The 57,671-nt window shown below is 46.9% G+C and carries 47 protein-coding genes, 3 tRNA genes, 1 pseudogene and 1 CRISPR repeat array (1 of these 52 running past the window's edge); of the genes and pseudogenes, 32 read left to right on the top strand and 19 right to left on the bottom strand.

Annotated elements, in window-relative coordinates:
• The 3 genes and pseudogenes from Q7C_RS05055 to Q7C_RS14045 all read right to left on the bottom strand — a co-directional run.
• Positions 1 to 1,250: the 5' portion of a DUF7133 domain-containing protein gene (locus Q7C_RS05055; RefSeq protein WP_014703634.1), read on the bottom strand. The gene continues 691 nt to the left of window position 1, outside the view; the window shows 1,250 of its 1,941 coding nt (coding positions 1-1,250); it begins with the start codon at positions 1,248 to 1,250; the stop codon falls past the left edge of the window.
• Between the two features lie 115 nt (positions 1,251 to 1,365).
• On the bottom strand, positions 1,366 to 1,767 hold the full coding sequence (locus Q7C_RS13770) for a TetR family transcriptional regulator C-terminal domain-containing protein (protein WP_238532347.1): 402 nt from the start codon (positions 1,765 to 1,767) through the stop codon (positions 1,366 to 1,368).
• Positions 1,768 to 1,825: 58 nt separating this feature from the next.
• Positions 1,826 to 1,969: pseudogene (locus Q7C_RS14045) on the bottom strand (TetR/AcrR family transcriptional regulator); the annotation flags it as partial.
• Positions 1,970 to 2,255: 286 nt separating this feature from the next.
• On the opposite strand from Q7C_RS14045, the gene Q7C_RS05045 reads away from it, so the two are divergent.
• Together Q7C_RS05045 and Q7C_RS05040 are read left to right on the top strand one after the other, a co-directional pair.
• On the top strand, positions 2,256 to 2,855 hold the full coding sequence (locus Q7C_RS05045; RefSeq protein WP_014703633.1) for a cysteine hydrolase family protein: 600 nt from the start codon (positions 2,256 to 2,258) through the stop codon (positions 2,853 to 2,855).
• Between the two features lie 17 nt (positions 2,856 to 2,872).
• On the top strand, positions 2,873 to 4,618 hold the full coding sequence (locus Q7C_RS05040; RefSeq protein WP_014703632.1) for a pyrroloquinoline quinone-dependent dehydrogenase: 1,746 nt from the start codon (positions 2,873 to 2,875) through the stop codon (positions 4,616 to 4,618).
• 10 nt (positions 4,619 to 4,628) lie between these two features.
• On the opposite strand, the gene Q7C_RS05035 is transcribed toward Q7C_RS05040, so the two are convergent.
• Genes Q7C_RS05035 through Q7C_RS05020 form a run of 4 tightly spaced genes read right to left on the bottom strand, consistent with a single transcriptional unit; the run spans position 4,629 to position 8,814 of the window.
• A complete protein-coding gene (locus Q7C_RS05035) occupies positions 4,629 to 5,048 on the bottom strand; it encodes a group I truncated hemoglobin (RefSeq protein WP_014703631.1) in 420 nt (139 codons plus the stop codon).
• Positions 5,048 to 5,878, bottom strand: coding sequence for a DUF3034 family protein (locus Q7C_RS05030; protein WP_014703630.1), 831 nt, complete (start codon positions 5,876 to 5,878; stop codon positions 5,048 to 5,050). Before Q7C_RS05030 ends, Q7C_RS05035 begins: the two co-directional genes overlap by 1 nt.
• Positions 5,841 to 8,186 carry a bifunctional diguanylate cyclase/phosphodiesterase gene (locus Q7C_RS05025; protein ID WP_014703629.1) on the bottom strand — a complete coding sequence of 782 codons (2,346 nt, stop codon included), beginning with the start codon at positions 8,184 to 8,186 and terminating at the stop codon, positions 5,841 to 5,843. Before Q7C_RS05025 ends, Q7C_RS05030 begins: the two co-directional genes overlap by 38 nt.
• Positions 8,167 to 8,814 carry a methylamine utilization protein gene (locus Q7C_RS05020; protein WP_014703628.1) on the bottom strand — a complete coding sequence of 216 codons (648 nt, stop codon included), beginning with the start codon at positions 8,812 to 8,814 and terminating at the stop codon, positions 8,167 to 8,169. The genes Q7C_RS05025 and Q7C_RS05020 overlap by 20 nt, the downstream gene beginning before the upstream one ends.
• Positions 8,815 to 8,975: 161 nt before the next feature.
• On the opposite strand from Q7C_RS05020, the gene Q7C_RS05015 reads away from it, so the two are divergent.
• The 9 genes from Q7C_RS05015 to Q7C_RS14040 all read left to right on the top strand — a co-directional run bounded on the left by Q7C_RS05015 (position 8,976) and on the right by Q7C_RS14040 (position 19,189).
• Positions 8,976 to 9,938 carry a helix-turn-helix transcriptional regulator gene (locus Q7C_RS05015; RefSeq protein ID WP_014703626.1) on the top strand — a complete coding sequence of 321 codons (963 nt, stop codon included), beginning with the start codon at positions 8,976 to 8,978 and terminating at the stop codon, positions 9,936 to 9,938.
• 155 nt (positions 9,939 to 10,093) lie between these two features.
• Positions 10,094 to 10,312 (top strand): HIRAN domain-containing protein, encoded by a 219-nt coding sequence (locus Q7C_RS05010; protein WP_014703625.1) that lies wholly within the window; start codon positions 10,094 to 10,096, stop codon positions 10,310 to 10,312.
• A 39-nt stretch (positions 10,313 to 10,351) separates the two neighbouring features.
• Entirely contained in the window at positions 10,352 to 11,347 is a 996-nt protein-coding gene (cas1f, locus tag Q7C_RS05005; protein WP_014703624.1) for a type I-F CRISPR-associated endonuclease Cas1f, read from the top strand.
• A gap of 290 nt (positions 11,348 to 11,637) precedes the next feature.
• Positions 11,638 to 15,036: a type I-F CRISPR-associated helicase Cas3f gene (cas3f, locus tag Q7C_RS05000; protein ID WP_014703623.1), complete on the top strand. Its 3,399-nt coding sequence runs from the start codon at positions 11,638 to 11,640 to the stop codon at positions 15,034 to 15,036.
• On the top strand, positions 15,029 to 16,294 hold the full coding sequence (gene csy1 / locus Q7C_RS04995; protein WP_014703622.1) for a type I-F CRISPR-associated protein Csy1: 1,266 nt from the start codon (positions 15,029 to 15,031) through the stop codon (positions 16,292 to 16,294). Before cas3f ends, csy1 begins: the two co-directional genes overlap by 8 nt.
• Entirely contained in the window at positions 16,291 to 17,232 is a 942-nt protein-coding gene (csy2, locus tag Q7C_RS04990; RefSeq protein ID WP_014703621.1) for a type I-F CRISPR-associated protein Csy2, read from the top strand. The genes csy1 and csy2 overlap by 4 nt, the downstream gene beginning before the upstream one ends.
• Positions 17,233 to 17,252: 20 nt before the next feature.
• On the top strand, positions 17,253 to 18,278 hold the full coding sequence (gene csy3, locus Q7C_RS04985; RefSeq protein ID WP_014703620.1) for a type I-F CRISPR-associated protein Csy3: 1,026 nt from the start codon (positions 17,253 to 17,255) through the stop codon (positions 18,276 to 18,278).
• Between the two features lie 11 nt (positions 18,279 to 18,289).
• On the top strand, positions 18,290 to 18,841 hold the full coding sequence (gene cas6f / locus Q7C_RS04980; RefSeq protein WP_014703619.1) for a type I-F CRISPR-associated endoribonuclease Cas6/Csy4: 552 nt from the start codon (positions 18,290 to 18,292) through the stop codon (positions 18,839 to 18,841).
• Positions 18,842 to 19,057: 216 nt separating this feature from the next.
• Positions 19,058 to 19,189 (top strand): XRE family transcriptional regulator, encoded by a 132-nt coding sequence (locus tag Q7C_RS14040; protein ID WP_202946517.1) that lies wholly within the window; start codon positions 19,058 to 19,060, stop codon positions 19,187 to 19,189.
• A gap of 212 nt (positions 19,190 to 19,401) precedes the next feature.
• Positions 19,402 to 23,510: direct repeats of the CRISPR family, unit length 28 nt; unit sequence GTTCACTGCCGCACAGGCAGCTTAGAAA.
• Positions 23,511 to 23,764: 254 nt separating this feature from the next.
• Here the strand turns inward: Q7C_RS14040 and Q7C_RS04975 are convergent.
• The 4 genes from Q7C_RS04975 to rnr all read right to left on the bottom strand — a co-directional run bounded on the left by Q7C_RS04975 (position 23,765) and on the right by rnr (position 27,156).
• Positions 23,765 to 23,840: transfer RNA gene (locus Q7C_RS04975), tRNA-Thr, on the bottom strand.
• 70 nt (positions 23,841 to 23,910) lie between these two features.
• The gene (locus Q7C_RS04970) at positions 23,911 to 24,792 is read right to left on the bottom strand and encodes an HDOD domain-containing protein (protein WP_014703607.1); all 882 of its coding nucleotides are present in this window, start codon (positions 24,790 to 24,792) and stop codon (positions 23,911 to 23,913) included.
• 20 nt (positions 24,793 to 24,812) lie between these two features.
• Positions 24,813 to 24,888, bottom strand: a tRNA-His gene (locus Q7C_RS04965).
• Positions 24,889 to 24,987: 99 nt separating this feature from the next.
• On the bottom strand, positions 24,988 to 27,156 hold the full coding sequence (rnr, locus tag Q7C_RS04960; RefSeq protein ID WP_014703606.1) for a ribonuclease R: 2,169 nt from the start codon (positions 27,154 to 27,156) through the stop codon (positions 24,988 to 24,990).
• Positions 27,157 to 27,196: 40 nt separating this feature from the next.
• On the opposite strand from rnr, the gene Q7C_RS04955 reads away from it, so the two are divergent.
• The 4 genes from Q7C_RS04955 to coq7 all read left to right on the top strand — a co-directional run bounded on the left by Q7C_RS04955 (position 27,197) and on the right by coq7 (position 30,401).
• Positions 27,197 to 27,283, top strand: a tRNA-Leu gene (locus Q7C_RS04955).
• 338 nt (positions 27,284 to 27,621) lie between these two features.
• Positions 27,622 to 28,563, top strand: a complete 942-nt coding sequence (locus tag Q7C_RS04950) for a chemotaxis protein (protein ID WP_014703605.1) — start codon at positions 27,622 to 27,624, stop codon at positions 28,561 to 28,563.
• A 119-nt stretch (positions 28,564 to 28,682) separates the two neighbouring features.
• Positions 28,683 to 29,756 carry a GGDEF domain-containing protein gene (locus Q7C_RS04945; protein WP_014703604.1) on the top strand — a complete coding sequence of 358 codons (1,074 nt, stop codon included), beginning with the start codon at positions 28,683 to 28,685 and terminating at the stop codon, positions 29,754 to 29,756.
• A gap of 3 nt (positions 29,757 to 29,759) precedes the next feature.
• Positions 29,760 to 30,401 (top strand): 2-polyprenyl-3-methyl-6-methoxy-1,4-benzoquinone monooxygenase, encoded by a 642-nt coding sequence (coq7, locus tag Q7C_RS04940; protein ID WP_014703603.1) that lies wholly within the window; start codon positions 29,760 to 29,762, stop codon positions 30,399 to 30,401.
• Between the two features lies 1 nt (position 30,402).
• Here coq7 and Q7C_RS04935 read toward each other — a convergent pair whose 3' ends face one another.
• Entirely contained in the window at positions 30,403 to 30,702 is a 300-nt protein-coding gene (locus tag Q7C_RS04935; RefSeq protein ID WP_014703602.1) for a PilZ domain-containing protein, read from the bottom strand.
• A 144-nt stretch (positions 30,703 to 30,846) separates the two neighbouring features.
• Here Q7C_RS04935 and Q7C_RS04930 point away from each other — a divergent pair, with 144 nt between their 5' ends.
• The 4 genes from Q7C_RS04930 (at position 30,847) to Q7C_RS04915 (ending at position 33,930) form a co-directional block, all read left to right on the top strand.
• The gene (locus tag Q7C_RS04930; RefSeq protein ID WP_014703601.1) at positions 30,847 to 31,251 is read left to right on the top strand and encodes a hypothetical protein; all 405 of its coding nucleotides are present in this window, start codon (positions 30,847 to 30,849) and stop codon (positions 31,249 to 31,251) included.
• Positions 31,252 to 31,349: 98 nt separating this feature from the next.
• Positions 31,350 to 32,591: a hypothetical protein gene (locus Q7C_RS04925; RefSeq protein WP_014703600.1), complete on the top strand. Its 1,242-nt coding sequence runs from the start codon at positions 31,350 to 31,352 to the stop codon at positions 32,589 to 32,591.
• Positions 32,592 to 32,650: 59 nt separating this feature from the next.
• Positions 32,651 to 33,286, top strand: a complete 636-nt coding sequence (locus Q7C_RS04920) for an MBL fold metallo-hydrolase (protein WP_014703599.1) — start codon at positions 32,651 to 32,653, stop codon at positions 33,284 to 33,286.
• 8 nt (positions 33,287 to 33,294) lie between these two features.
• Positions 33,295 to 33,930 (top strand): carbonic anhydrase, encoded by a 636-nt coding sequence (locus Q7C_RS04915; RefSeq protein ID WP_014703598.1) that lies wholly within the window; start codon positions 33,295 to 33,297, stop codon positions 33,928 to 33,930.
• Positions 33,931 to 33,979: 49 nt separating this feature from the next.
• Here the strand turns inward: Q7C_RS04915 and Q7C_RS04910 are convergent, their stop codons facing one another.
• Entirely contained in the window at positions 33,980 to 34,561 is a 582-nt protein-coding gene (locus Q7C_RS04910; RefSeq protein WP_014703597.1) for an outer membrane protein assembly factor BamE, read from the bottom strand.
• A 77-nt stretch (positions 34,562 to 34,638) separates the two neighbouring features.
• On the opposite strand from Q7C_RS04910, the gene fur reads away from it, so the two are divergent.
• On the top strand, positions 34,639 to 35,061 hold the full coding sequence (fur, locus tag Q7C_RS04905; RefSeq protein ID WP_014703596.1) for a ferric iron uptake transcriptional regulator: 423 nt from the start codon (positions 34,639 to 34,641) through the stop codon (positions 35,059 to 35,061).
• On the opposite strand, the gene recN is transcribed toward fur, so the two are convergent.
• Together recN and Q7C_RS04895 are read right to left on the bottom strand one after the other, a co-directional pair.
• Entirely contained in the window at positions 35,058 to 36,734 is a 1,677-nt protein-coding gene (gene recN, locus Q7C_RS04900) for a DNA repair protein RecN (RefSeq protein WP_014703595.1), read from the bottom strand. The genes fur and recN overlap by 4 nt on opposite strands.
• On the bottom strand, positions 36,728 to 37,591 hold the full coding sequence (locus Q7C_RS04895; RefSeq protein ID WP_014703594.1) for an NAD(+) kinase: 864 nt from the start codon (positions 37,589 to 37,591) through the stop codon (positions 36,728 to 36,730). Before Q7C_RS04895 ends, recN begins: the two co-directional genes overlap by 7 nt.
• A 158-nt stretch (positions 37,592 to 37,749) precedes the next feature.
• Between Q7C_RS04895 and ndk the strand changes: the two genes are divergently transcribed.
• From ndk to pgi, 7 genes are read left to right on the top strand one after another with little or no spacing between them, the layout of a single operon-like run.
• The gene (gene ndk / locus Q7C_RS04890) at positions 37,750 to 38,181 is read left to right on the top strand and encodes a nucleoside-diphosphate kinase (protein ID WP_014703593.1); all 432 of its coding nucleotides are present in this window, start codon (positions 37,750 to 37,752) and stop codon (positions 38,179 to 38,181) included.
• 5 nt (positions 38,182 to 38,186) lie between these two features.
• Positions 38,187 to 39,290 (top strand): dual-specificity RNA methyltransferase RlmN, encoded by a 1,104-nt coding sequence (gene rlmN, locus Q7C_RS04885; protein WP_041366552.1) that lies wholly within the window; start codon positions 38,187 to 38,189, stop codon positions 39,288 to 39,290.
• Positions 39,287 to 40,048 (top strand): type IV pilus biogenesis/stability protein PilW, encoded by a 762-nt coding sequence (pilW, locus tag Q7C_RS04880; RefSeq protein ID WP_041366550.1) that lies wholly within the window; start codon positions 39,287 to 39,289, stop codon positions 40,046 to 40,048. The genes rlmN and pilW overlap by 4 nt, the downstream gene beginning before the upstream one ends.
• The gene (locus Q7C_RS04875; protein WP_014703590.1) at positions 40,045 to 41,097 is read left to right on the top strand and encodes a helix-turn-helix domain-containing protein; all 1,053 of its coding nucleotides are present in this window, start codon (positions 40,045 to 40,047) and stop codon (positions 41,095 to 41,097) included. The genes pilW and Q7C_RS04875 overlap by 4 nt, the downstream gene beginning before the upstream one ends.
• Positions 41,094 to 42,224, top strand: a complete 1,131-nt coding sequence (gene ispG / locus Q7C_RS04870; protein WP_202946516.1) for a flavodoxin-dependent (E)-4-hydroxy-3-methylbut-2-enyl-diphosphate synthase — start codon at positions 41,094 to 41,096, stop codon at positions 42,222 to 42,224. Before Q7C_RS04875 ends, ispG begins: the two co-directional genes overlap by 4 nt.
• Positions 42,225 to 42,226: 2 nt before the next feature.
• Positions 42,227 to 43,507: a histidine--tRNA ligase gene (gene hisS, locus Q7C_RS04865; protein ID WP_014703588.1), complete on the top strand. Its 1,281-nt coding sequence runs from the start codon at positions 42,227 to 42,229 to the stop codon at positions 43,505 to 43,507.
• 4 nt (positions 43,508 to 43,511) lie between these two features.
• Positions 43,512 to 45,149 carry a glucose-6-phosphate isomerase gene (gene pgi, locus Q7C_RS04860; RefSeq protein ID WP_014703587.1) on the top strand — a complete coding sequence of 546 codons (1,638 nt, stop codon included), beginning with the start codon at positions 43,512 to 43,514 and terminating at the stop codon, positions 45,147 to 45,149.
• Between the two features lie 41 nt (positions 45,150 to 45,190).
• On the opposite strand, the gene glgB is transcribed toward pgi, so the two are convergent.
• Entirely contained in the window at positions 45,191 to 47,374 is a 2,184-nt protein-coding gene (glgB, locus tag Q7C_RS04855; RefSeq protein WP_014703586.1) for a 1,4-alpha-glucan branching protein GlgB, read from the bottom strand.
• Between the two features lie 97 nt (positions 47,375 to 47,471).
• On the opposite strand from glgB, the gene glgC reads away from it, so the two are divergent.
• Genes glgC through malQ form a run of 3 tightly spaced genes read left to right on the top strand, consistent with a single transcriptional unit; the run spans position 47,472 to position 51,884 of the window.
• Entirely contained in the window at positions 47,472 to 48,740 is a 1,269-nt protein-coding gene (gene glgC, locus Q7C_RS04850; RefSeq protein WP_014703585.1) for a glucose-1-phosphate adenylyltransferase, read from the top strand.
• Positions 48,730 to 50,412, top strand: a complete 1,683-nt coding sequence (locus Q7C_RS04845) for a glycoside hydrolase family 57 protein (protein WP_014703584.1) — start codon at positions 48,730 to 48,732, stop codon at positions 50,410 to 50,412. Before glgC ends, Q7C_RS04845 begins: the two co-directional genes overlap by 11 nt.
• 2 nt (positions 50,413 to 50,414) lie before the next feature.
• Positions 50,415 to 51,884 (top strand): 4-alpha-glucanotransferase, encoded by a 1,470-nt coding sequence (gene malQ, locus Q7C_RS04840; protein ID WP_014703583.1) that lies wholly within the window; start codon positions 50,415 to 50,417, stop codon positions 51,882 to 51,884.
• 1 nt (position 51,885) lies between these two features.
• On the opposite strand, the gene Q7C_RS04835 is transcribed toward malQ, so the two are convergent.
• Together Q7C_RS04835 and Q7C_RS04830 are read right to left on the bottom strand one after the other, a co-directional pair.
• Positions 51,886 to 53,013, bottom strand: a complete 1,128-nt coding sequence (locus Q7C_RS04835) for an anhydro-N-acetylmuramic acid kinase (RefSeq protein ID WP_014703582.1) — start codon at positions 53,011 to 53,013, stop codon at positions 51,886 to 51,888.
• Positions 53,013 to 54,533: a peptidoglycan DD-metalloendopeptidase family protein gene (locus Q7C_RS04830; RefSeq protein ID WP_014703581.1), complete on the bottom strand. Its 1,521-nt coding sequence runs from the start codon at positions 54,531 to 54,533 to the stop codon at positions 53,013 to 53,015. Before Q7C_RS04830 ends, Q7C_RS04835 begins: the two co-directional genes overlap by 1 nt.
• 172 nt (positions 54,534 to 54,705) lie before the next feature.
• Here Q7C_RS04830 and tyrS point away from each other — a divergent pair, with 172 nt between their 5' ends.
• Entirely contained in the window at positions 54,706 to 55,902 is a 1,197-nt protein-coding gene (tyrS, locus tag Q7C_RS04825; protein WP_014703580.1) for a tyrosine--tRNA ligase, read from the top strand.
• 51 nt (positions 55,903 to 55,953) lie between these two features.
• Here tyrS and Q7C_RS04820 read toward each other — a convergent pair whose 3' ends face one another.
• A complete protein-coding gene (locus Q7C_RS04820; protein ID WP_014703579.1) occupies positions 55,954 to 56,445 on the bottom strand; it encodes a hypothetical protein in 492 nt (163 codons plus the stop codon).
• Between the two features lie 107 nt (positions 56,446 to 56,552).
• Here Q7C_RS04820 and Q7C_RS04815 point away from each other — a divergent pair, with 107 nt between their 5' ends.
• Positions 56,553 to 57,560, top strand: a complete 1,008-nt coding sequence (locus Q7C_RS04815; RefSeq protein ID WP_014703578.1) for a helix-turn-helix domain-containing protein — start codon at positions 56,553 to 56,555, stop codon at positions 57,558 to 57,560.
• Positions 57,561 to 57,671: the final 111 nt, after the last annotated feature.

The following is a 57,671-nucleotide window of genomic DNA, read 5'->3' as shown; positions in this document are numbered from 1 at the left end:
TCGCCGATTTCAGTGATATAGATATTACCATTTGGCGCGGCAATGGCCGATTCTGGCATGACCAGATCAGTTAATGGCTTGGACTGGCTGGTGCTGGTTTTGACCACCGCTTTTTCCATGTTTTCGCCATAGCTGATGCGGTAGATCACACCATTGTAGTCGTCTGACACCAATAACGAACCATCTGGAAGTTGTAACACGTCTGTTGGGCGTCCCCATGCCTCGCCGTCATTTAGCCAGCCGTCAATAAAAGTTTCTTGACCAGTGACGTTATGATTGTCATCAAACGTGACTCTGACCAGAGCATAACCTACGGGCTCGGTGCGATTCCAGGAGCCATGCTGGGCAATAATGGCATCGCCTTGATAGGTATCAGGAAACTGTTTGCCGGTATAAAACTTGAAACCGAGATTGGCAGTATGTGCTTGAAACTCGGCAACCGGAAACGTCACGTCGGTTGGAACGGCTTTATCTGCCCAATCTTTATGACGCGCATCACCGCCAGCGTAATAGGGAAAGCCAAAATGCTGTCCAATTTGTGAAGCGGCATTCAACTCGCCTGGCGGGTTATCATCACCCATCATGTCGGTATTATTGTCGGTAAAGAACAGCGCTCCGGTTTCTGGTTGAAAATCCATGCCTACCGAGTTACGCACCCCTTCAGCATAAATTTCGGCATCGGAACCATCTGGATTCATACGAATAATCGTGGCTTCATAGCCATTCACGTCGCAAATATTACACGGTGCACCGACAGTCACATAGAGCTTGCCATCAGGACCAAAAGCAATATAGCGCCAGCCATGGTGACCTTTATCAGGCAAGTCTTCAAAAATCACTTCGCGCATATCAGCAAAAGGTAAGCTCAAATCAAAACCTGGCGCCGCATAACGCGCGATTCGGTTTTGCTCTGCAACGTAAAGATTGCCCTCAAACATCGCTACGCCATTTCCGACTTTCAGATCATCGAGAATGGTGACCACTTGATCAGCTTTGCGATCTTTGTCTTTATCAACAACGGCATAGACCTGTTTATTACGGGTGCCAACAAAGACCGTGCCGGTGGATTGGCCCAATGCCATTTGTCTGGCATTGGGGACTTCTGCATAGATTTCGACGTTAAAGCCCTCTGGCACGTTCAATTTATGCAGGTTTTTTTCTGCATCAGTGGTATCTGCCAAGACATTTGCAGATAGCATTCCGATAGCGGAAAAGAGCAGTCCGCTTAATGTTTTACGAGTAGCATTCATAACAACTCCTGTTTGAGAGAGAAACATAAGAGAATCGAGGGGGGCGCAGATTATCTTGCCGCGAACCATATCCAGTCCGGCGACAATATTTGCCATTGATGAAAAACGTGATGATTCATTCAATACGGGCAGTTTGATTAGTTAACACATGTTTGAACATTAAATGGATGAAAGCCCGTATCGGGGCGACATTTTGTTGCATTTTGGCGCGCAAAATAGCGCCTTGCCAGCCAGACAGCAGAAACTCCGCGAGTGCGCCAATATCGGCATCATCCGGTAATTCGCCGTCATGAATTGCAGCTTGCAAACAGCGGCTAAACTGTTGTTTCCAGGTTTCAAAAACGGCATCCAAACGAGACCGAAAGGTTTCATTTTGAGAGGAGAGTTCTTGACCGAGTGTGCCAATCAGACAGCCGCGTTTGCACTGACCCGCCTCGATCCGTTGCAAGCCGGCTTCTAGATAATGGCGGATACGCGTTATTGGCGAATGCTGAGTATTCAGTAAAAAAACTATCAATCAATTCGCTGTACTCCGCTGCCGTTTCGTCAATGATGGCAAGGCCAAAATCTTCTTTGCTGGCAAAGTAATAATAGAAAGACCCTTTGGGGACGCCGGCCGTTTGCAAAACAAGGTTAAGCCCGGTTGGATTAAAGCCTTGCTCGCTAATGACGCACGTACCGACGTCAATCAAATGTTTACGCGTTTCTGTTCGAGTCATTCTAAGTAGACCAGTCGTCTAGTGATGAAAGCATAATAGACCAATCGTCTAGTTAGTGCAAGGCGAGGGGTTTTTCCCGAATTCATCATCTCAGAATCAGCGCTTATATTTACCTGTGAATGAATATGTTAAGTTTCGTAATGAAATTGCCTTGTGAGCTTGGACTAAACTGCCAGTTAAACGCGACAGAGCTGAGTCTCACTGTTAGGTCACGAAAACAGCGAGTTCAGCACTAACAAATGACGGTGATCAGTTCGCTTAACAAAGAAATAGGTAAGGAGTCAAAATGACGCAAAGTACAACATTGAGAGAGATTGTTGGTCTTGGCCATAAGCCGGCGAATCTGGCTGATGCGGCGTTAATCATGATTGACTGTCAAAATACTTATCGTCAGGGGGTGATGCAATTGACAGATGTTGAACCGGCATTGGTACAAGCGCAAAAATTATTGGCACGGGCTCGAGATATGCAAGTGCCGATAATTCATATTCAACATGATGCCGGGCCGGGGTCTCCCTATGATTTGGAAACCGATCTAGGGCAAATTGCCGATGAAGTTGCGCCGCAGCCGGGTGAAATCGTCATTACCAAACATTTCCCCAATGCGTTTATTCAGACGGAATTGGATGAGCGGTTAAAAACATTGGGTATCGATCAAATCGTACTGGCTGGCTTTATGACCCATATGTGTATCAATTCGACCGCGCACGGTGGATTTAATTTGGGTTATCAGGTAACCGTGGTGGCTAGTGCGACGGCGACGCGTGATTTACCTGACGCATCAGGTCAAATTGTTCCTGCCGAACAGGTTCAACATGCCGCTTTGGCATCAACGCGTGATTTGTATGCTGCTGTCATTAACTCGATAGCAGATTTGCCGGCTTAACTAGGATGATGATTAGCATGTTTCGTATCAAACTTGCGCTAATGACGGCGTTATTAACTTGGTCAACCGTTAGCTTGGCAAAAGATATCGAATGGCCGATTTATGGTGGCGATATTTACCACCATCGGCATAGCCCGGCTATTCAGGTAGATCCGGTTAATGTCCGTGCTTTACGTCCGGCCTGGACCTTCGATAGTGGGATTTCGGCTGCCTTTCAAGCAACCCCCGTGGTGGTTGATGGGGTGATGTATTTATCACTGCCTTACAACCACGTCGTGGCGCTTGATGCGACCAATGGAAAGCAACTTTGGCGATATGAACATCAGCTCGTGGCCGATCATCAATCATGCTGTGGACCAGCAAATCGCGGTGTCGCCGTTGCCGATGGTAAGGTATTTATGGGCACCATAGATGCTCGATTGATCGCGCTGGATGCAGATGATGGCTCGGTTATTTGGGATCGCGATGTCGTTGGCGAAAATCGGGGTATTCAGGAAGAAACAGATGGTATTGGTGAGCAATTTGGTGAAGCTACGGGTACGTCTGGTGTGGGTATCAACATGGCGCCTGTCATTTATGACGGCAAGGTTATTATTGGCATCACCGGGGTTGGCTATGGTTTGCATCTGGATGCGCCCGACGCAGACGCGCCTTTAGGCGCAGTGGTGGGCATTGCTGGCGAATATGGGCGGATGGGTTTTCTAGCTGCCTTTGATATGAATAATGGCAAAAAAGTCTGGCAATTCGACACTATTCGCCATAAAAACTGGCAAGGCGAGTTTACCGCGGTGACCGAAGATGGCGTCAATTTGCCCAGAGATATCGCGACAGAAAAAGCGACTTTGGCAGACCATCAAGATGCCTGGCGTTATGGCGGCGGATCGGCGTGGAGTACGCCGGTTATTGATAAACACACGGGTATCCTGCATTTTGGCACCGGTAACCCTTCACCACAAATGGAAGGCAGTTCTCGACCGGGCGATAATTTGTACACCAGCTCGTTGCTGGCAGTGGATGCCTCGACCGGCGCTTATCGCTGGCATTACCAGCAGGTACCGCATGATAACTGGGGCTATGATGTCGCTAGCCCACCAGTACTATTCAATATTACGGTCAATGGTCAGCCTGTTCCGGCTATTGGGCAGGCGGGTAAAACGGGCTGGTTTTATGTTCACGATCGTCGTAACGGCCGCTTTTTGTACAAAAGTGAAGCATTTGTTCCTCAACACAATATGTTTACGCTACCAACACAAGACGGTAATTTGCTGTATCCCGGCGTATTGGGTGGGGCCAACTGGTCGCCGGTTGCGCTCGATGAAAACAAGCGTCGTGTCTACATTGCCGCGGTGCATTGGCCAGTTGAATACAAGTTACACGAACGCCCTGCGGCAGATGGCAAACCGGCGCAAAAATATTCGTCCATGGCACCGGTGGATGCCAAACAAAGTTACGGGCTACTGACCGCGATTAATATCGATACCGGCAAGATTGTTTGGCAACATCAATCTGACAATCCTTTGATCGGTGGTGTGTTGAGTACCGAAGGTGGTCTGGTATTTACCGGGGAAGGCAAAGGTGAATTAATGGCCTTCGATGCCGATAATGGTGAAAAACTCTGGGCGGGCAAGACGCAAGCTGGCGTTAATGCACCACCCATCACCTATCAAATTGACGGCAAACAATATATTGCTGTCGCTGCCGGTGGCAATAAGTTGTTTGGTTATCCGACAGGGCAGAAATTACAGGTCTGGGCTTTACCCTAAAGCGAATTTACTATCGATAAATAATATCGCTGCGTAAAGGCGCTAACCGAGCGATTAGCCGGTTTTGAGCGGGATGCGGCACGCCAGATTGTTCCAATGCGTTATAAAGTAAATCTACGACCCGATTAAAGTCATGCTCATTGATATCCATGCCGACATGAATATCGACCATATTGTCGCCGGTATATGCGCAAGGCCCATCACTGATATGGCAAAAGTGCTCAGTAATTTTTTCACGAAACCGACTGACGTGGCTGTCGGCAAAATAGGGCAAAATAACCGGGTCGTGACCAATCTGATTGATAAAATGACTGACAATTTGGTCAATTCCTTCCGCGCCACCTAAGTCATCATAAAGCGTGCGTTGTTTGGGTTGCGAAGCACAGCCGGAAAGCGCCAGAATTAATAACGTAACAATCGCTGACCGCATCAGAAATACCCTGTGACAGAAACATAAGTCCCACGTTGAGAACGCGCGCCGGCAATCTCACCCATATCTAATAAGGCCCCGGTGACACTCAAGTATTTATTAGGAAACCAGGCAACAAACAGGTTATGCCAGTCATCTTCCTGTAAACCAAGATTATCGGGCTTTTGTCGGTATTCGACCCCGATAGCGAAATGCCGGCTGAACAAAACCGCAGTAGAGGCCTCCAGATGCCACTGGCGATCATCTCCTCCATTAACACTGCCAAAACCTAACAGCCCGGTCTGATTAGCATTGGTATTTCTAGCGGTAAGATTCCAAAACAAGTTATAGCCGGCCGCCGCACCCAAATGAAGTTTGCTGGCGGCAATATAAAAATCGGTGCCGCTGTCCTCTTTGGCACCAAGCAGATCGGCGACCAGCGGATCATCCAGTTGTTTATATTGCAGACCAGCACTGACTTGCGGCCAGTCGCTATAAACTACATCGCCATATAACCGGATTTTTGCGCCCAGAACACGTTGTTCAATATTTAAATCCAGTGCATCAACGTGAAACTGCTGTTCGGCAAGAGATAACTCCACCCGATCATACAACCCAATCTGAGCACCACAGACATTCAAGTGATAGTCATCAAGGTTACCGCGACTGCAAAATACATTGCCGCTGATCTCATCCCGGCTGGCATATCCAGCCAGCTGGGCCCAAGGAACAAAACCACCACCGGCAGCCCCCTCAATTTGTGATACGCCGGGTGTTGCCAGTAATTTACCATCTGCTGCCGATAAAACGGGACTAAACAGAACCAGCAGAACTAGGTTGATCCGAGTCATAAAATTTTTCTAACCATAAAAGTAATTGATCTGCCGGCATGGGCCGGCCCAAATAATAACCCTGTACTGAATCACAGCCCATGGCCGTTAACAATTGTAAGCTAGCGGCATTTTCAACACCTTCAGCAACGACTTTCAGATTGAGTTCACGTGCCATGGTAATCGTAGAGCGCACAATACTTTGATCTTTTGCTGATGTATCCAGGTTGAGTATAAAAGCTTTATCCAACTTGATTTCGTTGATGGGCAGTACTTTCAGCTTTGCCAGCGCAGATTGGCCAATGCCGTAATCATCCAGAGAGATACGGAATCCCCTGTTTTGTATTGACAGCAATGTTTGCGTTGCGGTCTTTTCGTCTTGCAAAATATCTCTCTCGGTAATTTCGATAGTGCAATATTTTGGGTTGACGCCAATGTTATCGACCGCATTTTCCAACATCTGACAAAAGGCAGGGTTGCAGACATCCTCTGCGGAAACATTAATTGCAACTTGTAACATCACACCACGTTGGTGCCATTGTCTCGCTTGATGCAACGTTGCATGAATTACCCAGCGCGTGATGTCGCTAATCAAACCGGCCTGCTCAGCAAGTGCAATAAAAGTATCCGGTGGCACAAATCCTTTTTCGGGATGCTCCCAGCGCATGAGCGCTTCGACACCGATAATTTGCTGATCAAGTATCCGCATTTTGGGCTGAAAATTGAGTTTAAAGCCCTTGCCTTTTTGTTTTAAGGCGAGGTTTAGCGACTCAATCAAGGCAAACCGTTCCAGTCTCGCTTCATCCAATCCTTGTTCGTAATGATAAATACGTAGCTGATGGCTACGTGCATAATCCGCAGAAAGTCGGGTGCGACGCAGCAAGCTCAATGGCTCATCTGCATCATCAGGGTAAACAGCAACGCCGCAGTGATATTGCATATGAATGGTAATTTCCTGTTCCCGAATTGGCATTTCCAGTTGATACAGCAATTGGTCAATCAGTGGCTGCTCGCTGCGACCAGGCGGTAATTGATAAATGACAATAAACTCAATACCTTCCATACGGGCAACCAGATGTTTGCCGGGGCAGGGCAGATCGCGAATACGATTGGCGATAATCCGCAAACAGTTATCAGCGAGATCAGGCCCTAGTCGATCATTCACCTGCCGAAAATTACCGATATAAAACGTAATCAGCACTGCACGTTGCAGTTCACTTAAAGTATTTGTCAGTGTCGAGCGAAGCTTTTCGGCATTAAACAGGCCGGTCAAGTGATCGTGTTCAGCCTGATACCGAATACGTTCTTCGCGACTGGCAACTTGATTTCCCATGACATGTAAGGCTTCAGACAAACTGCGTGTCTCACTGGAGCCTTGATGTTCTGTTACGGCATGTCGATAATCGCCTTGGGCAAACTGTTTTGCCAAGTTGACCAAACTGGCTAACGGCTTGGTTAACTGACTGGCCAGATAACTGCCACTCAAAATGGCGAGAATAAAGATCGATAAAGCAATAACGATAATTCTCAATGCCAGCGCGTCATATTGGTTATAAATCGGTCGTAGATCGTGAGTCAAAATGAGGCTGACAGGGTTATTCACACTGGTCATCGTCGCTAATTCCGTGTGAATTAATTGCGGTCGATTAATTAAAAACCAGGAAGTTTCAGTGTGATCTAACACGCTCTTGTGGCTCATACCAGCCGTGATATTAGGTAGCGTACTGGTAACGACCTCATTATTGACCAGAAAGGTTAATTCTTTCAGTGTCAGCTTGTGCAACTTCTCCAGAATCGGCTCATCGACTTGAAAACCAATCAAAGCGTAGGCAATTGGTCTCGGCGCCAGCACCGGTTGCATGATGATTTGATACACCGCATTATCCATCCAGATTAACTGCGACTTTTCGGGTGTGGCATTCAAGCCAGAAAAAATCTCCCTGAACTGCGACGCCGAAACCTTAGTCTGGGATGAGGAAGCGATAGGATCGCCATTGCGTTGGCTGAGCAATAACACATCCGCATCAATACGATTTCGGTGATTTTCCAGCATACTGGCAATGGTATTGCGATCTGATGTCGCGACCGCTTGTTTAAAACCAAAATCTGCAGTCAGCACACGTGCTGAAGTCATCAGCAAGGCTTCACGGGATTGTGCATACTCGTCAAGAATTTCAGTCGCTTTCTGTATGTCTTGGCGAATCTGTTGATTATTAAACTGCTCAGCTGACCACCAGGCCGTAAATTGGATCACACCAGTGGTAACCAGTACCACGACAAGTAACAATAACGAGATCTGATTGTAGAGGCTAAGGTTGGAAATTCTCACCGAAAGTATCTTTGAAGGTATCTCGCGGCGGTGGCGGCATCACATCCACTGTTACCTGATAACGCCCCTCACGGGTTTGATTAAGTTGGCCCAAATCGTAGTGAGTTAACTGCTCTGGGCCAGTTGTTTGATGCGCATGCCAAACACTGACACGTTGAATATCATCAGCAAAGTGAGCAAGTCCATCCTCATTGGTTGTCTCAACCCGTTTATCGCCAGCAACGTAAATGTAACCCACCATGGTGTCATGGATATTACAACCCAGTACAACGACGCCATGCTGATCAAACCGAACAGGTTGTTCGGGTTTGTCTGCATAAAGCTTTAACTCAAACGCTTTGGCCTTGGAAAAAGAATAAACATGATGACGAATATTGTCGCTGTTCGGAAAATCAACCAGCTGACCTTGCTGAATAACCAATTGATCTGGCACGAACGCTTTATCAATCTGATCAACAATCGCAATATCATCAGTGTTTTCAACGGTGGGTTGTGTGTCTGCAATCTCAATAACTGCATCGGCTAATGGAGCGCCATGCTGGTCAGTCACAGCGATAGTCACCGTTGCAGACAGGATAGTGCTGTTTGCTAACAGGGCTGATGCAAACAGAAGGCGGCAGGGCGACATTAGATAGCTTTCTCAAAATTAAATTGCACACTTCTAAATCTACAGAAATTGCCTATCAGCTTCAACTTTAGTGCGAATTAGTTGCGGCATAGCCGATTGCTATACCAACAGTGTGTCACATGGTATCTTGCCTTAAATCAAAACCTGGCGAGGTAGCGGAAATGGAGTTTTCCCATATTTACGAGCTGGATAATTATTTTAAAAAGCATCGTTACCCGGTTCCGCTTAATGACATCCTCAACCATTTTGGCTACGGCAAAAACACGTTTCACCGAATTCGTACCCATATGTGCGACTATCTTGGTGCCCCCATCAAAAACAAACGCGGTCGGGGCTATTACTACGACCTGAAATCAGGGGAAACCTTCGAACTGCCCGGCTTATGGTTTACCGACAAAGAAATGGTGTCATTGGCACTGCTGGAACAGATAAGTCAAAGCCTGCAACCACCGCTTGTCAAAGAATTACTGCATCCCGTGACACAGCGCTTACAGGCGCGTTTGCACAAACAAAGCATTAACGATCAGGACTGGCAAAACAGAATCAAAGTAACCAGCCAGTGGCAAAGACAATGCGAACCGACATTTTTTACTGAAATTGCCTTTTCACTATTAACCCGAAAGCAGCTGCAAATCAGCTACTGGCAATGGCAAACTGATCAGATAGACACCCGAATAATCAGCCCGCAACGACTCGTTTATTATCGGGACAACTGGTATCTGGATGCCTGGTGCCACAAACGTGACGCATTGCGCACTTTTTTACTCGATAATATCCAGCAGATACAACGCCTGAAAAACCAAGCGATAGATATTCCATTCTCAACACTGGATAACCATGTTATGCCGGGTTACGGCATTTTTGCAGGCAAAGTCAAAGATATCGCAACACTCAGGTTTTCCAAACCCATCTCCAAACGCGTCAGCCGGGAAAACTGGCATCCCGATCAACAGGCTGACTGGACCGCAGAGGGCAACTACCTGCTCTCCATTCCCTACAGCGATAACCGAGAACTGATACGAGATATCCTCCACTTTGGTAGCGAGGTGGAAGTGTTGTCCCCAGCGGATCTTCGCGAAGACATTGCTCAGGAAATACAAAAAATGCAGAAAAATTATCGTTAAGTATCAGGTTTTGGGACTTAAGTCGTGCAGGATGAATTTCCCGACCCTAGGAATCATGACAATGGAGAGAAGAAACTTAATCAAGAGCTTGATAGCACTGGTGACTGTTCCAGCATTTGTCAGAGCAGAAGAAAGCAAAAAGGAAAAAAAGCCTGTTGCTCCAACACTCACCCATCGCAGGCTTTCAATATTATCAAGGCGAAGCGGCATGGTCAGAATTGAAACAAGGTCAACTGCTCCGTCTACAACGCGAAGCCGATAACCCCTATGAAAAACGCGCCGTTGCTGTTTACCGAAATGAAACCAAGCTGGGTTGCCTGCCGCGTGACTGTGGCAGTTCATATATGAAGCAGTTTTACCTAATAACACAATAAGCGAATAGAGATGTTTTGCATATCTATATTGGAATGATGATGGAAGCATTAACCGATTTAAAAGCGATTTTACACTCCAAACGAGCCAATATTTATTATTTGGAAAAATGCCGGATCATGCAAAAAGATGGTCGAGTGCTTTATCTCACCGAAGAGAAAAATCAAAATCAGTATTGGAATATTCCCATCGCCAATACAACGTGTTTGCTACTAGGTACGGGCACTTCAATTACTCAGGCAGCAATGAGAATGCTGGCATCGGCGGGCGTGTTGGTCGGTTTTTGTGGTGGTGGGGGCACGCCATTGTTGATGGCAAATGAAATTGAGTGGCTTTCTCCTCAAAGTGAATACCGACCAACAGAGTACATCCAAGGATGGATGCAATTCTGGTTTGAAGAAGAAAAACGCCTTGAAGCAGCAAGGGCGTTTCAACAGCAAAGGATTAAATTTCTACAGCAGGCATGGAAAAAAGATCGAGATTTGAAAACGGAAGGTTTCAGTATTACCGATCCCACATTACAAACTGCACTCGAAAACAGCTTAAAGAAAATCAATATCGCGAATAATGTTGGGAAACTTTTACAGGCCGAAGCGGAGCTGACAAAGCAACTCTATAAATTTGCTGTTCGCATAACTGGCTACAGTGATTTTACCCGTGAACGCGAAGCCGCAGATCTGGCTAATATATTTCTCAATCATGGTAATTACCTGGCCTATGGCTTGGCTGCAACAACGCTATGGGTGTTGGGCATTCCACACGGCTTTGCTGTTATGCATGGTAAAACCCGGCGTGGCGCGTTGGTATTTGATATTGCTGATTTGGTGAAAGATGCATTGATTTTGCCTTGGGCATTTATCTGTGCGAAAGAAAAAAGCACAGAACAAGAGTTTCGTCAGCAATGTTTACAAGCCTTTACCGATCATAACGCCTTGGAATTTATGTTTGAACAGGTCAAAAGTGTGGCATTGAAAGATGATTGGGAAAAGAGGGGCGTTCCTTGTCCCTCCATAGAGGCTCTGCCTGTGCGGCAGTGAATATATAAACAAACTTCTTATATTTCTAAGCTGCCTGTGCGGCAGTATTCATACAATAACAGAATTAATATTTATTAAACAAACTTTTTATAGGTTGTTGTGTAATGAAAACTAGAGTAAGCTGCTTTTCAAGAGTAAAGCAGAAGCACCGCACTCGTAAGTCGGTGCCACTCGCTGAGCCTTTGGATGCAGAACATTGTAAGTTGCTGTAGTCATGAAGATGACGGCTGTTGAATCGTTGGCGCGACAACAGCCCGATTCTAACTTAAAAACATAGGGATGTGCCTACAATGATGGTCACCTTCGTTTCCCAATGCGAGAAAAAAGCACATGCCCGAACTAGGCGAGTGCTGGATGCTTTTGCCGATCGTATTGGGGATAACACTTGGCAGACAGTGATTACTCAGGAAGGTTTGTTGGCCGTTAAAAAACTACTGCGAAAAACTGCCAGTAAAAATACCGCCGTGAGTTGCCACTGGATACGGAGCCGCTCAAGGTCGGAGTTGGTTTGGGTGGTGGGAAATAAAAACAAATTTAATCAGAGAGGCATTGTACCGGTGAATAGTACATCGACCAATCAGCTTTACCGGGACGATATACAAGACTGGCAGTTCCTTCCCGTTATTAGATCATTGACTTGTTTCGCCGCATTACTTCACGACTGGGGTAAAGCCAGTGCTCGTTTCCAGCAAAAACTTGGAAAACATTATAAAGGTAAAGGCGCAGACAGGCTACGTCACGAATGGGTGTCGTGCTTATTGCTCAAGGCACTTATTGCCAACACAAACAACCCCAATAAGGACGAGGAATGGTTAGTAACATTAAAAGACGGAAAGATTGATGAGGATATCCTCAAGGCATCTCTGCGTGAAAGTTGTGAAAGACCATTAGCCGATTTGCCGAGTGTCGCTAAATTAGTGGCTTGGTTGATCGTTACTCATCATCGACTTCCTTTTCTGGATGATAAAAAAGCACCTAAAGGCAGTCCGTGTACGAGTCTTGAAGGCATGTTTGACATGATCGATAAAAGCTGGGGCTATGAGAATAGTGGTGTAGATGATCTCGCGTCCTGCTTAGAATTCCCTGCTGGGCTGTTATCTAATTCCAGCAAATGGCTGTCGCAAATCAAGCGCTGGTCGGGCAAATTGCTGGAGTCACAAGATACTATTTCTCAGGCCGTAGAGAATGGTAGCTATCGCGTACTACTCCACCATGCTCGCTTGTCTTTGATGTTAGGCGACCACTATTTTTCATCCCTTGAAATTGGCCAGACGCCTAATTGGCCTAATACCACCGGCTTGATTGCCAATACCCAAAAAGACAAATCGCCCAAGCAGGCTTTGGATCAGCACTTGGTGGGCGTTTACGAGAGTGCCAAAAAAATTGTCGGGAAGTTACAGCTTATCGAAAATGGCCTGGAGCCTAGCTTTAATACGGCAGAATTAAAACGTAAAAGCCCAACCTCCTACGCTTGGCAAAATACAGCTGCCAAAAAAGTGCGCGACTGGCGTAAAGCATGTGGTGACACACGCAAAGGTTTTTTTGCCGTAAATATGGCCAGCACGGGCTGTGGCAAAACCTTTGCTAATGCCAAAGTTATGATGGCGCTTTCCGATGACGGCGACAGCTTGCGCTATACCCTCGCGCTGGGGCTTCGCAATCTTACTTTACAAACTGGCGATGAATACCGTGAGCGTATATTCAAGAACAGTGATGGAAGCGATCTGGCAGTATTGATTGGCTCTAAAGCGATTGCGGATTTGCACAATCAAAACAAACAGGAACAAGTACAAGAGCAGGAAAAATATGGATCAGAATCCGTCGAAACCCTGTTAGCTAATTCTGACGAAGTTGTTTATCAAGGTGAGCTGCCCGAAGAAGGCTTAACCACGGTTTTACAGAGCAGTAAAGACAGGCAGTTACTTTACGCGCCGGTTTTGGCTTGCACTATCGACCACATCATTGCCGCAACGGAAACCATACGGGGCGGACGCTACATTTTGCCCGCATTGCGCTTGTTGTCTTCGGATTTAGTAATCGATGAAGTTGATGACTTCACCGGCAGTGACTTAATTGCCATTGGTCGTCTGATCCATCTGGCGGGAATGCTGGGGCGTAAGGTGATGATTTCCTCGGCGACTATTCCCCCGGCAATGGCAGAAGGCTATTTCCATGCTTACCAGCAAGGCTGGCTGCTCTATTGTAAAACCCGTAACGCCAGTCCGGTGGTGGGCTGTGCCTGGATAGATGAGTTTTCAACACAGGTTGAAGAGATCGGTAACCAAGACCAGGCTGCTGAGGATTATCGTCACATCCATGACGGATATATTGAAAAGCGAGTACAAGCGTTAGGCAAACAAGCGGCGAAGCGCAAAGCCATTGTGGTGGATTGCTCGCAAGCCATGCAAAGCAATGCTGAGTCGGATACCACCCGTAAAAAAGAGGCCTGGTTTAATCGTATAGCGCCCGAGACCCTGGAAAGGCACGCACACCACCACAGTGTGGATGTAAAAACCGGCTTAAAGGTTTCTTTTGGGGTGGTGCGGATTGCCAATATCCAACCCTGCGTGCAACTTACCCGTTTTTTGTTGGAATATAACTGGCCTGAAGATACTGAAGTGCGAGTCATGGCGTATCACAGCAGGCAGGTATTGTTACTACGTCACGAACAGGAAAAGCATCTTGATGGCGTATTAAAGCGCAAAGAACAACCGGGCGAACAACCCCAGGCCTTTAACAATGAGCAGGTTCGAAGTCATCTGGACGGCATTGCCAATGAGCAGCCCCAAGTAAAAAATCTGTTATTTATTCTGGTTGCCACACCTGTTGAGGAAGTAGGGCGTGACCACGATTTCGACTGGGCTGTGATCGAACCCTCCTCCTATCGCTCCATTATTCAGTTAGCAGGGCGGGTCAAACGGCACCGCGATGGTGAGGTAGAACATCCCAATATCGGTATCCTTCAATATAATTGGCGAACGCTTAAATACGGAGATAAACCAAGAGAACCGCGCTTTTGTAAGCCAGGTTATGAAGTGGATGGTAATTTACCAAAACTAAAAGCAGATGGAACAAAAAGACATGGTGCCATGGAGAGCCATGATATTTTCACAGCCGTGGATGAGAAGCTGATCGGCACTCGACTAGATGCCACACCAAGAATCCAGGAAAGGCAAAAAAACAGTAAAACCCCCATGGCCTTGTTGGAACATGCGGTCATAGAGAGCCAACTGACCGATTACGAGGGTAAAGGGCCGGAAACCCTGCAAGGCTATATTCAGTGGTACTGGTATCTCACCGCATTACCGCAAGTTCTTAAGCGTTTTCGACAAAGTACAAAAAGCGTTCAGCTTTACCGTGTTACAAATGGCGGCGGTGACGCCTGGTTTACCGAGCGCGATGCCAAAGGTGAATTTAGCCGCCTCAACACTGGTGAGTTTGCTCGTCATGACATTGTCTATCAAATCACCACCACAGAGTTAACAAAGGTGCAGACAGCACGGCTTTGGCTCCAGCGCGATTACCTCCAGCTATTGCGAATACAAAGCGAAATGCGCGAAGAACCTTTGGATCAGGTTGCAACACGCTACGGCGAAATCAGCCTGGATGTTTACTCAGAAAGCACCAGAAAGGCATATGAATACAACGACCAGTTAGGTTTATACGAACAGGAGAGTGACCATGCTTGACCCGGCGATTGATGCTTTTTTTGCTGAACGCAAAGAAGGTTGGCTCAAAAAGAAACTTAAGCCAGATATGACCAATGAGAAAAAAAGGGAGATAGAACTGGAGTGCGAAGAGGAGTTCTCTCTTGAAAAATGGCTCCCGAATGCGGCTAAACGTGCAGGTCAAATATCTATATCAACTCACCCTTGTACTTTCAGCCATCCCAGCTCACGAAAGAACAAAAACGGCTATGCCACGTCCGTTATAGCAAAATCATCAAGGGAACCTGATGGCTATTTGCGTACAGGAAATGTCGATGTTCAAGCAGATGCGTTAGGTAACGCCGCTGCTTTGGATGTACATAAGTTTCTTTCACTGGTAACAGAAGATGGCAGTACAGTCATAGAGCATATAGAGCAAGACTCGGAGTTGGGTAAAACATTGTTAAATACCCCATCCGAGAGCTATGCCAATCTAAAGTCTGGATTTATGGCCATGGCTCGGTCGGACGATACGCCTGTGACCAGTTCAAAAATAAAGCAGGTGTATTTTCCAGCAGATAAGGATTACCACCAGCTATCCATACTCAGCAACTCAGGCATGATTTTCGAACTGCGTAGGCGCATTGATGCGTTACGGTTTTCGGATGCTGTTAAGGAAGGACGGGAGCTACGGCGCAATAATACCTATTCCGAGTCGGGCTATAGCGAAATCTACGATATAACCACTATCGGTTATGGCGGTACTAAACCCCAGAATGTCAGTGTTCTGAATAACCAGAACGGCGGCAAAGCCCACCTGCTTTTATCTGTACCGCCGCTGTTGGAACAGCGAGATGTCAGATTCCCCGCCAGAGATTTCTTTATCCAAAGCCTGCGCTATTACGACTGCAAAGACATTCTGGAGCGGCTCGATAAGGTCTTCAAAATCGAGCGTGACGGCCAAATTCCATTAGAGAAAATTCGCAAGGGCAGGGATCGCTGCCTTGGGGATATATTGGATGTGATCCTGCAGAAAATGATGGCGTTGAGAGACGTCTCAACTCAACAGTATTGGCCAGAAACCAGCAAGTTACGGGCATGGCAAAAACTCTGGCTATGCGAACAACATAAAGAGCAACGGCTGCAAGAGGATGACTGGCTGAACACCCTCTGTGACCAGATTGCTCGATGGATTGTCAGCAGCTACAAAAACAGTATTAAGCATCCCGTTATGCTGGGTGAGGCCGAGCACCATTACATTAAAGAGTTTATAGAAGACAACAAGGAGGTGTTGAGATGAGTGAGAACCTGATTCTTCTGCCTCATATTAAGGTGCAAAACGCCAATGCCTTATCCAGCCCTTTCACCATTGGCTTTCCGGCCATGACCGCCTGGCTGGGGGCTGTGCATGCATTGCAGCGTAAATTGAATATGCAGGATTCCCCCGTTGAGTTTTCTGCCATTGGTGTCGTGGTGCATCACTTTGATTTGCAAACCTATAAAGGCCCCGGCGATTTTGTGCATTCTATTATTGGCACGGGCAACCCGCTGGAACCCAAGTCCGAAAAAGATAAGCCAAAAGGTAATGCTGTTCGTCCTTCCTTTATCGAAGAAGCTCGCTGTCATTTGGAGGTGAGTTTAGTTATCGAATACAACTGCATTGAAGCCCAGGATGAATCACAAATGTTGGAGCGATTACATCAATTACTGCTCGGCAATATAAAGCTGGCAGGTGGCGATATTCTGAGTTGCGGTACACCTGAAATTGTAAGGGATTTTGACATGGCCAAGCGCAAACTGATGCCGGGTTATGCTCTCGTCGAACGTAGAGATTTAATGCAGGAGGCCATGGAACAGGGGCAGGACGCCATGGATGCCATGCTTGACTATCTAGCCATACATCACACCTCCAGCAAAGACGAGAAGGGCGGAGAGGAGCGTGTCCACTGGCTAAGCCAACGCAAAGCTACCGGGCCGAATGGTGAGAGGGGTTGGATAGTGCCCATTGCTACCGGCTTTCACGGTATTAGCGATCTGGGCAATGCGCTAAACCAACGTGACCCGGATACCCCGCATCGCTTTGCCGAAAGCTTAGTGACTCTGGGTGAATTCAAGATGCCTTACCGTTTGGCTTCCCCCGAAGACTTACTCTGGCGTTACCTGGTGGAGCCAGAAAACAACCTTTATCTCTGTGTTCAACAAACACATGAATCTGAAACCACCCTCAGCGATTACTAATTTATTCAAGGAGAAATACCATGGCTAAAAAAGAAAATACCGCATCTGTATTGGCGTTTGAGAAAAAACTGGTTCCCTCTGATGGCTATATGTACGGTTGCCAATGGGACAATAAAAGCGAGGCAGCCCCGCTCTCTTTAAATGAAAAATCGGTACGCGGAACAATTTCAAACCGCCTAAAACCTGCCTTACAAAAGGATCCTGCGGCGCTTAATAATGAAGTTGAGAAGCCGAATCTGCAAACAGTCGATGCCTGTTCGTTAGGCACAGAACAAGACACGTTAAAACTGCATTTCACGCTCAAGGTGCTGGGTGGATTAAAGCAGCCATCGGCCTGTAATAACGCCGCTTTTAAAGAAGGTTATCAGCAGGCGGTCAGCAGCTACCTTGAAACTCAAGGCATGAGAGAGCTTGCCAAGCGCTATGCACTGAACATCGCCAATGCTCGTTTTCTATGGCGTAACCGCTTTGGTGCAGAAGCCATTCTGGTGCAAGTCAAAGCACTAAATAAAGGCGCTGAACAGAGCTGGGAATTCGACGCACTGGAATTAAACCCCCGTGATATGGAGGTTACGACTGCAGATGTTGAATCTTTGGCTGACCGTATTGCGTCTGCCCTGAGCAGCGATAATGATTTCTTGATGCTTGATATTACCTGCTATGCCAAAGTGGGCAAAGCGCAGGATGTTTACCCCAGTGAAGAGCTGGTTCTGGATAAAGGCAAAGGCAACAAAAGCAAAATACTCTATTCAGTCGATGGCATGGCAGCGATGCATTCCCAAAAGCTCGGTAATGCGATGCGCACCATTGATACTTGGTACCCTGAGCACGATGATGCGGTAGCCTCTGCCGGACCGATTGCCATTGAACCCTACGGTGCGGTCACCAACTTGGGTAAAGCTTTCAGAACGCCGGCTGACAAACAAGACTTCTATACCTTTTTTGATAGCTGGGCGCGTGGTGGAGAGTTAGCACGTGTGGAAGACGAACATTACGTCATGGGTGTGCTCGTGCGTGGTGGTGTATTTGGTGAAAGTGATAAATAACAGGTGATGATATGAACTATTACCTTGATATTCACATCTTGCCCGATCCGGAATTTAAAGAAACGGTACTGATGAATGCTATTTACACCAAGCTCCATAAAGCCTTATGCGACTCACAATCCACCGACATCGGTGTCAGCTTCCCAAACCATAATCTCACTTTGGGCAATACACTGCGCCTACACGGTACCGCTGAGGCATTGGATAAGATCCAGTGTCGAAACTGGATTGGGTCGATGAGTGTTTATTGTCAAAACAGCGATATTCAGTCAGTTCCAGCAGATGTGAAGTTTCGCACAATCTCGCGTCAGCAACCGACGATGAGTGCGGCAAAGCTGAAGCGGCTGATCAAACGCGGTTCTATCACAGAGGCAGAAGCTAAAAACTACAAGGCCAAAATGTTTACCAAAGGGTTGGATAATCCATACGTGGAATTGGTCAGTGGCTCAAATGGACATCGGCATCGGCGTTATATTGAGTTTGGATCATTGCATGATAACCCTGTTGATGGAGACTTTGATCAGTTCGGCCTCTCCAAAACCGCAACTATCCCGTGGTTTTAATCGGGGGGTGGTTTTATATCAAAATCGATATAAAACGATCGTCAAGGGTTGTCATACAAAAAGTCGTATTTGAAGAGAAACACTGCCACTGATTTTGTCAGTTGCCTGATATAAAAAGCGGCATACAGGCTATGAAATCGACCTGTGTTCAAGCTGGAAGGCTGTTTCGAAATCTGGAGTACCATTTAAAATGATCCAATCAAAGCGGCTGAAAGATTGGGTACAACCCAACCCCGGTTAAGCGATGCCATGAAAGGTAAAATCGAGAAGTGCACGGTAGATCGCTTAGTGAACATGCTTGCGGCCATTGGTAACACCGTGAATATAAACATTTCCTACGCAGCTTGATGCTACGCTTGGTATCTTGAGCCAAAGAAGAACGATAGCTTTTCAGATCCTTCAAAATCTCTGCTTGCGATGGTCTTCAATACCAAATTTTCCATGCCATAAAAAATTTACTATTAATCAATAGGTTAAAGTATTAGCTAAAAATAATGGTTAAATCCTCAATTTAAAGGTTAACTTATTGTTGTAGTTGCTAATTTATGCTTTATAGTTGTGTTCACTGCCGCACAGGCAGCTTAGAAAAATACGCTGAACTTCTTTCTCTCACAGGTCAGGTTCACTGCCGCACAGGCAGCTTAGAAACACAACAAGATTTATGCTCAGACTATCCAGACGTTCACTGCCGCACAGGCAGCTTAGAAATCGACAACGGCCAGTTCAACGAGCCGGGCGTAGTTCACTGCCGCACAGGCAGCTTAGAAAAATCAGCCTATCAACAAACCCTCTGCCAATATGTTCACTGCCGCACAGGCAGCTTAGAAAATGTGAAAGTGAACCGCTCCGCGTTGCTGAAAGTTCACTGCCGCACAGGCAGCTTAGAAAACTCTGGTGGCGTCGGCAATTACGCACAACAAGTTCACTGCCGCACAGGCAGCTTAGAAATCATGTTCACAATTATTATTTAACATAATATAGTTCACTGCCGCACAGGCAGCTTAGAAAATGTCACAACAAATCATTGAGTTCGAAAAACAGTTCACTGCCGCACAGGCAGCTTAGAAACAGTCCATCGCCGCGCCCCCAGAGACAGGCTGGTTCACTGCCGCACAGGCAGCTTAGAAATGATCTTGTATACCACTGCCATCTGACAACAGGTTCACTGCCGCACAGGCAGCTTAGAAATTCAATGTGACCAGAAACGTGAAGCTTAACTTTGTTCACTGCCGCACAGGCAGCTTAGAAAACCATTTTTTTACTGTTTCGGGTTTAACATCAGTTCACTGCCGCACAGGCAGCTTAGAAAAACCAAATTCGCCCGGCGGCTGAGGCCATCGCGTTCACTGCCGCACAGGCAGCTTAGAAATTAAGCCGCTGACGGGGCAATTAAACGTGGAGGTTCACTGCCGCACAGGCAGCTTAGAAATCAGCGTCGAAAAGAAACGAATCAAGCCAGTCGTTCACTGCCGCACAGGCAGCTTAGAAATGCTTCGTGTCCGGGTTTCAACTTCATATGATGTTCACTGCCGCACAGGCAGCTTAGAAAAGCGCAGCGTTTTCTGCTGGCCGTGCTTTAGCGTTCACTGCCGCACAGGCAGCTTAGAAAAGCGCAGTGGTGCCTTCTTGCGCGCGGGTGACGTTCACTGCCGCACAGGCAGCTTAGAAATAATCCGCTAGCTCCGGAACGACTATTGATAAGTTCACTGCCGCACAGGCAGCTTAGAAAATTGAAGAAACTTATTGATGGGTTCCATTAGCGTTCACTGCCGCACAGGCAGCTTAGAAATAATCAGTATCTCAATATCATCCTCAGAGAGAGTTCACTGCCGCACAGGCAGCTTAGAAAAACAAACCAGAGGGGCAGCAATGAAAACACTCGTTCACTGCCGCACAGGCAGCTTAGAAAAAACTGCCAACATAAAAACTATCCATGACAACGTTCACTGCCGCACAGGCAGCTTAGAAAAGTAACCGTTCCGTGTCATCCTCAATCGCGTCGTTCACTGCCGCACAGGCAGCTTAGAAAAGTATAAATAATTGGTCAAGCTGCTGTTTAGTGTTCACTGCCGCACAGGCAGCTTAGAAAATACACCGTTAATTAACTCAGGAATACCTTGTGTTCACTGCCGCACAGGCAGCTTAGAAAGCAAAGCCGAGCGCGAATTTTGTCTGAAGGACGTTCACTGCCGCACAGGCAGCTTAGAAAGTCTATTTGCAACCATACTGCGCTGTTACTGGGTTCACTGCCGCACAGGCAGCTTAGAAATGTCGCAGCACCTCAGCTGAGCTGGCACGCCAGTTCACTGCCGCACAGGCAGCTTAGAAATGGTCGCGTCTGCATGTTGTCGGGATTCTGCCGTTCACTGCCGCACAGGCAGCTTAGAAATTGTGAAATCCTTCGTTGTAAGAGCCTTTAAGGTTCACTGCCGCACAGGCAGCTTAGAAATTATCGACCTCGACTTCCTTGGCGTCCGGTACGTTCACTGCCGCACAGGCAGCTTAGAAAGTGATACGGGTGAACCGGACTGAACCGTAACGGTTCACTGCCGCACAGGCAGCTTAGAAATCATAAGACCCGGCAGCAATCACCCCGCCGGTGTTCACTGCCGCACAGGCAGCTTAGAAATATCAGCCCACTGCCCAGCGCGAGCATCAGCAGTTCACTGCCGCACAGGCAGCTTAGAAAAGTCAGTCAGTTATCCATCCGAACACTAAACGGTTCACTGCCGCACAGGCAGCTTAGAAAATGAAATTGTCCTTATGCTGTGATAATCAATGGTTCACTGCCGCACAGGCAGCTTAGAAAACAATCGTCGGCGATGGTTTTCAGGATTTGCAGTTCACTGCCGCACAGGCAGCTTAGAAATACCCCCCCGTGAGTTTCTTTGCTGTTACTCCGTTCACTGCCGCACAGGCAGCTTAGAAAGCTGCAGCGACATGGATCTGAACGGCAAGGAAGTTCACTGCCGCACAGGCAGCTTAGAAAAGTCAAGATGACAACGCCAAAGACCGCAGCCCGTTCACTGCCGCACAGGCAGCTTAGAAATTACATCTCAGTCCACTGGCACCAAGGCCGTTGTTCACTGCCGCACAGGCAGCTTAGAAAATCATCTGCCTGTTATGTCGATAATTGGCTGTGTTCACTGCCGCACAGGCAGCTTAGAAATTACATCTCAGTCCACTGGCACCAAGGCCGTTGTTCACTGCCGCACAGGCAGCTTAGAAAATCATCTGCCTGTTATGTCGATAATTGGCTGTGTTCACTGCCGCACAGGCAGCTTAGAAATGCTGCGGCCTTCTGCCGCTACCCTTGCTCATGTTCACTGCCGCACAGGCAGCTTAGAAAGCCATCACGCTTTGATGATGAATAACAAACCCGTTCACTGCCGCACAGGCAGCTTAGAAAACCAAGCACACGAACGCGAAAATCAATCCCCTGTTCACTGCCGCACAGGCAGCTTAGAAAACCAAGCACACGAACGCGAAAATCAATCCCCTGTTCACTGCCGCACAGGCAGCTTAGAAAATAAGGACGCTGATTTCTCGGCTGACTGACCGGTTCACTGCCGCACAGGCAGCTTAGAAACCCTGAATCGATTTGCACTGACCCAATCTCTGGTTCACTGCCGCACAGGCAGCTTAGAAAGGTGATGGGTTAATGAACACCGAGGAACGCGGGTTCACTGCCGCACAGGCAGCTTAGAAATAAGTCTTCCTCAAACCCTGGCAATGCACGAAGTTCACTGCCGCACAGGCAGCTTAGAAAAGAAAAAGGTAAATGGTATTTTTCAGAGGAAAGTTCACTGCCGCACAGGCAGCTTAGAAATGCATCCAGCGGCATCAGAGAAAGGTGAACTAGTTCACTGCCGCACAGGCAGCTTAGAAAAGCCGAATGCGGTAAAGGCCCATCAGGGCAACGTTCACTGCCGCACAGGCAGCTTAGAAAAATGTTAAACATGAATGATGTTAATCTTTGCAGTTCACTGCCGCACAGGCAGCTTAGAAAACACTGGCCATCGCTGTGAAAAACGCCAGATTGTTCACTGCCGCACAGGCAGCTTAGAAAAACACGTCACCATCTTGAACAGCTTGGCTTCGGTTCACTGCCGCACAGGCAGCTTAGAAATGAAAAAAAGAGAGGAGCGAAAGCCCCTCTCGGTTCACTGCCGCACAGGCAGCTTAGAAATGAACACCGTGTTTTTAATGTCTCGCAGTATGGTTCACTGCCGCACAGGCAGCTTAGAAAATTTAGCCCTGTCAGGTTCCACCTGATGGGGTGTTCACTGCCGCACAGGCAGCTTAGAAATAGCGATCAACCACATCCCTGAACACTGTGTTGTTCACTGCCGCACAGGCAGCTTAGAAAAGCGACCCTCGGAAAAAAGCCAGTCTGTATCAGTTCACTGCCGCACAGGCAGCTTAGAAATACGAAGGGCGATCATTGGCCGATCAATATTGGTTCACTGCCGCACAGGCAGCTTAGAAATTCCGGCGACCAAAGTTTGTCATTCTTGAAACGTTCACTGCCGCACAGGCAGCTTAGAAAATTAAGCAGCTACAGCAAGAAAAAGAAATGCTGTTCACTGCCGCACAGGCAGCTTAGAAAATCAGCATATCAGGTCGATACGTTGCCCGTTAGTTCACTGCCGCATAGGCAGCTTAAGGGCAGCTTCGCATTGATATCAACCGACATCTCTGTTTTACCATGCGACTGAAGGATACATACGGGAATTTTAGGGTTTGGTGTAAAGGAAGCTGTAGATAGGGTTGAACGCTATGGGTTTCAATCTAGTAAGCACGCCTGAAAATGTTTTATGAATGCCGGTTGCGAGAGGAGAAGAAAAGGGGATTAGTCAGCATCTAAGCTGGTTGTAGTCAAAAACAAAAAAGCCCAGCAAAAATGCTGGGCTTTTTATATTTTGGAGCCGGAGATAGGACTTGAACCTACGACCCACTGATTACAAATCAGTTGCTCTACCAACTGAGCTACACCGGCAACAGGCTGCACATTATACGGTTGTGGTCATGTGGGTGCAAGCGATTCGGGCGTGGATTGTCATAAAATTTTAACGACCTATATCATTTTGAATTTGTTGGATTTCTTCGCTGTAATTCTCTAAATCTGTGCTAGCGGTTTGCCAATCCGGCCATATTTTTTGAAATGCCGCGCTGTTTACTAATGCAAATGGGACGTTTTCTACATCCGTTAAGTCGAGTCTTTGGCTGAGGTGATAAGCAATAATGACGACATCGTCAGCATCAATTTGACTGCTCTGATTATGGTCGAGGTGTTGATGCGTACGCGTAGCTGATATCAGGCTGGCTTCAAGCTGCCAATAAAGGAGGAGTTGATATCCAATTTCGGCATAATAAGGCGGTATGATGCGATCGCGTAACGGGTTAAATCGGGTTGGTTTTTCTTTGACAGCATCAAGAAGTGATAAGGCTTTCAGTAAAGGCACATTACCAATGTTATGGATTAAGCCGGCCAATAACGCTTTTTCAGCTTCTACACGCGAATATTTTGCTGCAATGACGTAGCTGATGGCGGCGACTTTTGTGCTGCGAAGCCGCATTTGGTTGTAATGGCTGGTCAGGATAGCTGAAGGCGGACGTTGCAAGTAGTCATTTAATACGATGCTGGTCGCTAATGCTTGAACACGTGACAAGCCAAGCCGGGTTAGGGCGCCTTGAACACTCGTCACATTGGTGCGCGCGCCAAGTGTCGGGCTGTTGGCAATGTTGATAAGTCGCTCACGAACCGTTGGTTCAGAATCTAACACAGCCGCGATGTCACTGATGTGGCTGTCACCATCGGTTGTATAGACGCTAAGTCGTGTCAGCAGATTTGGTGCGGGCGGAAGTTCGAGTGTGTTTTCGCGGATTTGGATCTCAATTTCCTCGACCGCTTGATCGCGCAATTGTTGTTCTAAAATCAATTGGGACATGCAGAGGGGAAATTAAAGAATGGGGTGAGTGATGGGGCTCGAACCCACGACAACCGGAATCACAATCCGGGACTCTACCAACTGAGCTACACTCACCACAGAAACTTTATGCCGCGCTTGTTTGGTCGCCAGCGCGTTTTGGAAAGGACATAATTTTACTGTGTTTGCCGATTGGGTCAAGGAAAATCTCATGTTTCAGGCGAGTTCCAGATCTATTTTTCGCTCATCGAGATCGACTCTAACGACTTTGACGCGGAGATTATCGCCCAGCCGATAGACTTTTCGTGTGCGTTCGCCGAGCAGTCTGTGCCCGATGGGATCAAACTGGTAATAGTCGTTTTTCAATGCGGTCACGTGAATCAAACCTTCGATGTAAATATCACTCAGTTCGACAAATAGACCAAAGCCAGTAACACCACTGATTACGCCATCATGGACTTCGCCAACGCGTTCCTGCATGTATTCACATTTGAGCCAGTCACTGACATCACGGGTGGCTTCATCGGCTCGGCGGCTGGCCATGGAGCAATGTTCGCCAAGTTGTACCATGTCTTCTTCTGAATAAGTCCAAGCCGCTTTTTTCTGTTTATGAATAATGTGTTTCAGCGCCCGGTGTACTAAAAGATCCGGATACCGACGAATGGGCGAGGTGAAATGCGCGTAGGCGTCCAGCCCCAGACCGAAGTGGCCTATATTTTCCGGGCTGTACACGGCTTGTTTCATACTGCGCAACATGACCGTTTGCAGCAGGTGACTGTCTGGTCTTTTGCTGGCCGTTTTTAATAATGAGGCGTAATGCGCTGGTTTGGGATCGTCACCGCCACCTAAAAATAAACCGAGTTCCGCCAAAAATTCACGCAAGGCGTCGCGCTTTTCTTCTGAGGGTGTTTCGTGAATACGGTAGAGTGCTGGCAGCTTGTTTTTCAGCAGGCAGCTTGCAGCGGCGACATTGGCGCAGATCATAAATTCTTCGATGAGCCGATGTGCATCGTTGCGCTGGCGGGGTTCAATGCGTTCAATTTTACGGTGTGCATCAAAGAAAAACTGGGTCTCAGTCATTTCAAAGTCAATAGCACCTCGAGCTTCACGAGCGGCAAGCATGACTTTAAACAACCGGTACATGGTGTCGAGACCGGGCAAGACATCCGCGAATTTCTCCCGTAGCGGTGAATCGGGTGTGCTGATTATTTCTGCGACTTGTTCGTAAATCAGCCGGGCTTTGGAGTTCATCACCGCTTCATGAAATTGATACGACTCCAGTTCTCCATTTGCATTAAGCGTCATTTCACATGCCATGCATAAGCGGTCAACAGCTGGATTCAGTGAGCACAGTCCATTTGATAAGGCTTCCGGTAACATCGGGATAACCTGGCTCGGAAAGTAGACCGATGTCGCACGTTCCTGGGCAGTATTGTCCAATGCATCATCAGGACGCACATAGTAAGCAACGTCGGCTATCGCAACCCAGAGCTTCCAGCGGCCATTTTCCAATGCTTCTGCGTAAACCGCATCATCAAAGTCACGGGCATCAGCGCCATCAATCGTTACCAGTGGCATGTCACGTAAATCAAGGCGCCCGTCAATAGCCGTTTCGGGGATGTGCTCACCAAACGCATTGGCTTGAGCAAGGGCATTGGATGACCATTCATGCGGTAATTCAAAACTCCGCAGGGCGATGTCAATTTCCATACCAGGCGCCATATGATCGCCCAGGACGTTAGTGATTTTGCCAAGAGGCGAACGATGTTTATTAGGGTGTTCAGTAATGGCAGCCTCGACAATCTGCCCCGGTTTTGCATCGAGTAGATCCTGTGGCTGAATCAGAATATCCTGACTAATGCGGCGATTATGCGGCACCAGATAATAGAAACCGGCATCTTGGTGTAAGCGACCAACCACCTTCTCGTTGGCACGCTGCACAACTTCAACAATGGCGCCTTCCTGCCGCCCGCGTCGATCAATACCACTGACTCTTGCCAGTGCTTTGTCACCGTGCAAAACGACGCGCATTTCGCGCTCACTTAAAAATAGGTCCTCACCACCTTCATCAGGAATGAGAAAACCGAACCCATCTGGATGGCCGGCAACGCGACCACTGACCAGATTCATTTTTGATACCACACCGTAGGCGTTTTTGCGATTGCGCAAAATTTGACCATCACGCTCCATCGCTCGAAGCCGGCGGCGCAATGCTTCAAGGTCAGTTTCACCTTTTATGCCAAGTTGGCGGGCAATATTTTTCTGTGAGAGGGGAGCTTTCAGATCTTTAAGAAGCGCCAGGATCATCTCGCGACTGGCGATGGGATGATCGTATTTCTGCGCTTCACGCTCAGCGAAAGGGTCTTGCAATTGTTTCTTAGTCATTGACAGTTATTATCTCAATCTATATAGTGCGCGTCTTCTTGCCCAGGTGGCGGAATTGGTAGACGCGCTAGCTTCAGGTGCTAGTGTACTTATGTACGTGGGAGTTCGAGTCTCCCCCTGGGCACCATTCCGAGTCATTCAGACATTCCCTCGACGTTTCAAAAATCCCAATTGCAAGTGCTTGCCTTGAGCGCTTTTTATTATTTTGTGAATTCCACAATCTGTCACAAATAAGCCGCTGTTTTCACAACTGACTGTACCAAAACCGCTGCAGTCTGGTTCTGTGGCCATTCTAACTGTTTTAGGCGTTGCTATCAGTGAATTATCCGATTCTGGTTGATGCTTGCTTTGGGCTGGGCTATCTTTTCTTAAAAGTGGTTGTGCTATTTAAGTTTTAACGGTCGTCGCCGTTAAGCTTGACAGCACCAGCTTAGATTTCAAGATTACTTCGTACAGGAACTGCCCATGGCGACATTCATTGACTCCATAGATGAGCGAACCAAACTAGCCGGAACAAATCATCTGGAAGTGCTGTTATTCAGCTTGGGTACCAATGATAGCACTGGTCGTAATGAGTTGTTCGGAATTAATGTTTTTAAAGTGCGCGAAGTGCTGAATGTGCCAGAAATTACCGGTGCGCCAGAAATGCCAGAGGGCGTCGAAGGATTTGTTAGTCTGCGTGGCGACATGGTGCCTATTATTAATTTGCAGAAATTTTGTAAATTATCGTCTACCGAAAAGCCGGGAATCCTGATGGTCACAGAATATAACGCCCACGTTCAGGGGTTTCTGGTGACCGCTGTCGATACCATCCAGCGATTGAGTTGGGAGCGTGTCAAAGAACCCCCACCATTGATATCCAAACGGCTTGGTGGGTTGGTGACTGCTGTTGCCGAATTACAAGACCAGCGGTTGGTTATGATCATGGATGTTGAGAAAGTGCTTGCTGATGCGGGTGGTTTCTATGATGAGAGTGTGTTTGATGGCATTGAAAAACTGACAGATGCCGAGCAACACAAAATCCTTTTTGCTGACGATTCTTTAGTTGCCCGTAAACAGATTTCAGAAACCCTGGATCATCTCGGTGTCAGCTATACCAGTGTCGTGAATGGTGCCCAAGCCTGGCGTTTGTTAGTGAAGCTGGCCGACCAATGTGAACAGGAAGGCCGTGCATTAAAATCCGAGATAAGCCTGGTGCTAACGGATGTTGAAATGCCGGAAATGGATGGTTACGTTTTGACACAAAAAATCAAAGCCGATCCGCGCATGGCTGATATCCCCGTCATTATGCATTCCTCGCTAACTGCGACTGCGAATCAGGCGATGGGGATGGGCGTGGGTTCTGATGCTTATGTATCTAAGTTTCAGCCACATGCGCTTGCGGAGGCATTAAAAAAACTGCTTTAAGATTAGGTCAGCATGTGTGCTTGGGGCGATTGCATTGCCAGTCATTTTGTGACAGATTCGAGATAAATTGTATCTTTGTTAATACCCACCCAGCTTAGCTGACACAGGGAAAATGTTTCATGTCACACCGTTGTAACAGCCTTCGTATTATTGATAATTTAGCGGAAATTACTAGCCATCACGATCGTCAAGTACTGGAAAAAAGTCTTCTAAAGACGCTGAACGAATTATTCCCGGGCCAATCAATGCGGCTCTTTCGCGTACGCCACCATCAACGACAAGATGATCAGGAAGTCACGCTACTGGCTTTTTGTGTGAACGATGTCATTGTGTCATCTGATGAAAACCCGAGTTTGAATCAAGAAAGTGTTTGGCTGCATGAAATTATGAGTGATGCTGTCAAACAAGGCGGTATTCAGGTGAGGCAGGCCGAAGATGGTTCAAATCACATTGCTTATCCAGCCTTTGATTCTCATGGCGATATTTTTGCCGTGCTAGTGCATCATTGTCAGCAACAGCCAGATAGCGCTTCGCAGCGACTTATTCACGGCATCCTTCGTGTCTATGCGAATTATCTGGCGCTGATTGACAAGAGCCAGCGCGATAAACTTACCAACCTATACAACCGTGAAACACTGGATGAGCAGATAACCAAGATTTTGGTTAAGCAGAGCGATGATTTAAATAAATTATCGGTTTCAGCTGTTGATAGCAGGCGGCGTCACTATGCTGTTCGTTACTGGTTGGGATTAGTCGATATTGATAATTTCAAACGTATTAATGACACTTATGGTCATTTATTTGGTGATGAAGTGTTGATTTTGGTTGCCAGATTAATGACGTCAGGCGCTATTCGGGATGATGATTTAATCTTTCGTTATGGTGGTGAAGAGTTTGTTGTCCTGCTCAAAGCGGCGCAGGAAAGTGATGCGCAACAGGCTTTTGAGCGACTCCGGCGAATTGTTTCAGCGCATGTATTCCCGCAAATTGACGGGGTCACGGTGAGTATTGGTTTTGTTGAAGTGGCAGATCAAGTATCGCCAGCGGATGTCCTTGGACAGGCTGATGATGCATTATATTACGCCAAACAACAGGGCCGGGATCAGGTTCATAATTATCAACAATTGGTTACTGGGGGCAAAATAGCGATTCCGCCTCCGGTCAATAACGATAGTAGTCTGGAGTTATTCTGAGCGATGCAACAACCATTTTCATTTGTCGATCATCTGATATTGAACCTGGATAGGGCTGTCACGACGCTTTGGGGGCAACCTGCTGGCACAGGCCGAGCTAATCCGGCAGATTCAGTAAATAGCGAACCGCTCTCGAAAGCGGAGCAAAAACACAACGCAGGGTTGATGCGGGTTAACCATGCTGGAGAAGTAGCGGCACAGGCTTTATACCAAGGACAAGCATTAACTGCCCGCCTGCCTGAAGTGCGTGCTGCAATGGAGCATGCTGCGTTGGAAGAAAATGATCATTTAATTTGGTGCGACCAGCGTTTGCAATCTCTGCATTCACATCGCAGCATTCTAAATCCACTTTGGTATATCGGTTCTTTCACAATTGGTGCCATTGCCGGTAAGGCTGGAGATAACTGGAGTCTTGGGTTTGTGGGTGAAACGGAAAGACAAGTTACCCGCCATCTGGATCAGCATCTGAATACTCTTGCCGGTCCAGATAATGCGACACGTGCCGTTTTAGAACAGATGAAAATCGATGAGATTGAACACGGTGAACAGGCGATGGCGGCCGGTGGCAGTGTCTTACCAGCGCCCGTGCGGCAGTTGATGCGCCTAACCTCAAAAATCATGACGCGAAGCAGCTACTGGGTTTAATTTAGAAAACGTCAGTAAAATTCAGCGATACGACTTTGGGCGCGTCCGGGTGAGTATTTTCGATACGAATTACCACGGCTTCAGCGCTGAAGGGTTTTAACGCTGAATGGTGACTGGGGATGATCAAGGTCAGTGTCTCGCCAGCGGTCAACTCGGCGTCAGTCTGCATGCGCATACCGCTAGCACTGATATCCAGTGTTAGCCCGCGATAAATACCGGTGTGATTGGTAGCCCTAAAATGCACCCGATCGGTTAGGTTAAGGCGCTGGAAGTCTCTTTTTTCTTCGAAATCAGCAGGCATAAGCGTTATTCCGTGAGGCTGACATCAACAATATCCGTCGTGATGAATGCGTGGCTTTACTCTGTCTGAATTTTACACAAAAACCTTAAGAAATCCTTCGCCGTGACGTTAAATCGAGATAAGGCTGTTTAAAGGAGAGCGCGCATGCGACTTTGGTCTGGCGTGATTATGCTTTTTTGGGGACTCCCCTCGGTACAGGCAATGACCATGCTGCCGGTACCAACCGAACCGATTTATGCCGAACCGCCCATTGTGAAAGCGAAACCGGCGCATCAACAATTTGATTGTTATGAACTAGACGCAGCCATCAACGCGCTGCATCCGTTCCAATACTCTTATAAACCCGATTTTTACAGTGATAGCAGTAATAAGGTCGCAACGGGATTAATCATTTTTGACAATATTCCTATTTTCAAAGCGTGGTTGGGATTAGGCTACCTTGGTTATTCCTCTTTGGTGACGGAAAATGAGGTCAGGCGAATGGAAAATGTGCGTCAGCAAATAGCCATGCTGCAACGTTTAAAAGCAGAAAAGCGGTGTTTTCAATAAAAAACAGATTGGTTAAAACAGAGATTCTGATGCTTGTGGTCTGACAGAAAACTGGGGTACTATCGAAGCGCAAGATAGGCCTGAGAGAGGTATCGGCTATGAGCAGCACAATAGATATTAAAACTAAGTGGCAAGCTAATCATCATTCAGCAAGCAGCAGCATCCGTGACAAATGGCAAAAGGCGAATGCAGTGCGAAAAAACATGAAAAAAATTCCTTGGTACAAAGCGAATTCTCAAGTTACGCGCCACACTGGTAAGCCATGGTATCAGGCTAATCTGGTTCGGCATCTTGATACCAAAAAGAAATGGTATGAAGCCAATCTTCGTAGTGCTGTTGCTTCGGTTCGAACAACCCGAAAATGGTATGAAGCCAATCTCGAAAAAACGATGACTCAAACGCACTGGTTTGATTATCGTGAGAAAGGGCATACCGAGGCAAAACGACTGTGGCAAATTGAGAGCTTGCGTCAGGCGCGTGAAAATCGGCAAAAATGGTACGAAGCCAACTTGGAGAGTACCGTCACTGACAAACACTGGTACGAGTTCAGTGATGAACAAATGGCGCCAGAGCGAAAATGGTATGAAGCCAATCTCGAAAAAACCCGTGAAAATCGGCAAAAATGGTATGAGGCTAACCAACAATCGCATCCGCATTCAGAGATTAAGTTGAAATGGTACGAAGCGAATTTAAGTTTGTCTCGCGCACGCAAGGCCGAGCAAAACTGGTTTGAATTTAACACGCGAATTGCACGTGAAAAGGGCAAGTGGTACGAAGCCAATCAACGTCCGGCCAAAAAGTCGGATGTGCCATGGTATGAAGCCAATTTGGTTCAACACCTGCAAGCCAAACAAAAGTGGTATGAAGCCAATCTGAAGTCGGCTTTGGATACAGTTCGTGCTTCACGACATCGTTGGTATCAAGCTAATTTGGATCAAACGCCAACCACGACGCACTGGTATGAATTCAAAGAAGCGGGTGATACCGACTGGAAGAAACGGTTTCAGGCGCACAACATTGAAAAAGTGCGGGCAACTACCCGTAAGTGGTATGAAGCCAATCTGGAGCAAGTACCTTCTGAAAAACACTGGTATGAATTCAGTGATGAACAGATGGCGCCAGAGCGAAAATGGTATGAAGCCAATCTGGAGCAGGCTCGAGTTAGCCATAAAAAATGGTACGAAGCCAATTTACATCCTGATCCGCATGCGGATCTTAAGCAGAAATGGTATGAAGCCAATATCAATTTTGCTCGTCAGCAAAATATGAAACGTAAATGGTTTGAACAAAATATGTCGTTGGCTAGAGAATCCCGTAAAAAATGGGACGATCAGGATTAGCGTATATTGATTTCAGCTGTTTTGAGGATTGGATTGGCTGTCGTCGGTATCGCTGAACAATGCAGGTAGAGTGCTTTACGGTAGGTGCTTTTCGCGTAAACACCTACTTGGTTACGGATGTGCAAACGGGCTTATCGGCTATTATTGATACCGGTGAGTCCGTTGAGCTTATCGAGCAACTTCAACTCCGCCAACCCCAGCCGCATATCAGCATGATTTTATTAACGCATGGGCATCTCGATCATGCGGGGGCCTTACCACTGCTGCAACAGCATTATCCTGTTCCAACTTACTTACCACGACTTGAACAGCCAATGTTTGCCACCTTACCCAAACAAGGCGATTGGTTTGGTGAACCGGCTTTCAATCGCCATTGCGGTCAAATTGACCATTACCTGGATGATGGCGATACCATCATGTTAGGAAAAACACAGTTAAGATTTATTTCCACGCCGGGTCATACGCCGGGTCAGGGTTGTTATTATGATGACCAGGATATATTTGTCGGCGATACGCTGTTTGCTGGCAGTATAGGGCGCTACGATTTACCAATGGGGGATGCGGAGCTCACGCAACAAAGCTTGACAAAGCTGTTGCGGTTGCCGGGTCATTTGCGGGTTCATAGCGGTCATGGTCCAGTGACGACGCTGGCGCAGGAATTAAAATCTAATCCTTATCTGCAATTTCTAAGGTGAAAAAAACGATGGCCAAAACAGAAGCACTCATTAGCGGTTTTCAACGGTTCAAACAACGTTATTTTGGCGATAACCAAGGTCTTTATGACAGTATGAAGACGGGGCAGCCCGCAAAAATTCTGATGATAGCCTGTAGTGATTCACGAGTTGATCCGGCTATTTTGACGGACTGCGATCCGGGGGATTTATTTATTGTGCGTAATGTTGCCAACCTGGTACCGCCCCGGGAAGATGATGGTCATTATCATGGCACCAGCGCTGCGCTTGAGTTCGCGGTTGATCACCTGCAGGTAGAGAATATTATTGTGATGGGGCATGCCAATTGTGGCGGTATTCGTGCGCTTTGGCAGCATGACGGAAATCATAATGCTTCCCAATTTATCCATCGTTGGGTGTCCATTGCGGAGTCAGCAAAAAACTGGGTCAGATTACACCATGCAAACGAGTCTGAAAGCACTTGTTTACAGGCCTGTGAGCAACAGGGCGTTCTGGTGTCTCTTGAGAATCTGCTTACTTTTGAAAATGTTCGAAAAAGAGTCGAGTCAGGTCAGTTAAAGCTGCATGGCTGGTATTTTGATCTGACTGCGGGTGAGTTAAAGTGTTACAACCCCGCAACGCAGCGATTTGAACAAGCCGTCGCTTAACAGCGTCAGGAAGAGAAAATTTTGCCGTCTAATTTAAGACGGCAAATTATCACTCCAAGGTATCTAAATCTGCTGGTGAGGCATTATCACTGGTATTGGTTTGCGAGGTGGTGGGTAACGACTCTGCTTGAGATTCAAGGGCTGGGTCAACCTCAGTCGTATCGGTTTCCATGAATTCTGCTTCGTCGTCACCAAGACCAATTAAATTCAGCAGACTGCCAAAAAAGCTGGTTTCTGGTTCGGTCAGAGGAACGACGACATTGGTGTCGCTGCGTTCTTCCTCAACCATTTGAATTTGTTCGACAACGCGCGTGTTGCCATCAATGTAAAGAAGTTTATCGTCTTCAAAAAACAGGGTGACGCGTCGTTGTTGACGATTGCCATTGCCAGGCTGGTAGCTGTAGATATAGTCCCAACGGTCTGGGTGGAAGGTGTCAATTAATACCGGTGTTCCCATCACAAAGTTGACTTGACTTTTGGACATGCCGGGTTCAAGTTTGGCCAGCATTTCTTGAGTAACATCGTTACCCTGCTGAATATCAATACGATAAACGCCCGGGATTTTGTCTTTGCTACATGCACCCAAAAACAGGAATACGGCGGAAAGGCTATAAATGATGAGGCTTTTCATTTAGTATTAATTTTTGTGTTGATGACCAGAGTGCGATGATACGCTATTCGCACCATTTCTACGAGGCAACTAGCATAATGGAAAGTCAGGATCTAAGAAAAGCAGGTTTAAAGGTGACATTACCCAGGCTGAAAGTCCTGGAAATACTGGAAACGTCGCCCCAGAGACATCTGAGTGCGGAGGATGTTTACAAAGCACTGCTGGAAATGGGAGAAGAAATTGGTTTAGCAACGGTTTACCGCGTGCTTACCCAATTTGAGGGCGCGGGTCTGGTTTCGCGTTTAAATATTGATGGTGGGCATGCGGTTTTCGAATTAGAAGACGGTGAACATCACGACCATTTGTTTTGTGTTAAATGTAATCGAATCATCGAGTTTTATGATGAAGTTATTGAGGAGCGACAAAAAGCGATTGCCAAGGCCAATGGTTTTGAAATGACAGATCACAGCCTTTACATTTATGGTTTTTGTAATCGGGATGATTGCGAAAAGGACCGTTAATTTTTCTGGCCCATAGAGAGCATTTCCTCAGCGTGCAACAAGGTGGTTTCTGTTAATTTCATCCCGCCCAGCATTCGGGCGATTTCCTCAATTCGTTGTTTGTTGTTAAGTTGATGAATCTCAATATGCGTGTTTTGCTCTGTTACTTTTTTGCTGACTTGTAATTGTTGATGTGCTTGCGCCGCAACTTGCGGTAAGTGGGTAACGCAAATCACTTGTTGTGAGCCTGCAAGGGTGCGCAGATGTTGGCCTACAATTTCTGCAACACCGCCGCCAATACCGACATCAACTTCGTCGAATATCAGGGTGGGTACGGTACGTTGTCCCGCCGTGGCGACTTGAATCGCCAGACTGATGCGGGCCAGCTCACCACCCGATGCAATTTTCGCGAGTTCACCGGCAGACTGGCCCGGATTCGTGGCGACGCGAATTTGAACTTGATCCGCACCATGTTCACTAAATTTGTCTTCTACGTAGGGCGAGACAACAAATTCAATTTTTCCTGCCGGGATAGCTAACTTTTGAATGGCGCTGGTAAGTTGCTGATTTAATGTGGAAACGACAGACTGACGCCGCGTTCTGATTTGTTCAGACAAGGCCACACAGCGCTGATGAGCTTCATCAGATTGTTGTTGGATAATACTGATATTATGCTGTTCTTGCTGCAGCGCTGAAAGCGCGTCGTTGAGCTGATTGAAGTGCGCGGGAAGCTGTTCTATTTCAATATGATGTTTTCTGGCCAGGTCGTGCAGAAGCGAAAGTTTTTCCTCAATTTCGTCCTGTTGACCGGCATCCAGTTCACTGTGGTCCAAATAGTGCCGCAAGTTGCTGACCGCATCATCAATTTGAATCAGCGCATTATTCAACGTTTCAATAATCGCGGTAAATTTGGGCTCGATGTTCTGAAGTTTGTCGAGCTCACGTAAACTATTTCCGATTACATCGTAAGCCGATCCGGTTTCCTGATCGTAGAGTTGTTGCAAGGCAGAGTCACTGCTCTGCAGCAATTTACTGGCATTGGCGAATTGCTGTTGCTGTCTGGTTAACTCCGCAATAACGGCATCGGTTAGTTCAAAAGCAGCTAACTCATCGACCTGATACTGAAGGAGTTCGCTGCGCGCGGTATTTTCCTGTGCTTGTTGTTTGGCGATGTCCAGGGCTTGTTGGGCCTGATGCCATTGGCGGTACTGTTCACGCAGTTGTTTGAGTAGCGTTTTGTTGTCAGCAATAATATCAAGCAGATCTCGCTGCGTCTCGTGCTTGAGCAAGCTTTGATGGGCGTGCTGGCCATGAATTTCCAGTGTCAGTTCACCCACTGCTTTGAGTTGCTGCAAAGGAACTTGTCGGCCATTAATATAGCCTTTGGATCGACCATCACGACTGATGGTGCGGCGAAGCTGGCATAGCCCGTCTTCGTCCAACTCATTGTCTTGTAGCCAAGTTTGTAATGCCAGATTATTCGCCGTGTCAAAACTGGCTTCAATTTCAGCCCGTTCAGTGTCTTGGCGAATCATGTTGGAGTCTGCCCGATCGCCGAGTACCAGGCCCAGCGCATCGACCACCATTGATTTACCCGCCCCAGTTTCACCAGTCAGTGATGTCATTCCTGGCAAAAAGGTCAGCGAAATATCTTCAACAACAGCAAGGTTGCGAACAACGAGACTCATCAGCATGTCAGTTTACGCCCCCATTCCAGCTTTGCTCGCAAAATTGAATAATGATCATGATCGACGGGATGTAGCAGATCAACATGTTTGTCATGACGAGAGATGCGGATACTCTCTCCGGGATTAAGAAGCTGTCCAGTTTGACCATCACAGGTGACCATGGCCGATTCTGTATTGTTTTCACTGAGGGTAATGTCAATGACACTATCAGCAGCAATGACCAGTGGCCGGTTGCTCAAGGTATGTGGACAAACTGATGTAATAACAATCGCATTCAGATCAACATCAAGAATAGGCCCGCCGGCAGACATGGCATAAGCGGTTGAACCCGTCGGGGTGGCGATGACGACGCCATCAGCACGTTGGCTGTTTAAAAAACGGCCATTGATATGTGTTTCAAATTCAATCATTCGCATGCTTTGGTGGCAATGTACCACAATGTCATTCATGGCAACGCCAAGAGGTGTTTTATGATAGCTGGCGGTCAGCATAAAACGCTGATCATGGCGATATTCACCATCCAAGATGTTATTAAGCTGAACTGCTAGGTCTTTCAGAGTGACATCCGCCAGAAAGCCCAGACGGCCAACATTGATGCCAACGACAGGTAAGTCCGAACCAGCTAATGCTCGACCAGCAGACAACATAGTGCCGTCACCACCAACGGCGATGGTTAAATCACAATGGTCAACAAAAGAATCAATTGGATGAACCGCGACATCCGGTAGGAAGTTGAGGGGCTGATTACAACAAAATTTTAGTTTTCTTGCCGTTAATACTTCAATAACTGTCGTGAGTGCTGAGACCAGTGTAGGGTCATTATTGCGGATAAAGAGGCCAATATTACGGAAGGCGTTACTCATGTTTTTTCCAGTGCCTGTGGCGGAAAGCAGATGGTAATGGTTTTGTCTGGAAACCCAAAGCATAAGACAAAGGTTTTCTCAATAATATGCTATCAATAAATAGTGCTTAAGATGTTAGAATACACAGATTTAATAAACCTTAATCAATGAGGATAAAAATGGCGATTGAACGTACCCTGTCTATTATCAAACCGGATGCTGTGGCAAAGAATGTGGTTGGTGAGATTTATTCACGCTTTGAAAAAGCGGGCTTGTCAGTGATTGCTGCGCGCATGGTGCACTTGTCACAACAGCAAGCAGAAGGTTTTTATGCGGAACACAAAGAACGGCCATTTTTTGGTGATCTGGTGAGCTTCATGACTTCTGGCCCTGTTATGATTCAGGTCTTGGAGGGGGATAATGCGGTTATCAAGAATCGTGATTTGATGGGCGCGACCAATCCAAAAGAAGCCGCAGCAGGCACAATTCGTGCTGATTTTGCGCAAAGCATCGATGAAAATGCGGTTCACGGTTCTGATGCTGTTGAAAGTGCGGCTAGAGAAATTGCTTATTTTTTCACTGACGATCAGCTTTGCAAACGGACCCGATAATCCCAATGACGGCTGCCCGCACGAATTTACTAGGCTTTGATCTCAGTGATATGGAAGCGTTTTTCGCCGAAATCGGCGAAAAATCGTTTCGTGCGCGGCAGTTATTGCAATGGATCCACCAATACCGGGTAACCGATTTTGGTCTCATGACGAACTTCAGTAAAGGGCTGCGAGAAAAGCTTGCCAATATTGCTGAAATACGGGTGCCAGAAGTAGTCCATGAGCACATTTCCAAGGACGGTACTCGGAAATGGATTATCCGCATGGATGGCGATAATGCCATCGAAACAGTATTCATCCCTGAAGGTAATCGGGGCACGCTTTGTGTTTCATCGCAAGTTGGCTGTGCGCTGACATGTACTTTTTGCTCCACCGGCCAGCAAGGATTTAATCGGAATTTAAGTGCCGCAGAGATTATTGCGCAATTGTGGGTTGCCAATGATGCGCTAAAGAAAGATCCGAAAGGCAATCGGGTCGTTACCAATGTCGTGATGATGGGCATGGGGGAGCCACTAGCCAATTATTTGAATGTGGTTAGGGCCATGCGCATTATGCGTGATGATTATGGTTATGGTATTTCCTGGCGCAGACTGACACTAAGCACCTCTGGCATGGTTCCAATGATTGACCGGTTGAAGGAAGATTGCCCGGTAAGTTTGGCGATTTCCTTGCATGCCGCAAATGATACTTTGCGCAGTGAGATGATACCGCTCAACGACAAATACCCTATTGCAGATTTGCTGGCAGCTTGTCATCGCTATGTCTCGGGTGGTCAGCAACGACGTCATATTACGATCGAGTACGTCATGTTGGCTGGAGTAAATGATTCTGCCCAGGATGCCCGTGATTTGATTCGATTGTTAAAAGGGCTGCCCAACAAGATTAATTTGATTCCGTTTAACCCGTTCCCTGGAACACACTACCGTTGCTCTTCACGCAAAAACCTTGAACGTTTTAAACAGCAATTGATCGATGCCGGTCAGATCGTGACAGTTAGAAAAACCCGCGGTGATGATATCGTTGCGGCTTGCGGACAATTGGCCGGTGAAGTCAAAGACAAATCCCGCCGCGCTGAGAAAATTGCGGCACGGGAGATGGTGACGCAATGAAAAACTGGAAATCAGTCTGCTGGCTCTTGCTCGTCCCGGCTTTACTGGCCGCGTGCGCAGGCGGGGGGGCACGAACCGCGACTGATAAGGCTGAAGCCGCAGAGATAAACATGCGACTTGGCTTGAATTATATGCAGCGTGGCGATTACAAATCGGCGTTAGAAAAACTGGAAAAATCCCTGCGCCAAAACCCAAACCTGCCCAGTGCACACAATACCATTGCATTGCTGTATCAGCGTTTGGGTGAGATTGATAAGGCTGAACACCATTTTAAGCAGGCAGTGAAACAGGGCGAGGATTATTCAGAGGCACAAAACAACTATGGTGTGTTTCTATGCCAGCAACAGCGTTACGATGAAGCAGAACAGTGGTTTTTAAAAGCAGTTGAAAACCCGCTTTATTTAAGTGTCGCCGGTGCCTATGAAAATGCCGGCTTATGTGCATGGCAAAATGAAAAGACGGCTGTCGCCGAGGGCTATTTCCGGCGGGCGTTACAGGTTGACTCTGAGCGCGGTAAGTCTTTGTTGAGCATGGCTGAAATTAGTTATGAGCAACAAAATTACTTGCAAGCTAGAGCGTATATTCAGCGGTTTCAGTCCGCTTCGCCATGGACCCCAAGAGCTTTATTAATGGGAATTAAAACGGAACGTGAGCTTGGTGATGAGAATGCAGTTGCCAGCTATCAGTTAATTCTCAGATCGCGTTTTCCAGATTCCGATGAAATGCAGCAGGTAAACCGGGGCCTCGAGACTTTATGACAACATCGCAGGATGACATTGCAATCGTGACGGAAACCCCTGGCATTGGTTATCGTCTGCAACAGGCAAGAGAGGCGAAAAAACTCTCTATAGCAGAGGCATCGGTGCAGCTCAGGTTGACTCGAACGATTATTATGCATCTGGAGCAGGAGGCATGGGATAGCTTATACAGCCGCACCTATGCGCGTGGATATTTATTAGGTTATGCCAGATTTCTCGGTCTTCCGGAAGACGAAATTTTGGCAGATTTTAATACACATTACGGCCATGTTGATCGACCAACCAGCCTGTTAATCAAGCAGGATCTGCCTGAGCATAATCAGTTACCATGGAAAGCCTTATCGTTATTCGCCGTGGTTATTGTGCTCGGTTGGCTGATCTATCAGCAGCTATTACCGAATGCGGCTAATCCAGCGCCACCATTCGTTCCAGAAAGAGCGGAATCAACTGATAACGACACGTTGTCAGAGACAGATTTGGCGGTGTCAGATGAGGACAGTGGAATACGCGCCTATCCGCAGGGGGGCAATGAAACCCGTGGTGTCAGTAAGATCACAGAAAACCAAGCAGTCATCCCCATTCGTGTTGAGTCAATGCCTGCTCAGATGGCAGAACAAGAGTTGCAAAATTTGACGGCACCGGAAGGAGAAGAACGGGGGCAAGAGCAAAATGAAAATGTCGCATCAACCGAACAAGAACTGGTTCCAGAGCAGACTGAAAATGTCGAATCGACAGAAGAGAAAATGACACCTGAAATCGACGCGACAGTAGAGGTTGAAACCACTGAACGTGAACCATTGCTGCCTGGTGAGGCATCTCTGCGCTTGCGTGTGACAGAACCATCATGGCTTGAGGTCAAAGATAATGGCGGCAATACGTTGCTAAACCGTGTTCTCGAACAGGAAACGGTTGATTTGCATGGACCAATGCCTTTCACCGTTCGGGTCGGAAATGTTGCCGGAACAGAAATCCAGTTTAACGAGACGGTCGTTGATATGTCACCGTATCAGCAAAGCAATGTTGCACGTCTGACGTTAGGAGCGGAATGATGGAAGGCGGTTACCAGATTAAACGTCGGCAATCCCGAAAAATATATGTTGGTAATGTTGCAATTGGTGGGGATGCACCGATTGCCGTTCAAAGCATGACTAATACTGAAACTACAGATGTGGCTGCGACGGTCAAACAAATTGAGCGCTTGCAACAAGTGGGCGCTGATTTAGTCCGTGTTTCAGTGCCAAGCCTTGATGCTGCCGAAGCCTTTGGCGAGATTAAAAAGCAGGTGACCTTGCCCTTAATCGCAGATATTCATTTTGATTATCGCATTGCATTGCGTGTGGCGGAGCTTGGGGTAGATTGTCTGCGGATCAATCCGGGCAATATCGGCCGTGAAGATCGTGTGCGTGCGGTTATTGATAAAGCACGTGATTATGGTATTCCAATCCGTATTGGTGTCAACGCGGGGTCACTGGAAAAGGAATTACAGAAAAAGTATGGTGAGCCGACCCCTGAAGCCTTGGTCGAGTCGGCAATGCGACATATCGATATTCTGGACAAGTTGAACTATCCAGATTTCAAGGTCAGTCTAAAAGCGTCAGATGTCTTTATGACCGTGATGGCGTATCGTCAGTTGGCCAGTCAAATTGAACAACCCCTACATCTTGGTATCACTGAGGCTGGTGGCTTGCGTAGTGGTTCAGTGAAATCAGCGATTGGCTTGGGTATGTTATTGGCAGAAGGCATCGGTGATACGATTCGTGTGTCATTAGCCGCTGATCCACTTGAAGAGATTCGGGTTGGCTTTGATATTTTAAAAAGTCTACGTATTCGCAGCAAAGGCGTGAATCTGATTGCCTGCCCATCCTGTTCGAGACAGCAGTTTGATGTTATTGCGACAGTAAATGAATTAGAAACAAGGCTTGAAGATATTATCGAACCGATGGATGTTGCTGTCATTGGCTGTGTTGTCAATGGTCCTGGTGAAGCGAAGGAAGCCGGTGTCGGTTTAGCGGGCGGCTCGCCAAACATGCTTTACCGTGATGGTAAGCCACATCACAAAGTAGGCAATGAAAGCCTTGTCGATGAACTCGAACGTGAAATTCGTGACCGAATTGCACGGCGCAAAGCTGACGAAAATCAAACAAAAAAAATTATACCGATAAAGGAAATCAGTTAACGGTGGCAGATACAATCCGTTCTGTTCGGGGAATGAACGATATTCTCCCGGCATCAACCCCACATTGGCAGAAAGTTGAGCAGGTACTTCAGCGTGTTCTAGGTGCATATGGTTATCAGGAAATACGCCTGCCAATTTTAGAAAAAACAGAATTATTCAAACGTTCGATTGGTGAAGTTACCGATATCGTTGAAAAAGAAATGTACACGTTTGAAGATCGTAATGGCGATAGTTTGACGATGCGGCCAGAAGGCACGGCTGGTTGTGTCCGGGCGGCGATGGAAAATGGTCTGCTCAATCAGGCGCAACGACTGTGGTACATGGGCCCGATGTTCAGACATGAGCGGCCGCAAAAAGGACGGTATCGTCAGTTTCATCAATTGGGTGTTGAGGCTTATGGCTTTGCAGGCCCGGATATGGATGCTGAGCTTATCCTGTTAACCGCAAGACTGTGGCGTGAGCTTGGTTTGACGGACGTTCGACTAGAGTTAAACTCACTTGGCAGTATTGAAGCGCGAATGGCGTACCGGCAGGAACTGGTCCGTTACTACCAGCAGCACCAAGAGCAACTAGACGAAGATAGTCAAAGACGGTTAACCACCAATCCCTTACGCATTCTGGATAGTAAAAATCCGTCAATGCAAGAATTGAATCAGCACGCGCCGAAGTTAATTGATCATTTAGATGTGGCATCAGCAACGCACTTTGAACAGCTTTGTGCGATGTTAGATAAAGCCGGCGTTGAGTACCAGATAAATACGCGTCTGGTGAGAGGCTTAGACTATTATGGTCAAACAGTATTTGAATGGGTGACCGACCAACTTGGTTCACAAGGTACCGTTTGTGCCGGAGGACGATATGATGGATTGGTTGCTCAACTCGGTGGTAAAACAGCATCGGCGATTGGCTTTGCCATTGGATTAGAACGTTTGATTGCGCTACTGGAAGCCACAAATGCGTTGCCAGATATTAGCGGACCGGATGGTTATCTGGTCGCCGTAGGCGAATCTGCCCAGGCGGCAGCGTTGGTTTTTGCGGAGCAATTGCGAGATGCAGTTCCAGGCTTGCGCTTGATTAGCCATTGCGGTGGTGGTAGTTTTAAAAACCAGTTCAAACGTGCAGACCGCAGCGGTGCTCGCTGGACGTTTATTCTTGGTGAAGATGAAATCTCGCAGCAACAGGTCGGTGTTAAAATAATGGCAACGGGCGAGCAGGAAATGATGTCCTGGCAAGCGTTACCGGATTTTCTCAGGCAACTTCTGAATCAAAATAACAACAAGTAGAAATATGACTCCATTAAATATTCCCGAATGGCAATCATTGGATCGGCATTACAGTGACATTAAGTTTTTGTCGATGAGAGAACAGTTTGCGCTGGATTCAAGCCGCTTTGAACATTTTTCGGTTTACAGTGGTGACTTATTATTGGACTACTCGAAAAATCGTATTACGCAGGAAACAATGGAAAAATTGTTTGCGCTTGCTGATGCAGTCGAACTCAAAGACTGGACAAAGCGCATGTTCAATGGTGAGTTGATCAACCATACTGAAGGCAGAGCCGTATTGCATACGGCATTGCGTAACCGTTCTAACGAACCGGTGATGGTGGATGGTCAGGACGTAATGCCACAAGTTAATGCTGTTCTAGAGAAAATGGCGGATTTTTGTGCCACTGTTCACGAGGGGCGTTGGCTGGGCTTTACCGGTAAACGTATGACTGACATTGTCAATATCGGAATTGGCGGGTCAGATTTGGGACCGGCTATGATTTGTGATGCCTTGGAGCCCTATGCCATTGATGGTTTATCCGTACATTTTGTTTCTAATGTGGATGGTACTGACTTAAGTACCACCCTTGAGCAGCTCAATCCGGAAACAACCTTGTTTGTTGTGGCATCAAAAACCTTTACAACACAGGAAACGCTGACCAACGCACAGTCTGCCCGCAACTGGTTTTTAAAGTCGGGCCAGCAGACTGATGTTGCCAAGCACTTTGTCGCGGTTTCCACCAATGCTGAAGAAGTCAGCAAATTTGGCATTAATACCGATAACATGTTTGAAATATGGGATTGGGTTGGCGGACGTTATTCATTATGGAGTGCTATCGGTCTGCCCATCGCTTTGTACGTCGGTTTCGATAATTTCTCCCGCCTCTTGGATGGCGGACATCAGATGGACAAGCATTTTCGTGATCAGCCATTGGCGCAGAATATTCCTGCCATCATGGGACTGCTAGGTATCTGGTATATCAATTTTTTTAATGCGCAAACGCATGCCATCGTGCCTTATGATCATTCCTTGGCCCGCTTCCCAAGCCATATGCAACAATTGGATATGGAAAGCAATGGCAAATTCATTAACCGGCAAGGGGCACGCATTAGCTACAAAACTGGCCCAGTTATCTGGGGAACGCCAGGTACCAACGGTCAACATGCCTATTTTCAGTTGATCCATCAAGGCACGCAGTTGATCCCAGTCGATTTTGTACTGCCAGTGAATAGCCACTATCCAGACTGTGATCACCAGTCAATTTTACTGGCAAATGGGCTTGCCCAAGCCGAAGCGTTGATGAAAGGTAAAACGGCAGAAGAGGTGCGGGCTGAATTGGTGGCAGGAGGGCTGGAAGGCAAAGCCTTGGAGGCGTTGTTGCCGCATAAGGTATTTCCCGGAAATCGGCCAAGCAATGTATTGCTATTCCCCAAGTTAACGCCAGAGATGCTGGGTCAGTTAGTTGCTCTGTATGAGCATAAGGTATTTGTTCAGGGAGTTATCTGGAATATTAATTCCTTTGATCAATGGGGCGTTGAACTCGGCAAACAATTGGCAAAGGCTATCTTGCCAGATTTACGCGATGACAATGATATTTCAACTCATGACAGTTCAACGACTGAGCTGATTCGCCTGATCAGACAGCTGCGGCAATAAAACAAGCTCGCTTCGCAATCACTTGGTCACGGACAGCCAAATCAGGCTGTCCGTTTCTTTTTCAGATAAAGCCCGGCAAGTGGAGGTAAGTTAAGACTGATGGAGTAGGGACGGTCCGCCCATGGTTGTGACTCAGCATGTACTTCGCTGACCGTTTCGTAGTTGCTTCCCCAATAGTAAGCCGAGTCTGAGTTGAAAATAACTTCATAACAGCCAGATTCTGGCACGCCAACTCGATATGCATTTCTTGCAACTGGCGTAAAATTAAAAATAGCAATCAGAAAGTCATGGTCAGTTTGCCGCAACAGGCTGAGGATGGAATGCTCGTGATCATGGCAGTCCAGCCATTCGAAACCTCGAGAATCAAAATCAAAGTAATGTAATGCCGGAACATCTCGATAAAGATGATTTAGGTCCCGCACGCATTGTTGTAATCCTTGATGTGGGGTGTAGTCGAGGACATACCATTCCAACTGACTTTCCGAATTCCATTCACTGCCTTGGCCAAATTCCGATCCCATAAACAGTAACTTTTTGCCCGGATAGCTATACATAAAGGTGTACAGCAAGCGTAGGTTGGCAAACTGCTGCCATTCGTCTCCAGGCATTTTATAGCGTAGAGAACGTTTTCCGTGAACGACTTCATCATGTGAAAATGGCAGGACGAAGTTTTCTGTAAATGCGTAGAGCAGGCCAAATGTTAGCTGTTGATGGTGATAGCGTCGATGAATGGGATCTTGCTTCATATATTCCAGAATATCGTGCATCCAGCCCATATTCCATTTCATGGAAAAGCCAAGGCCACCCATGTCGGTTGGCCGGGAAACCATCGGGTAAGAGGTTGATTCTTCTGCCGCAATAATGCAGCCGGGGTGGGCTTTATGCAGAATCTCATTCATATCACGCAGAAAATCGATTACCTCAAGATTTTCACGGCCACCAAACTTGTTGGGCAACCATTCGCCCTCCTGGCGGGAATAATCCAGATATAGCATGGAGGCAACGGCATCCACACGTAACCCATCTATATGAAATTCTTCAAGCCAGAAAAAAGCACTGGAAAGTAAAAAGTTACGCACTTCACTACGACCATAGTTGAAGATCAACGTCCCCCAGTCCTGATGTTCACCTAATCGAGGATCTGCATGTTCGTATAGTGCGGTGCCATCAAACTGGGCCAGACCGTGTGCATCTTTTGGAAAGTGACCCGGAACCCAATCAAGCAGGACGCCAATGTTTTCTTGATGGCAACGGTCAACCAGGTAGCGGAATTCATCTGGTGTGCCAAAGCGGCTTGTAGCCGCATAGTAACCGGTTGTCTGGTAGCCCCATGACATATCAAATGGATGCTCTGTGACGGGGAGTAGTTCAATATGACTAAAGCCCATTTGTTTGACGTAATCAACCAGATCATCAGCCAGTTCGTTATAGCTGTAAAAGCGATTTTCGGCATGTCGGCGCCAGGAACCTAAGTGGACTTCATAAATATTTTGTGGGCTGTGTAACCAGTTTGCGCGTTCACGTTGCGCCATCCAGTCTTGATCATGCCACTGGTATTCACTTTGAAAGACTTTTGACGCTGTACCGGGTCGAAGCTCACAAGATTGGGCATATGGATCGGTTTTAAGATGGAGACTGCCATCGTGATGATTGCGAATTTCAAACTTGTATAAATCATTGGCTTGTAAGGCGGGTATAAATAATTCCCAGACGCCGCTGCCACCGCGAACCCGCATCGGATGACGCCGACCATCCCAGCCATTGAATTCACCAACCACACTGACACGTTGGGCATTAGGTGCCCAGACAGAAAATAAGACACCGCTAACGTTATTTACCTCGGTGGGGTGGGCACCTAACATCTGATAGGCATGCCAATGACGACCTTCAGAAAACAAGTGCAAATCGTAGTCTGATAATTGCGGCGGAAAACTATAGGGATCCCAGCTCTCCAGTTGGCGACCGTCCTTAAGTGTTTTTTGCAACTTGATTGGCAGACTAATCGCACTCATTGCGCCTTGCCAGACAAAAAAATCGCTTTGCGGAATACGGGTAAATTCTTGACCTCCTGCCAGTTTTACCGATTCGCAATCTGGCAAAAATAAGGTGACGGTAGCGTGCTCACTCTGTCGATGAAAACCCAAAATAGAGAAGGGATCATGATGACGGGCTTCCACGATTTTTTGGTGTTCAATTGTCAATTTTGTTTCAAATAAGTTGGTCATACTATGTATCAAGATTTTAAGTTGCTGAACGGGTCGCCGTTATGGCACGCTTAACCCATTACAACACAATTTTCAGGCTTAGGGGCGGAGAGATTTCATGTCAAAAAATAACAGTACCCGTTTTGTCAGTCGGCTTACCCGGGATACCTTGGCATTGATACTCGCAGGTGGTCGTGGCTCTCGGCTAAAGCAATTGACTAACTGGCGTGCGAAACCGGCGGTACCATTTGGCGGGAAATTTCGAATTATCGACTTTCCTTTATCAAATTGTGTTAACTCGGGTATCCGCCGTGTTGGTATTTTAACTCAATACAAGGCGCACTCTCTCATCCGTCACATTCAACAAGGGTGGGGGTTTATGCGTGGCGAACTGGGCGAGTTTGTTGAACTGCTCCCGGCTTCACAACGAACAGCACAAGGCTGGTACGCGGGTACAGCAGATGCGGTCTATCAAAACATTGATATTCTTCGCAATCATGGTGCGGAATATGTTTTGATTCTGGCTGGCGACCATATTTATAAAATGGATTACGGTGACATGCTCGCTGAACACGTTGCCCAGAATGCCGATATGACTATTGGCTGTATTGAAGTTCCGCTTGATCAAGCCAAGGCGTTTGGTGTGATGTCGGTCGATGTCAACCGCCGTATTGTGGCATTTAATGAAAAACCCGAAAATCCTCAACCTGTGCCAGGAAGAGACGATGTTGCACTGGCATCCATGGGGATTTACATTTTTAACGCAGGCTTTTTGTATGAGCAGCTGATCAAGGATGCTGATTCGTCTAAGTCCAGCCATGACTTTGGTCATGACATTATTCCTAGCTTGATTAAGAATTATAAAGTAGTGGCCTTTCCTTATAAGGATGTGCAAGGTAACGACCCGGGATATTGGCGTGATGTGGGAACGATTGATGCCTTCTGGTCTGCCAATCTCGAATTGATCGGCGTGACGCCCGAACTTAACCTTTATGATGACGAGTGGCCAATCTGGACGCATCAGGCACAGCTGCCGCCGGCGAAGTTCGTCTTTGATGATGATGATCGACGCGGTATGGCCGTAGACTCGATGGTTTCCGGTGGATGTATTATTTCCGGCTCAACGGTCAGGCATTCCGTGTTGTTCTCAAATGTGCAGGTCCATAGCTTTAGTGTTGTCGAAGACTGTGTAGTGTTGCCAGATGTGACAATTAATCGCCATTGTCGATTGAAAAAGGTTGTGATAGATAAAGGCTGCGTTATTCCTGAGGGCACCGTGATTGGGGAGGACCCGGCAACCGATGCGAAACGATTCGAAGTCTCTCCAAGTGGCGTTGTGCTGGTAACACCGGAAATGTTGGGGCAGAGTTATCGTTATGTCAGATAAATTGAAAGTGGTTTTATGCTGGCATATGCACCAGCCGCAGTATAGTGAGCCGATGGGCGGCATATACCAATTGCCTTGGACCTACCTGCACGCTATCAAAGATTATGTTGATATGGCCTGGCATTTGGAGAACATACCTGAAGCTCGAGCTGTAGTGAACTTTGCTCCAACGTTGCTCGAGCAAATTGATGACTATGATCAGCAATTAAAAGGTCGTTTCAAAGGGACTGGTCAGTTAAAAGATCCGTTATTAATCGCGTTGGATTCCCCAGTCCAGCCGGTTCAGGCGGATGAGCGACGAAAACTGATTAGCGCTTGTTTGCGTGCGAATGAAGATAAGCTGATAAAACCCTTTCCTCACTTTGCCAAGTTAGTTGATATTGCGCGTTGGTCTCTTGAAAAGCCAGAGCGACTGCGTTACCTAAATGATCAGTTTATGGTCGATTTGTTGGTTTGGTATCACTTGGTCTGGATGGCGGAATCAGTACGCCGGCATGATCTGCGCATTCAGGCTTTAATGAAAAAAGCTGAATTTTTTACTTTTCATGATCGGCGCCAATTGATGATTGTGATTGGTGAGTTACTGAGTGATGTCATCCCCCGTTATCGACGTCTTGCGGAATCAGGTCGGGTTGAGTTATCAGTGACGCCATACGCTCATCCGATCGTGCCTTTGATGCTGGATATCGGCAGCGCAAAAGAAGCGATGCCAGATGCGCCTTTGCCTGAATGCCGTGCTTATCCTGATGGTCTGAATCGAGTCCATTGGCATATGCAGGAAGGGATACGTGTATTTGAGCAGTATTTTGGGTTCAGACCGACTGGCTGCTGGCCATCGGAAGGTGGTGTCTCTACCGAAGCTTTATCCGTTATAGCGGAACATGGTTTTCAATGGGTCGCGACAGGTGAAAATGTGCTGCGCAATAGCCTGCATCTTTCTGGCATGGCTGATGCCGCGATACATAAGCCTTATCAGTTATCGGCACAAGGCCCGGTGTGTTTTTTTCGAGATGATGGGCTCTCTGATTTAATCGGTTTTACTTATACCAAGTGGCGTGCCGAAGATGCAGTGAATGACTTTATTCACCATCTGATAAATATCAAGCAGAACACCGAGAGTGAAGACGATCGGGTGGTTTCAGTGATTTTAGATGGCGAAAATGCCTGGGAGTATTACTCTTATAATGGCTTTTATTTCCTGCAATCACTCTATAAAAGACTGGCCTCTCATGACGATATTGAGCTGACGACATTTACTCAGGCATTACATGATGGCGTTGTCGCTGCGGATTTGCCGAAAATGGTTGCTGGCAGCTGGGTTTACGGTAGTTTTTCAACGTGGATTGGTGATGTCGATAAAAATCGTGGCTGGGACTTGTTGTGCGCCGCCAAAAAAGAATACGACCATGTCATTAATACAACCGAGTTTGATGAAGAAACCCGGTTGGCGATAGATCGGCAATTAGCAATATGTGAGGGCTCTGACTGGTTTTGGTGGTTCGGTGATTATAACTCTGCTGAAAGCGTCAGTGATTTTGAACGACTATACCGTTTGCACCTCTCAAATCTCTATCAAATGTTAGGTTCAGAAGTGCCGCAAATGCTTTCAGAAGTCATTTCGCATGGCGGTGGCGCAGCAGAGCAGGGTGGCACAATGCGTCGAGGGGGATAACCGTGCGGTCAGCATCCATTTTTGAAGATCGGCGTTGTGGTGTCTTACTGCATGTAACCAGTCTTCCGTCAGCAAATCTGGGTAATGATGCCTACCGGTTTGTTGATTTTTTACATGAAGCGGGTGTGACCCTCTGGCAGATGCTGCCTCTTGGGCCGACGCATAGTGACGGTTCTCCATATCAGTGCCTCTCTGCACATGCGGGTAATATTGACTTTCTGAGTGTGCAGAAAATAAGAGAGCAAAGTTGGGCTGATCCAGAAGAGCTAAGTGCTGGCAAAATACCATCAATCATTGCTTTGGCTTGCCGCCAATTTCATCTCAATGCAACTGCGACACAAAAACAGGCATTTGACAGCTTTTGTCAGGCGCAGTCCTACTGGCTTGAAGACTATATTTTATATCGAGAAATCAGGCATTTGAATCACTCGACTGCATGGTTTGACTGGCCTGACCCTTTACGTGACCGTGACCCTGCCGCTTTGGCGCAATTGCGTGAGCAACGCGCTGATTCATTACGAATCAGACGATTTGGTCAATTCTTGTTTTATTGTCAATGGCAGGCGTTAAAAAACTACGCTAATGAACGTGGGGTGAGTCTCTTTGGGGATATGCCCATTTTTGTAGCCCACGACAGCGCTGATGTCTGGGCAGAGCCTGCTCTGTTCACATTAACAGCGTCAGGAGATGCGGAGGCGGTTGCTGGCGTGCCGCCTGATTATTTTTCTGAAACCGGACAACGTTGGGGAAACCCACTTTACCGTTGGCAACAACATATTGATACCGGATTTGACTGGTGGCGGCGGCGATTAAAAACGCAGCTCGGCTGGTTTGATTTGATCCGTATCGATCATTTTCGCGGATTTGAGGCCTGCTGGGAAATACCGGCTGAGTGTGAAACAGCGATTGAGGGCCAATGGGTGAAGTCGCCAGGAGAATCGTTATTTAAGAGTCTGGTCACAGAGTTTGGCGAACTACCGCTTGTTGCCGAAGATCTAGGTATCATCACGGATGATGTTAACCGGTTACGTGAAAAATTTGCTATGCCGGGAATGAAAATTTTGCAATTCGCTTTTGGTGGAGATGCTAGCAATCCCTACCTGCCGCATAATCATACGCCGGATAGTGTTACTTATACCGGAACGCACGATAATGATACAACGCTTGGTTGGTATCAAACGCTTGATGATGGCGCTCGGTCACATTTGCATACCTATGCGGGTCACACCAATGAGTCAATGCCATGGTTACTCGTTCGAATGGCATTACAGTCAGTCTCTCGCTTAACGGTATTACCGATGCAGGATGTGCTGGCACTGGATGGTAATCATCGGATGAATACCCCAGGTACGATTGAAGGGAACTGGTCTTGGCGTTTCAACTGGAAGCAGGTATCACCTGAGGCTGCTGCAACGTTACGTCATCTCATCGACTTATATGGTCGAAATCCAATACTAAAATCGCTTACCTAGCCTAGTCTTGTTTCTGGTTTGAAAAATAAACTCCACCCAGAATAGTGGGGCGGCTAGCACCCGTTACCGTCGGGATATTGCCAGGTAATCTGGCAGTTGTCAGGCTGGCCAAATAGGCAAAGGCTGCCGCTTCGACATAATCAGGATTGATGCCAAAGGCCGTTGTATCGGACACATGACGATTAGGCATTAACGCTGCGAGACAGGACATCATGGCAGCGTTATGCGCGCCACCACCACAGATAATCACTTCCTTGGCTTGTTCTGCATGTTGAGTAATAGCTTGTACAATCGTATTACAGGTTAAGACTAACAGCGTCGCCTGAACATCAACGGGACTCAAACTTGTCCCCAATTTATCAAGGTGCTGCTGTAACCAATTCAAGTGAAAATGCTCACGGCCTGTGCTTTTGGGAATGGGTCTTTTGAAATAACTATCCGTCATCAGTTGGTCGAGTAAGGCCGTGTTGACTTGCCCTTGGCTTGCCCACTGTCCACCTGCATCATACTTTTTTTGGTGATGACGTTGAATCCAGCTATCTAGCAGAGTATTACCTGGTCCTGTATCAAAGCCGGTTATGGGGTGTTGTGGGGCCGAGGGCAGAATAGTGATATTGGCAATACCACCAATATTAACAATAGCGCGATCAATCTCTTTATCGCCAAACATAGCTTGATGAAAAACAGGTACCATTGGTGCCCCTTGACCACCGCAGATCATGTCCCGTTGCCGCATATCTGCAATGGTAGTAATACCGGTTTTTTCTGCAATCAGGTTGGGGTTACCAATTTGCAAGCTGAAAGGATGAAGGGCGTCAGGGGCGTGATAAATAGTTTGGCCATGACTTCCAATCGCTGTTACAGATTCGCGCTGAATATCGGTTTGGTTTAGTAATTGATTAATGGCATCAGCATGAAACGCACCGATAGCCATATCAAGCTCGCCTAGCTGCTGGAAAGAGCATTGTGGCTCAATGATGGTGCGTTCAAGTTTCGAACGTAATGGTTCTGGATAAGCAAATGTCTCTGCAGCAAGCAATTGCGGCTTTTCGTTTGCCACAATATCTAGCAGAGCAACATCTACGCCATCAATACTGGTACCAGAAATGGTACCGGCAAACAGCGCCATTATTCGAAGCTTAAGGCCAGAGACGGGATGGTAACGTTATCAAGCTGAGCAACTAAGGGATGAGATAAACTGGCAAACTCTTCCTTTAGCTCTGCTGGCAATGCTTCAGCCTTGGGGAGTACAACGGTCAAAGGATTTTTGTGTACGTCATCAACCCGAAATTCATAATGCAGGTGGGGCCCCGTGGCGAGACCACTACTGCCAATATAGCCAATGGTCTCACCTTGGCGAACCCGCTGGCCAACGCGTAAACCTTTTTTGTATTTGGACATATGAGCAAATAATGTCGTATAGCGTCCGCCATGAGAAAGAATAACGGTTCGTCCATATCCGCCTTTTGTGCCAACAAAAATGACTTTGCCATCTCCTGTGGCCAGGATAGGTGTGCCTGTTGGGGCAGCATAGTCAACACCACGATGTGGTCGTTTGGTTTTCAGAACGGGATGTAAGCGGTTTGGATTAAAACCAGAGCTAATCCGTGAAATGGGGACAGGTGTGCGCGTAAACGCCTTACGCATACTGGCACCCTCGGGTGTATAGTAACGACTGGCACCACTTTTATCAGTAAAGCGAATCGCGCGGAAGGATTTACCTCGGTTGGTAAATTCAGCCGCCAAAATCTCACCATCATCCACCTTGTCGCCGTCAAGGTAATTTTCATTATAAATAACCTTGAAACTATCGCCTTGGCGTAGATCAAGTGCAAAATCAATATCCCAGCCAAAGATGTGGGCCAGTTCCATTATCAGCTTGTCTGACATGCCTGCTTTTTGAGCATCTAGGAAAAGAGAACTTTGGATTTGACCACCGACAATCTGCTGGCGTTTTTCCATTTCTTTAACATGGGTTATGGCAGAAAAGCCCGAATCAGTTGCTTCCACAACCAGTGTCTCTGTAGGAGTCAGGGCTAGCTGTAAGGCTTGCAAGCGCTGTTTACCATCTTCTTCATCCATAGCGACTCGTAAGATTTGTCCAGGACGCAGATTCAATAATGCATCGGCATCATCTGTTTGCACGACGTTATAAACATCTCTCGCACTTAGGCCAACTCTGGGGAAAATCAGGGATAAATTGTCACCTGACTTCACTTCTACCGTTTGCCATGGAATATTATTTTCTGGTTCGTTATCCGTGCTTGATTCACTTAGGCTTTGAGTATCGATTGATTGTGCTTCATCAAGGTGTTGGCGTTCAACCTCAGTGATATTTGCTGACTCAAGGTCAATTGTTGGTGTGCTAACGGCAGGAGTAACCGTTTCTGAATCTAATCCTGTTTGTGACCCAATCTCGATGGATTGACTGTGTTGCGGAGCATCGTTGGGGGATAAACTCACTTTTTGCAAAAGGGGATGATTCGAATTACCAGTTTGTGGCAATTGAATAACCTGACTTTGACTGACCGAGACGGGCTCGTTTGTCGCCAACACCATTGTGGTCAAAAAAATGCCGGCAATAGCCAACAAAGAAACGAACATCGCATGTCGATTTTTTCGTGGTGCCAAAGAGGCGGTTGTAAACATTCGATTCTGCTGGACAGGGCTCAGAAGTCGGTTGCGTTTCCTCATGGGCAATCTCTGCTGGTAAAAATTCGTTCAATTCTCTCAGTATTTATAAAGAATTGAAACCCCCCTCAGGCGAGAAGGCTTGTGATAAGATTTGCGCCCATAATCTTAAGTTGTGGAGTGAACATTTATGGCCTCTATCCAAACGGCCCTCGCGGAAATCAGTCGGGGTGCTGATGAAATTTTGGTCGAAAACGAATTGATTGAAAAACTTGAGTCAGGTCGCCCGTTGCGTATTAAGGCCGGCTTTGATCCGACGGCGCCAGATCTACACTTGGGCCACACTGTTCTCATCAATAAAATGCGCCAGTTTCAACAGCTTGGCCATACCGTCATCTTTTTAATCGGTGACTTCACAGGCCTGATTGGTGACCCTACCGGTAAAAGTGCTACTCGGCCACCGTTGACGCCTGAAGAAATCGAAGTCAATGCTAAAACCTATAAAGATCAGGTTTTCAAAATCCTGGACCCTGAGAAAACCGAAGTACGTTTCAACTCCGAATGGTTTGGAAGCAAGGGCGCTGACTTTATGATTAAGTTAGCCGGCAAGTTGAGCGTGGCGCGAATGCTTGAACGTGACGATTTTAAAAAACGCTTTAAAGCCAACCAATCTATTTCAATACATGAGTTTCTTTATCCATTAGTACAAGGCTATGATTCTGTCGCTCTGGAAGCTGATGTCGAACTCGGTGGCACCGATCAAAAATTTAACTTGTTGATGGGGCGGGAATTACAAAAGGCAGAAGGCCAAGACGCACAAGTGGTCATCATGACACCGTTACTGGAAGGGCTGGACGGTGTGAAGAAGATGTCAAAGTCGTTAGGAAACTATGTTGGCATTACCGAAGCGCCTGGCACGATGTTTCAAAAGATTGTTTCTATTCCAGATGACTTAATGTGGCGTTGGTATGAATTACTGTCTTTTAAAACACTCGAAGAGATCGAGGCGCTTAAGGATAGCGTAGACAAGGGTGCTAATCCACGTGATGTAAAGATAGAGCTTGCTCGCGAGCTAGTTGCGCGTTTTCATGGTGACGCGGCAGCAGCGAACGCACACAAAGGTGCAGGGAATGTCATTACAGACGGTGAGGTTCCAGAAGGGACGCCTGAGATCGTCATCGAGCTGGATGGCCAAGCAGAATTAACGATTGGCGCAGTCATAAACAAAGCAAATCTGGCTGCCAACTCAGCACAATCAAGAGACATGCTAAAAAATGGTAGCGTCAAAGTGGAGTGGGAGGTTGTTGAGCCATCACTATCACTAGGGCCAGGTAAATATCTTATCCAAGCAGGTAAAAAGAAAATTGCTTGGGTAATTTTAAAATAAAACAGACCTCAATTTATTACCGGCAGGTCTTGCACCTGCCGGTGATTATTACTACTTAAGCTCGCGTCCACACCGTCTACAATTGCTCTCTGATTCTTTTCTAGCCACACTTTTTTTCAGCACCAATACAGCACCTTTACCAAAGCCATAACTGGTAAGAAGTAAGCTGCTATATAAGTAAATATTGGACAATTGAAACCAAAGCCCGTTAGGGCTATAGACTTCGGTTACCGGATCAAGCGTTGGAAACACCGCATACATCAAAAATAAGCTGGAGTTAGTAAAGGCGCCAACGACCATTGCCCAGCGAACATGCCAAGGTAAATTTACACGAGCAGCATAAAACCCAAATATCAGTGCACTCATTAATAAAAAATCGATATGGGCCTGCAGGATTCTCGAAGGTTTGCCTGGAAATATTGCTTGTAAGATTTCTACTTGGTTGTAAACACCTACTAAACACCAAGCAAGCAACAAAGCCATTAATATCCATAAACAAGCCCCTCGAATTAATACCGTATTGATATCAGCTGTTTTCGACATGTTTCTTCCTCTCTGTTGTTATAGTTTGATTTGAGAAGTATGCCGAGATGCGTTTTTTAAAACTTGTCTTGATTGGCGCTTTATTTTGATTAAATTGGTGATGACATATGACTAATGCACAGAGAGCAGATCTGCCAAGTTACCAACAAAGTCTGATACAGCTTGATGGACAAAGACTGTGCACAAAGTATCTTCCTGAAAAACAGAGAGTGGCATGGCTTAAAGAAGTCATTGGACGCGAGTACGCCAATGTCGATATTCAAGCACCTAAAGAGATGCCACTCTTTAATGATATGTATCTTTTCCCGTGGCAGCGAGGCATGAGGTTGTCTCCAATTCACTCAAATGCACTTTCAATTCAGCGTTTAGCACAAGAGCCAGATAATGCTGAGCAAGATTGTTATTTCATTGTGATGCCAACAAAAGGGGAATATAAATTAGAGCAGGACGGTAAAGAGGTTTTTTTAAAGCCGGGTGAAATGACACTCTATGACGCAACACGCCCTCATCGAATTGAGATGCCAACGGCATTTTCCAAGTTACTCATCTCTATACCACGCTATACTTTAGAGGGTCTGGTGAGGGGGGTTAGTAGGCTGACTGCAACAAATCTCTCAAAAAGAACAAATATGGCGAATGTCACATTGGCAATGTTGGCGGGCATGTTAAAGCAGATGAATCAATTCAAAGCGCAAGATTTCCAGTCATTAGCTGAGCCGGCTTTGCAATTAATAACCATGACGTTGAATCAAGCCAATGGTATCGATAGCAAATTGTCTCGTCACCGAGAGTTGGCTTTACACCGAGTAAAAAATTACATCGCTCATAATATAGACGAAAGCAATCTAACTGCGCGTCAGGTAGCAAACAGTGTGGGTTTATCAGTCCGATACATAAATAATTTATTTACAGAAGAGCAAACATCATTGATGCGTTACCTTACACAGCAACGTTTAATGTTAAGTCATCAGATTTTAAGTAGTCATCTATACAATCATTTCTCAATCACAGAAGTAGCGATGCGTTGCGGCTTTAATAGTCTGGCTCACTTCAGTAGGGTTTTTCATGAAATGTACGGGCTCTCACCGAGAGAGCTTCGTAAGCAACGAAAATAGCTGGCCGGACAGTATCCAATAAAAGACGTTTCTGCTCTGCTGTTGAAATAAATTTTTAAAATAAATTGCGTATTGATTCATGCACCTAGGGCAGGTATTAAACGGTTAGGA

This window comes from Methylophaga frappieri, assembly GCF_000260965.1.
In the GTDB taxonomy this organism is placed as follows: Bacteria; Pseudomonadota; Gammaproteobacteria; order Nitrosococcales; family Methylophagaceae; genus Methylophaga; species Methylophaga frappieri.
The sequence above is the reverse complement of the archived record's forward strand: the minus strand, read 5'-3'. Positions and strand labels throughout refer to the sequence as shown.

Bases quoted from the DNA above. Each gene is read 5' to 3' on its own strand.
- ndk (WP_014703593.1), top strand. From the start codon at position 37,750: ATGGCGATTGAACGTACCCTGTCTATTATCAAACCGGATGCTGTGGCA.
- Q7C_RS05045 (WP_014703633.1), top strand. From the start codon at position 2,256: ATGACGCAAAGTACAACATTGAGAGAGATTGTTGGTCTTGGCCATAAG.
- Q7C_RS04935 (WP_014703602.1), bottom strand. From the start codon at position 30,702: ATGCCTGCTGATTTCGAAGAAAAAAGAGACTTCCAGCGCCTTAACCTA.
- Q7C_RS04910 (WP_014703597.1), bottom strand. From the start codon at position 34,561: ATGAAAAGCCTCATCATTTATAGCCTTTCCGCCGTATTCCTGTTTTTG.
- csy2 (WP_014703621.1), top strand. From the start codon at position 16,291: ATGAGTGAGAACCTGATTCTTCTGCCTCATATTAAGGTGCAAAACGCC.
- tyrS (WP_014703580.1), top strand. From the start codon at position 54,706: ATGGCCTCTATCCAAACGGCCCTCGCGGAAATCAGTCGGGGTGCTGAT.
- recN (WP_014703595.1), bottom strand. From the start codon at position 36,734: ATGCTGATGAGTCTCGTTGTTCGCAACCTTGCTGTTGTTGAAGATATT.
- pilW (WP_041366550.1), top strand. From the start codon at position 39,287: ATGAAAAACTGGAAATCAGTCTGCTGGCTCTTGCTCGTCCCGGCTTTA.
- Q7C_RS04925 (WP_014703600.1), top strand. From the start codon at position 31,350: ATGAGCAGCACAATAGATATTAAAACTAAGTGGCAAGCTAATCATCAT.
- Q7C_RS04845 (WP_014703584.1), top strand. From the start codon at position 48,730: ATGTCAGATAAATTGAAAGTGGTTTTATGCTGGCATATGCACCAGCCG.
- fur (WP_014703596.1), top strand. From the start codon at position 34,639: ATGGAAAGTCAGGATCTAAGAAAAGCAGGTTTAAAGGTGACATTACCC.
- csy1 (WP_014703622.1), top strand. From the start codon at position 15,029: ATGCTTGACCCGGCGATTGATGCTTTTTTTGCTGAACGCAAAGAAGGT.
- glgC (WP_014703585.1), top strand. From the start codon at position 47,472: ATGTCAAAAAATAACAGTACCCGTTTTGTCAGTCGGCTTACCCGGGAT.
- Q7C_RS05030 (WP_014703630.1), bottom strand. From the start codon at position 5,878: ATGACTCGGATCAACCTAGTTCTGCTGGTTCTGTTTAGTCCCGTTTTA.
- Q7C_RS04920 (WP_014703599.1), top strand. From the start codon at position 32,651: ATGCAGGTAGAGTGCTTTACGGTAGGTGCTTTTCGCGTAAACACCTAC.
- Q7C_RS05020 (WP_014703628.1), bottom strand. From the start codon at position 8,814: ATGTCGCCCTGCCGCCTTCTGTTTGCATCAGCCCTGTTAGCAAACAGC.
- Q7C_RS05015 (WP_014703626.1), top strand. From the start codon at position 8,976: ATGGAGTTTTCCCATATTTACGAGCTGGATAATTATTTTAAAAAGCAT.
- pgi (WP_014703587.1), top strand. From the start codon at position 43,512: ATGACTCCATTAAATATTCCCGAATGGCAATCATTGGATCGGCATTAC.
- csy3 (WP_014703620.1), top strand. From the start codon at position 17,253: ATGGCTAAAAAAGAAAATACCGCATCTGTATTGGCGTTTGAGAAAAAA.
- rnr (WP_014703606.1), bottom strand. From the start codon at position 27,156: ATGACTAAGAAACAATTGCAAGACCCTTTCGCTGAGCGTGAAGCGCAG.
- Q7C_RS04815 (WP_014703578.1), top strand. From the start codon at position 56,553: ATGACTAATGCACAGAGAGCAGATCTGCCAAGTTACCAACAAAGTCTG.
- Q7C_RS04945 (WP_014703604.1), top strand. From the start codon at position 28,683: ATGTCACACCGTTGTAACAGCCTTCGTATTATTGATAATTTAGCGGAA.
- Q7C_RS04915 (WP_014703598.1), top strand. From the start codon at position 33,295: ATGGCCAAAACAGAAGCACTCATTAGCGGTTTTCAACGGTTCAAACAA.
- rlmN (WP_041366552.1), top strand. From the start codon at position 38,187: ATGACGGCTGCCCGCACGAATTTACTAGGCTTTGATCTCAGTGATATG.
- Q7C_RS04930 (WP_014703601.1), top strand. From the start codon at position 30,847: ATGCGACTTTGGTCTGGCGTGATTATGCTTTTTTGGGGACTCCCCTCG.
- cas6f (WP_014703619.1), top strand. From the start codon at position 18,290: ATGAACTATTACCTTGATATTCACATCTTGCCCGATCCGGAATTTAAA.
- ispG (WP_202946516.1), top strand. From the start codon at position 41,094: ATGATGGAAGGCGGTTACCAGATTAAACGTCGGCAATCCCGAAAAATA.
- Q7C_RS04950 (WP_014703605.1), top strand. From the start codon at position 27,622: ATGGCGACATTCATTGACTCCATAGATGAGCGAACCAAACTAGCCGGA.
- Q7C_RS04895 (WP_014703594.1), bottom strand. From the start codon at position 37,591: ATGAGTAACGCCTTCCGTAATATTGGCCTCTTTATCCGCAATAATGAC.
- Q7C_RS04830 (WP_014703581.1), bottom strand. From the start codon at position 54,533: ATGTTTACAACCGCCTCTTTGGCACCACGAAAAAATCGACATGCGATG.
- glgB (WP_014703586.1), bottom strand. From the start codon at position 47,374: ATGACCAACTTATTTGAAACAAAATTGACAATTGAACACCAAAAAATC.
- coq7 (WP_014703603.1), top strand. From the start codon at position 29,760: ATGCAACAACCATTTTCATTTGTCGATCATCTGATATTGAACCTGGAT.
- Q7C_RS04835 (WP_014703582.1), bottom strand. From the start codon at position 53,013: ATGGCGCTGTTTGCCGGTACCATTTCTGGTACCAGTATTGATGGCGTA.
- Q7C_RS04970 (WP_014703607.1), bottom strand. From the start codon at position 24,792: ATGTCCCAATTGATTTTAGAACAACAATTGCGCGATCAAGCGGTCGAG.
- Q7C_RS05040 (WP_014703632.1), top strand. From the start codon at position 2,873: ATGTTTCGTATCAAACTTGCGCTAATGACGGCGTTATTAACTTGGTCA.
- Q7C_RS04875 (WP_014703590.1), top strand. From the start codon at position 40,045: ATGACAACATCGCAGGATGACATTGCAATCGTGACGGAAACCCCTGGC.
- cas3f (WP_014703623.1), top strand. From the start codon at position 11,638: ATGATGGTCACCTTCGTTTCCCAATGCGAGAAAAAAGCACATGCCCGA.
- Q7C_RS04820 (WP_014703579.1), bottom strand. From the start codon at position 56,445: ATGTCGAAAACAGCTGATATCAATACGGTATTAATTCGAGGGGCTTGT.
- Q7C_RS05035 (WP_014703631.1), bottom strand. From the start codon at position 5,048: ATGCGGTCAGCGATTGTTACGTTATTAATTCTGGCGCTTTCCGGCTGT.
- cas1f (WP_014703624.1), top strand. From the start codon at position 10,352: ATGGAAGCATTAACCGATTTAAAAGCGATTTTACACTCCAAACGAGCC.